General features: G+C 65.7%; 55 protein-coding genes, 1 tRNA gene and 1 pseudogene (1 of these 57 running past the window's edge). 37 read left to right on the forward strand and 20 right to left on the reverse strand.

Annotated features, from left to right (window positions below):
- Positions 1 to 50 precede the first annotated feature (50 nt).
- Genes GXP34_01240 through GXP34_01255 form a run of 4 tightly spaced genes read left to right on the forward strand, consistent with a single transcriptional unit; the run spans position 51 to position 3,323 of the window.
- Positions 51 to 587, forward strand: a complete 537-nt coding sequence (locus tag GXP34_01240; protein ID NOY54590.1) for a hypothetical protein — start codon at positions 51 to 53, stop codon at positions 585 to 587.
- Complete coding sequence (locus GXP34_01245) at positions 473 to 1,057, forward strand: aminodeoxychorismate/anthranilate synthase component II (GenBank protein ID NOY54591.1); 585 nt, start codon at positions 473 to 475, stop codon at positions 1,055 to 1,057. Before GXP34_01240 ends, GXP34_01245 begins: the two co-directional genes overlap by 115 nt.
- On the forward strand, positions 1,054 to 2,463 hold the full coding sequence (gene pabB, locus GXP34_01250; protein ID NOY54592.1) for an aminodeoxychorismate synthase component I: 1,410 nt from the start codon (positions 1,054 to 1,056) through the stop codon (positions 2,461 to 2,463). Before GXP34_01245 ends, pabB begins: the two co-directional genes overlap by 4 nt.
- Positions 2,460 to 3,323: a hypothetical protein gene (locus GXP34_01255; protein ID NOY54593.1), complete on the forward strand. Its 864-nt coding sequence runs from the start codon at positions 2,460 to 2,462 to the stop codon at positions 3,321 to 3,323. Before pabB ends, GXP34_01255 begins: the two co-directional genes overlap by 4 nt.
- 45 nt (positions 3,324 to 3,368) lie before the next feature.
- Here GXP34_01255 and carB read toward each other — a convergent pair whose 3' ends face one another.
- The 7 genes from carB to GXP34_01290 form a co-directional block, all read right to left on the reverse strand.
- Positions 3,369 to 6,635 carry a carbamoyl-phosphate synthase large subunit gene (gene carB / locus GXP34_01260; protein ID NOY54594.1) on the reverse strand — a complete coding sequence of 1,089 codons (3,267 nt, stop codon included), beginning with the start codon at positions 6,633 to 6,635 and terminating at the stop codon, positions 3,369 to 3,371.
- Positions 6,635 to 7,786, reverse strand: coding sequence for a glutamine-hydrolyzing carbamoyl-phosphate synthase small subunit (carA, locus tag GXP34_01265; protein ID NOY54595.1), 1,152 nt, complete (start codon positions 7,784 to 7,786; stop codon positions 6,635 to 6,637). Before carA ends, carB begins: the two co-directional genes overlap by 1 nt.
- A gap of 242 nt (positions 7,787 to 8,028) precedes the next feature.
- Positions 8,029 to 8,331 carry an OsmC family protein gene (locus GXP34_01270; protein ID NOY54596.1) on the reverse strand — a complete coding sequence of 101 codons (303 nt, stop codon included), beginning with the start codon at positions 8,329 to 8,331 and terminating at the stop codon, positions 8,029 to 8,031.
- Positions 8,332 to 8,535, reverse strand: coding sequence for a hypothetical protein (locus GXP34_01275; protein ID NOY54597.1), 204 nt, complete (start codon positions 8,533 to 8,535; stop codon positions 8,332 to 8,334). It abuts the gene before it with no gap.
- Positions 8,536 to 8,679: 144 nt separating this feature from the next.
- The gene (locus tag GXP34_01280) at positions 8,680 to 9,189 is read right to left on the reverse strand and encodes a peroxiredoxin family protein (GenBank protein NOY54598.1); all 510 of its coding nucleotides are present in this window, start codon (positions 9,187 to 9,189) and stop codon (positions 8,680 to 8,682) included.
- A complete protein-coding gene (locus tag GXP34_01285) occupies positions 9,186 to 9,431 on the reverse strand; it encodes a sulfurtransferase TusA family protein (GenBank protein NOY54599.1) in 246 nt (81 codons plus the stop codon). The genes GXP34_01280 and GXP34_01285 overlap by 4 nt, the downstream gene beginning before the upstream one ends.
- Positions 9,432 to 9,941: 510 nt before the next feature.
- Entirely contained in the window at positions 9,942 to 10,325 is a 384-nt protein-coding gene (locus GXP34_01290) for a nitroreductase family deazaflavin-dependent oxidoreductase (protein NOY54600.1), read from the reverse strand.
- A gap of 130 nt (positions 10,326 to 10,455) precedes the next feature.
- On the opposite strand from GXP34_01290, the gene GXP34_01295 reads away from it, so the two are divergent.
- Positions 10,456 to 10,944, forward strand: a complete 489-nt coding sequence (locus GXP34_01295) for a hypothetical protein (GenBank protein NOY54601.1) — start codon at positions 10,456 to 10,458, stop codon at positions 10,942 to 10,944.
- Positions 10,945 to 11,108: 164 nt separating this feature from the next.
- Entirely contained in the window at positions 11,109 to 11,891 is a 783-nt protein-coding gene (locus GXP34_01300) for an NERD domain-containing protein (protein ID NOY54602.1), read from the forward strand.
- Between the two features lie 126 nt (positions 11,892 to 12,017).
- On the opposite strand, the gene xylB is transcribed toward GXP34_01300, so the two are convergent.
- On the reverse strand, positions 12,018 to 13,457 hold the full coding sequence (gene xylB, locus GXP34_01305; protein NOY54603.1) for a xylulokinase: 1,440 nt from the start codon (positions 13,455 to 13,457) through the stop codon (positions 12,018 to 12,020).
- Between the two features lie 130 nt (positions 13,458 to 13,587).
- On the opposite strand from xylB, the gene GXP34_01310 reads away from it, so the two are divergent.
- The 5 genes from GXP34_01310 to GXP34_01330 all read left to right on the forward strand — a co-directional run bounded on the left by GXP34_01310 (position 13,588) and on the right by GXP34_01330 (position 19,052).
- Complete coding sequence (locus tag GXP34_01310) at positions 13,588 to 14,751, forward strand: xylose isomerase (protein ID NOY54604.1); 1,164 nt, start codon at positions 13,588 to 13,590, stop codon at positions 14,749 to 14,751.
- Positions 14,752 to 14,935: 184 nt separating this feature from the next.
- Entirely contained in the window at positions 14,936 to 16,102 is a 1,167-nt protein-coding gene (locus GXP34_01315) for a sugar ABC transporter substrate-binding protein (GenBank protein ID NOY54605.1), read from the forward strand.
- 91 nt (positions 16,103 to 16,193) lie between these two features.
- The gene (locus tag GXP34_01320) at positions 16,194 to 16,961 is read left to right on the forward strand and encodes a sugar ABC transporter ATP-binding protein (GenBank protein ID NOY54606.1); all 768 of its coding nucleotides are present in this window, start codon (positions 16,194 to 16,196) and stop codon (positions 16,959 to 16,961) included.
- On the forward strand, positions 16,958 to 18,211 hold the full coding sequence (locus tag GXP34_01325) for an ABC transporter permease (GenBank protein NOY54607.1): 1,254 nt from the start codon (positions 16,958 to 16,960) through the stop codon (positions 18,209 to 18,211). The genes GXP34_01320 and GXP34_01325 overlap by 4 nt, the downstream gene beginning before the upstream one ends.
- A gap of 118 nt (positions 18,212 to 18,329) precedes the next feature.
- Positions 18,330 to 19,052 carry an SDR family oxidoreductase gene (locus tag GXP34_01330; GenBank protein NOY54608.1) on the forward strand — a complete coding sequence of 241 codons (723 nt, stop codon included), beginning with the start codon at positions 18,330 to 18,332 and terminating at the stop codon, positions 19,050 to 19,052.
- A 94-nt stretch (positions 19,053 to 19,146) separates the two neighbouring features.
- On the opposite strand, the gene GXP34_01335 is transcribed toward GXP34_01330, so the two are convergent.
- The 3 genes and pseudogenes from GXP34_01335 to GXP34_01345 form a co-directional block, all read right to left on the reverse strand.
- Positions 19,147 to 19,830, reverse strand: coding sequence for a histidine phosphatase family protein (locus tag GXP34_01335; protein ID NOY54609.1), 684 nt, complete (start codon positions 19,828 to 19,830; stop codon positions 19,147 to 19,149).
- Positions 19,831 to 19,966: 136 nt separating this feature from the next.
- Positions 19,967 to 20,410, reverse strand: a complete 444-nt coding sequence (locus tag GXP34_01340; GenBank protein NOY54610.1) for a thioesterase family protein — start codon at positions 20,408 to 20,410, stop codon at positions 19,967 to 19,969.
- 253 nt (positions 20,411 to 20,663) lie between these two features.
- Positions 20,664 to 21,530 (reverse strand): annotated as a pseudogene (locus GXP34_01345) (HAD-IB family hydrolase).
- A gap of 84 nt (positions 21,531 to 21,614) precedes the next feature.
- Here GXP34_01345 and GXP34_01350 point away from each other — a divergent pair.
- Genes GXP34_01350 through GXP34_01380 form a run of 7 tightly spaced genes read left to right on the forward strand, consistent with a single transcriptional unit; the run spans position 21,615 to position 25,325 of the window.
- Positions 21,615 to 22,145: a hypothetical protein gene (locus GXP34_01350; GenBank protein ID NOY54611.1), complete on the forward strand. Its 531-nt coding sequence runs from the start codon at positions 21,615 to 21,617 to the stop codon at positions 22,143 to 22,145.
- A complete protein-coding gene (locus GXP34_01355) occupies positions 22,136 to 23,197 on the forward strand; it encodes a CpaF family protein (protein NOY54612.1) in 1,062 nt (353 codons plus the stop codon). The genes GXP34_01350 and GXP34_01355 overlap by 10 nt, the downstream gene beginning before the upstream one ends.
- Positions 23,191 to 23,856, forward strand: a complete 666-nt coding sequence (locus GXP34_01360) for a hypothetical protein (GenBank protein ID NOY54613.1) — start codon at positions 23,191 to 23,193, stop codon at positions 23,854 to 23,856. The genes GXP34_01355 and GXP34_01360 overlap by 7 nt, the downstream gene beginning before the upstream one ends.
- Entirely contained in the window at positions 23,853 to 24,380 is a 528-nt protein-coding gene (locus tag GXP34_01365; GenBank protein NOY54614.1) for a type II secretion system F family protein, read from the forward strand. Before GXP34_01360 ends, GXP34_01365 begins: the two co-directional genes overlap by 4 nt.
- 51 nt (positions 24,381 to 24,431) lie before the next feature.
- Positions 24,432 to 24,614 carry a hypothetical protein gene (locus tag GXP34_01370; GenBank protein NOY54615.1) on the forward strand — a complete coding sequence of 61 codons (183 nt, stop codon included), beginning with the start codon at positions 24,432 to 24,434 and terminating at the stop codon, positions 24,612 to 24,614.
- Positions 24,611 to 24,967, forward strand: coding sequence for a hypothetical protein (locus tag GXP34_01375; protein NOY54616.1), 357 nt, complete (start codon positions 24,611 to 24,613; stop codon positions 24,965 to 24,967). The genes GXP34_01370 and GXP34_01375 overlap by 4 nt, the downstream gene beginning before the upstream one ends.
- Positions 24,957 to 25,325: a hypothetical protein gene (locus GXP34_01380; protein NOY54617.1), complete on the forward strand. Its 369-nt coding sequence runs from the start codon at positions 24,957 to 24,959 to the stop codon at positions 25,323 to 25,325. Before GXP34_01375 ends, GXP34_01380 begins: the two co-directional genes overlap by 11 nt.
- A gap of 87 nt (positions 25,326 to 25,412) precedes the next feature.
- Here GXP34_01380 and GXP34_01385 read toward each other — a convergent pair whose 3' ends face one another.
- Positions 25,413 to 27,710, reverse strand: coding sequence for a DEAD/DEAH box helicase (locus GXP34_01385; GenBank protein ID NOY54618.1), 2,298 nt, complete (start codon positions 27,708 to 27,710; stop codon positions 25,413 to 25,415).
- Entirely contained in the window at positions 27,707 to 28,927 is a 1,221-nt protein-coding gene (locus GXP34_01390; protein NOY54619.1) for an LCP family protein, read from the reverse strand. The genes GXP34_01385 and GXP34_01390 overlap by 4 nt, the downstream gene beginning before the upstream one ends.
- Positions 28,928 to 29,014: 87 nt before the next feature.
- On the opposite strand from GXP34_01390, the gene GXP34_01395 reads away from it, so the two are divergent.
- Complete coding sequence (locus tag GXP34_01395) at positions 29,015 to 31,078, forward strand: sodium-translocating pyrophosphatase (protein ID NOY54620.1); 2,064 nt, start codon at positions 29,015 to 29,017, stop codon at positions 31,076 to 31,078.
- A gap of 94 nt (positions 31,079 to 31,172) precedes the next feature.
- On the forward strand, positions 31,173 to 32,408 hold the full coding sequence (locus GXP34_01400; protein NOY54621.1) for a histidine phosphatase family protein: 1,236 nt from the start codon (positions 31,173 to 31,175) through the stop codon (positions 32,406 to 32,408).
- Positions 32,409 to 32,539: 131 nt separating this feature from the next.
- On the opposite strand, the gene topA is transcribed toward GXP34_01400, so the two are convergent.
- On the reverse strand, positions 32,540 to 35,200 hold the full coding sequence (topA, locus tag GXP34_01405) for a type I DNA topoisomerase (protein NOY54622.1): 2,661 nt from the start codon (positions 35,198 to 35,200) through the stop codon (positions 32,540 to 32,542).
- A 37-nt stretch (positions 35,201 to 35,237) separates the two neighbouring features.
- On the opposite strand from topA, the gene GXP34_01410 reads away from it, so the two are divergent.
- Genes GXP34_01410 through GXP34_01420 form a run of 3 tightly spaced genes read left to right on the forward strand, consistent with a single transcriptional unit; the run spans position 35,238 to position 38,295 of the window.
- Entirely contained in the window at positions 35,238 to 36,623 is a 1,386-nt protein-coding gene (locus GXP34_01410; GenBank protein NOY54623.1) for an MFS transporter, read from the forward strand.
- Positions 36,620 to 37,231 carry a dTMP kinase gene (tmk, locus tag GXP34_01415; GenBank protein NOY54624.1) on the forward strand — a complete coding sequence of 204 codons (612 nt, stop codon included), beginning with the start codon at positions 36,620 to 36,622 and terminating at the stop codon, positions 37,229 to 37,231. Before GXP34_01410 ends, tmk begins: the two co-directional genes overlap by 4 nt.
- Entirely contained in the window at positions 37,219 to 38,295 is a 1,077-nt protein-coding gene (locus GXP34_01420; protein ID NOY54625.1) for a DNA polymerase III subunit delta', read from the forward strand. Before tmk ends, GXP34_01420 begins: the two co-directional genes overlap by 13 nt.
- Positions 38,296 to 38,302: 7 nt before the next feature.
- Here GXP34_01420 and GXP34_01425 read toward each other — a convergent pair.
- Positions 38,303 to 38,374 (reverse strand) — tRNA-Thr (locus tag GXP34_01425).
- Between the two features lie 199 nt (positions 38,375 to 38,573).
- Between GXP34_01425 and GXP34_01430 the strand changes: the two genes are divergently transcribed.
- The 11 genes from GXP34_01430 (at position 38,574) to folK (ending at position 47,847) form a co-directional block, all read left to right on the forward strand.
- The gene (locus GXP34_01430; protein ID NOY54626.1) at positions 38,574 to 39,107 is read left to right on the forward strand and encodes a sigma-70 family RNA polymerase sigma factor; all 534 of its coding nucleotides are present in this window, start codon (positions 38,574 to 38,576) and stop codon (positions 39,105 to 39,107) included.
- The gene (locus GXP34_01435) at positions 39,100 to 39,348 is read left to right on the forward strand and encodes a hypothetical protein (protein ID NOY54627.1); all 249 of its coding nucleotides are present in this window, start codon (positions 39,100 to 39,102) and stop codon (positions 39,346 to 39,348) included. Before GXP34_01430 ends, GXP34_01435 begins: the two co-directional genes overlap by 8 nt.
- Positions 39,349 to 39,612: 264 nt before the next feature.
- Entirely contained in the window at positions 39,613 to 40,665 is a 1,053-nt protein-coding gene (locus GXP34_01440; GenBank protein NOY54628.1) for a hypothetical protein, read from the forward strand.
- On the forward strand, positions 40,644 to 41,972 hold the full coding sequence (tilS, locus tag GXP34_01445) for a tRNA lysidine(34) synthetase TilS (GenBank protein ID NOY54629.1): 1,329 nt from the start codon (positions 40,644 to 40,646) through the stop codon (positions 41,970 to 41,972). The genes GXP34_01440 and tilS overlap by 22 nt, the downstream gene beginning before the upstream one ends.
- Before the next feature lie 53 nt (positions 41,973 to 42,025).
- Positions 42,026 to 42,496 (forward strand): hypoxanthine phosphoribosyltransferase, encoded by a 471-nt coding sequence (gene hpt / locus GXP34_01450; GenBank protein NOY54630.1) that lies wholly within the window; start codon positions 42,026 to 42,028, stop codon positions 42,494 to 42,496.
- 287 nt (positions 42,497 to 42,783) lie between these two features.
- Positions 42,784 to 44,643, forward strand: a complete 1,860-nt coding sequence (locus GXP34_01455) for an ATP-dependent metallopeptidase FtsH/Yme1/Tma family protein (protein ID NOY54631.1) — start codon at positions 42,784 to 42,786, stop codon at positions 44,641 to 44,643.
- Entirely contained in the window at positions 44,643 to 45,218 is a 576-nt protein-coding gene (gene folE / locus GXP34_01460; GenBank protein ID NOY54632.1) for a GTP cyclohydrolase I FolE, read from the forward strand. The genes GXP34_01455 and folE overlap by 1 nt, the downstream gene beginning before the upstream one ends.
- Positions 45,219 to 45,262: 44 nt before the next feature.
- Positions 45,263 to 46,054 carry a dihydropteroate synthase gene (gene folP / locus GXP34_01465; protein ID NOY54633.1) on the forward strand — a complete coding sequence of 264 codons (792 nt, stop codon included), beginning with the start codon at positions 45,263 to 45,265 and terminating at the stop codon, positions 46,052 to 46,054.
- Positions 46,051 to 46,527 carry a hypothetical protein gene (locus tag GXP34_01470; protein ID NOY54634.1) on the forward strand — a complete coding sequence of 159 codons (477 nt, stop codon included), beginning with the start codon at positions 46,051 to 46,053 and terminating at the stop codon, positions 46,525 to 46,527. The genes folP and GXP34_01470 overlap by 4 nt, the downstream gene beginning before the upstream one ends.
- Positions 46,528 to 46,534: 7 nt before the next feature.
- A complete protein-coding gene (folB, locus tag GXP34_01475) occupies positions 46,535 to 46,894 on the forward strand; it encodes a dihydroneopterin aldolase (protein ID NOY54635.1) in 360 nt (119 codons plus the stop codon).
- Positions 46,891 to 47,847: a 2-amino-4-hydroxy-6-hydroxymethyldihydropteridine diphosphokinase gene (gene folK / locus GXP34_01480; GenBank protein NOY54636.1), complete on the forward strand. Its 957-nt coding sequence runs from the start codon at positions 46,891 to 46,893 to the stop codon at positions 47,845 to 47,847. The genes folB and folK overlap by 4 nt, the downstream gene beginning before the upstream one ends.
- A 3-nt stretch (positions 47,848 to 47,850) precedes the next feature.
- Here folK and GXP34_01485 read toward each other — a convergent pair whose 3' ends face one another.
- A complete protein-coding gene (locus GXP34_01485; GenBank protein ID NOY54637.1) occupies positions 47,851 to 48,564 on the reverse strand; it encodes a methyltransferase domain-containing protein in 714 nt (237 codons plus the stop codon).
- A 138-nt stretch (positions 48,565 to 48,702) separates the two neighbouring features.
- Between GXP34_01485 and GXP34_01490 the strand changes: the two genes are divergently transcribed.
- Positions 48,703 to 50,043, forward strand: coding sequence for a hypothetical protein (locus GXP34_01490; protein ID NOY54638.1), 1,341 nt, complete (start codon positions 48,703 to 48,705; stop codon positions 50,041 to 50,043).
- 26 nt (positions 50,044 to 50,069) lie between these two features.
- On the opposite strand, the gene GXP34_01495 is transcribed toward GXP34_01490, so the two are convergent.
- The 4 genes from GXP34_01495 to GXP34_01510 are packed head-to-tail and all read right to left on the reverse strand — an operon-like array spanning position 50,070 to position 54,689.
- Entirely contained in the window at positions 50,070 to 51,290 is a 1,221-nt protein-coding gene (locus tag GXP34_01495; protein ID NOY54639.1) for an NAD(P)/FAD-dependent oxidoreductase, read from the reverse strand.
- On the reverse strand, positions 51,290 to 52,156 hold the full coding sequence (locus tag GXP34_01500) for an AAA family ATPase (GenBank protein NOY54640.1): 867 nt from the start codon (positions 52,154 to 52,156) through the stop codon (positions 51,290 to 51,292). Before GXP34_01500 ends, GXP34_01495 begins: the two co-directional genes overlap by 1 nt.
- On the reverse strand, positions 52,153 to 54,078 hold the full coding sequence (cooS, locus tag GXP34_01505) for an anaerobic carbon-monoxide dehydrogenase catalytic subunit (GenBank protein NOY54641.1): 1,926 nt from the start codon (positions 54,076 to 54,078) through the stop codon (positions 52,153 to 52,155). Before cooS ends, GXP34_01500 begins: the two co-directional genes overlap by 4 nt.
- The gene (locus GXP34_01510; GenBank protein NOY54642.1) at positions 54,078 to 54,689 is read right to left on the reverse strand and encodes a 4Fe-4S dicluster domain-containing protein; all 612 of its coding nucleotides are present in this window, start codon (positions 54,687 to 54,689) and stop codon (positions 54,078 to 54,080) included. The genes cooS and GXP34_01510 overlap by 1 nt, the downstream gene beginning before the upstream one ends.
- A gap of 430 nt (positions 54,690 to 55,119) precedes the next feature.
- On the opposite strand from GXP34_01510, the gene GXP34_01515 reads away from it, so the two are divergent.
- Together GXP34_01515 and GXP34_01520 are read left to right on the forward strand one after the other, a co-directional pair.
- The gene (locus GXP34_01515; GenBank protein ID NOY54643.1) at positions 55,120 to 55,935 is read left to right on the forward strand and encodes a DUF2520 domain-containing protein; all 816 of its coding nucleotides are present in this window, start codon (positions 55,120 to 55,122) and stop codon (positions 55,933 to 55,935) included.
- Positions 55,932 to 56,318, forward strand: the 5' portion of a protein-coding gene (locus GXP34_01520; GenBank protein ID NOY54644.1) for a pantoate--beta-alanine ligase. 507 nt of this gene lie beyond the right edge of the window; only the first 387 of its 894 coding nucleotides appear in the window; it begins with the start codon at positions 55,932 to 55,934; its stop codon lies off the right edge, out of view. The genes GXP34_01515 and GXP34_01520 overlap by 4 nt, the downstream gene beginning before the upstream one ends.

The raw sequence follows: 56,318 nt of genomic DNA on the forward strand, positions 1-56,318 counted from the left end.
CGCGCCTGGCACCTTGACCGGACGTCGGATCGAACAACAAAGGAGTGGCCATGCAACACGTCGTTCCCGTCGATCAGCTCGAGGACTACATCGGGCGTGATATCGGTGTCTCCGACTGGGTGACGATCGATCAGGCGCGCGTCGACGCGTTCGCCGACACGACCCTCGACCATCAGTTCATCCACGTGGACCCGGAACGGGCCAAGGCGACACCCTGGGGTACGACGATCGCCCAGGGGTTCCTGACGCTGTCGCCGGTTCCGAACCTTCTGTCCTCGACCGGCATCGTTCCCGAGGGGACCGTGATTGAACCCAGGGCTCAGGGGGGTCGCCACGACCCCCCTGAGCCCTGGGTTCAACGGAGAGGGCGTGTCGCGGGCCCCCGATCGGTACCATGTCGCAGACCCTCGCCAAACGGGACGGCGCCCAGTCTGGCGTCTGAACTCCCGGCAACGTCTACCCGGGTGGGCCAATGGGAACTTGTAGCGTCCTCGTCATCGACAACTACGACTCGTTCACCTTCAACCTGGTGCAGATCTTCGGATCGCTGGGATGCGCACCCATCGTGGTCAGAAACGACGCCGTGACACTGCGGGACGTGGAAGCGGCCAAACCGGATCGCATCGTCATCTCCCCGGGTCCGGGCACGCCCGACCAGGCGGGCATCAGCATCGCCACCATCGTCGAGTTCGGACCCAAGATCCCCACGCTTGGAGTCTGCCTCGGCCACCAGTGCATCGCGGAGGCCTACGGAGGCACCGTCACACGCGCCCGCCGGGTGGTACACGGCAAGACGTCGCACATCGTTCACGACGGTGCGGGCATCTTCGCCGGGCTTCCTTCGCCGTTCGAAGCGGCCCGCTACCACTCGCTCGTCATCGAAGAGGCCGACGTGCCGTCGTGCCTGGCCGTGTCGAGCCGCAGCGACGACGGCACGGTGATGGGTGTGCGACACCGCGAGTTTCCGATCGAGGGCATCCAGTTCCATCCCGAGTCGTTCATGACCGACCAGGGCCGTCGGCTCCTGGCCAACTTCGTGAGAACGTCCGGCCGATGAGACCCACCGAGCTGTCTGTCACCGTCGTCCCTCTTCCCGGCAGTCGCCCACTGGTGGAGTACTTCGAGACCGAAGCCGGACGCGGGCCCACATGCCTGCTGGATTCCAGTCGCCAGGACGCGGGACAAGGCCGCTACTCGTTCCTGGGCCTCGACCCGTACCTCGTGCTGACCGCCAAGGGCACGGCCGGACGCATCGCTCATCGCGGCGGTAGCGTCGAGGAGATCGACGGAGATCCCTTCGCCGTCCTCGGGGCGCTGCTCGCCGACAGGACGATCCGGCCGACCGAGCTGCCAACCGGCGCACCCCCGTTCCTCGGTGGAGCGATCGGTTTCCTCGGCTACGAGCTCAACCGGCGCCTCGAAGAACTGCCTTCGACCGTCCTCGACGACCTCGGCCTCCCTGATCTGGCCTTCTGCTTCTTCGACACGGTCGTGGCGCAGGACCACGCGACCGGCGTGACGAACCTGATCGTCACGCTTCCTCGGAGCGTCGACCCCGCACCGGTGATCGAGACGGCGCTGAGCCGTCTTGGCTCCGTGCGATCTTCCCGTGTCGGCGAGCGCGCCACGGACCGTGACTTCACCGCAAGTTTCACCCGGGCCGGCTACATCGACGCGGTGCGCCGGGTCAAGGAGTACATCTACGCGGGCGACATCTACCAGGCGAACCTGTCGCAACGGTTTCGCGCGCCCGTCGATGCGCCCTGGCAGCTGTACCGGCGCCTCCGATCTCTCAACCCGGCCCCGTTCGGCGCGTTCCTCGACTTCGCCGACTTCCAGGTGGCTTCCTCTTCCCCTGAACGATTCCTGCGGGTCGACGGACGCCACGTCGAGACGCGGCCGATCAAGGGAACCCGGCGCCGGTCGCAGGATCCGGCGGTGGACGAGCGGTTGCGAGAAGAGCTGGGAGCCAGCCCCAAGGATCATGCGGAGCTGTCGATGATCGTCGACGTGGAACGCAACGACCTGGGACGAGTCTGCGAGTACGGCAGTGTGCAGGTGGTCGAACATGCCGTCCTGGAATCGTATGCGACGGTGCACCACCTCGTCTCGACGGTGCGGGGCCGTCTCCGCCCGGGACTCGACGTCATCGATCTGCTGCGGGCATCGTTCCCGAGCGGATCGGTGACCGGAGCACCCAAGATCCGGGCGATGGAGATCATCGACGAGCTCGAACCGACGGCGCGCAGTGTCTACACGGGCGCCGTCGGCTATCTCGGTTTCAACGGAACCCATGAGCTGAACGTCGCGATCCGAACCATGATCATCCGTGACGGCTGGGGGTACGCGCAGGTCGGCGGAGGCATCGTCGCCGACAGTGACCCGCAAGCCGAGTACCAGGAGACGCTCGACAAGGGCGAGGCGATGTTCGAGGCGCTGCTGACGAGCGGGCGGCGATCATGACCGGCGAGCTGGTGTTCTTCGACGGGCAACTGGTGCCCCGCGACGAGGCCCGGGTACCGATCGATGACCGGACCGTGCTGTACGGCGACGGGGTGTTCGAGACGATCCGGGCGTATCGGGGCGTACCGTTCCGCCTCCACCGCCATCTGAAACGCCTCGAGACCGGGTGCCGGACGCTGCGTCTCGACTGCCCTGTACAGACCGGAGACATCGTCGCAGCCGTCGACGAGCTGCTTCGCGTCAACCGGCTCGAAGCGGTCGATGCCGTCGTGCGGATCACGGTCACCGGCGGTCGATCGTGCGGCCCCACCGGGCTCGAGCGCGCCGGCCCCTCGTCGCTCCTGATCACCGCGACGGACTATCACCGTCGCTCGCAACGTTCCGGAGGCGGGGTCTCCCTGGACATCTCGCCGATCCGGCGAGATCCTTCGTCACCACTGACGGGAATCAAGTCGACGAGTTTCATGAGCTCTCTGCTCGCCAAGCAGGCGGCTCGGGACGCCGGGGCGGACGACGCCGTGATGCTCACACCGACAGGGCATGTCTCGGAGGCGACTGCGGCCAACATATTCTGGGTGGCCGCCGGGGTGCTGTTCACCCCCGACGTCGGCTGCGGGCTGCTGCCGGGTATCACCCGCGAGGCCGTCATCGAGATCGCCACCGGTAAGGGTGTCGAATGCCGGTTCGTGACGAGCGGCATCGAGGAGCTACTCGGCGCGGACGAGGTGTTCCTGACCAACAGTCTCGTGGAGGTCGCGCCGGTGTCGGCGATCGCCGGGCGAACTTTCGCCGTTCCCGGACCGGTCACGACTTTGCTTGGGAAACGCTACGGAGACCTCGTACGCACCGCATCTCATTGAACCCAGGGCTCGTAGGGGTCGCCACGACCCCCCTGAGCCCTGGGTTCAACGTTCAGGGGGTGTCCGTTGGTGGTAGTGCTGCAGCGACTCGACGTCGGTCACGGCGTCATACCCCGATTGGAGACTCTGCGCGACTGCCAGGCCACCCTTGATGGTGGTGATGCACGGCACCTTGTTGCGGGTGGCGGCCCGCCGGATCAGGCCACCGTCCCCGCGGGCTCGCCGACCCCGTGGCGTGTTGATCACGAGGGAGATCAGGCCTTCCTCGACGAGGCGAACCGGATCCCACGGCCCGTCGCCGACCTTGTCGACGTGGGAGGCGGCGACCCCGTTGTGGATCAGGTACTCGCTGGTCCCGTGGGTCGCCAGGATGCGGAACCCGAGGTCGGCGAAGATACGGCCGACCTGCAAACCGGCCGGCTTGTCGCGGTCGGCGAGCGAAATGAACAGGGTGCCGTCGGTCGGTATCGCGTGACCGCTTCCCAGGAGCGCCTTCGCGTAGGCGGCACCAACGGAGCCGGCCAGCCCCATCACCTCTCCGGTCGCCCGCATCTCCGGTCCGAGAATCGTGTCTTCTGCGGGGAAACGAGGCCACGGCAGCACCGCCTCCTTCACCGCCACGAACGTGGGCGCCACGCCGTCTCGATCAGGGAGGAGACCGATGCCGCGAAGGTCGGCGAGGGTCTCGCCGAGCATGACCCTCGATGCCACCTTCGCCAGCGGTACGCCGGTCGCCTTGGACACGAACGGGATGGTTCTCGAAGCCCGCGGGTTGGCTTCGAGGACAAACACGTCCTCACCCTTGACCGCGAACTGGATGTTGAGCAGACCGCACACGTCGAGGCCTCTGGCCAGTTTCTCCGTGTAGTCGAGGATGCGTTCGCGAGCCTCGGGCGGCAGCGTCATCGGAGGCAAGACACATGCCGAGTCGCCCGAATGCACGCCGGCCTCCTCGACGTGCTCCATCACGCCGCCAACGTAGAGCTCATGACCGTCGAACACCGCGTCGAGATCCACTTCGGTGGCACCTTCGAGGAACCGGTCGATCAGCAGTGGCGCCTCGTTGAAGCCCGTCTCGTCGCCCAGCGAGTTACCGGCGAACTCGTCGAGGTACGTCGACAACTCGTCGCCCGTGTAGACGATGCGCATGGCCCGTCCCCCAAGGACATACGATGGCCGGACCAGAACCGGGAAACCGACGGTGTCTGCGATGTCCTGCGCCTGGGCGCGTGACATCGCCGTGCCGTGTGGTGGCTGGGGGATCTCGAGCCTGCCGCACAGGGCGGAGAATCGTTCCCTGTCCTCGGCGACGTCGATGGCGTCGGGCGATGTGCCGGCGATCGGGACGCCTGCCGCCTGAAGTGGACGGGCGAGGCGCAGCGGTGTCTGACCACCGAGCTGGACGACCACCGCGTGGGGCTTCTCCTTGTCGATCACGGCAAGGACGTCCTCGACGGTGAGCGGCTCGAAGTAGAGACGGTCGGAGGTGTCATAGTCGGTCGAGACGGTCTCCGGGTTGCAGTTGATCATGACGGTCTCGTAACCGGCGTCCTTGAGAGCGAGTGAAGCGTGGACGCAGCAGTAGTCGAACTCGATCCCCTGACCGATCCGGTTGGGACCCGACCCCAGCACGATGACGGTCCGGTCGCCGGGGGGAGGTGTCTCATCCTCCTCTTCGTACGTGCCGTAGAAGTACGGTGTCTGGGCCGCGAACTCGGCCGCACACGTGTCGACCGTCTTGAACGTGGGGGCGATGCCCCAATCTCTGAGCCTGGCCCGAACCGTCTGCTCGTCGTCGCCCCACAGGTAGGCGAGCTGCGCGTCGCTGAACCCCGCACGCTTGGCCGCCCGGGCGATCGCCGGCGCAGCCTCGGAGGCCTCGAGCTCGAGACGAAGCTCGACGATGCCGGCGATCTCGTCGATGAACCAGGGGTCGATCGACGTGAGGTCCGCCAGCCGGTCGACTTCGACGCCGCGCCGTAACAGCTCTGCGACCACGAAGAGCCGCCCGGGGGAGGGCACCGTCAGGCGGTCGAGAAGCACTTGGGTCTCGGCAGCCAACAGTTGCGTCTCGGCCGGATCGGCGTTCAATCCGACGTGGCCCGTCTCGAGGCTTCGTAACGCCTTCTGGAGCGCTTCGGGAAACGTGCGGCCGATGGCCATCGCCTCACCGACGCTCTGCATCGACGTGCCCAGCGCCGGTGGCACCGACGGGAACTTGGCGAAATCGAAGCGGGGAGCCTTGACGACCACGTAGTCGAGCACCGGCTCGAACGAGGCGGGCGTGACCCCGGTGATGTCGTTACGAATCTCGTCGAGGGTGTAGCCGACAGCGAGCAAGGTGGCGATCTTGGCGATGGGGAACCCGGTCGCCTTCGACGCCAACGCCGACGAGCGAGACACCCGCGGGTTCATCTCCACGATGATGCGGCGGCCCGTGGCCGGATCGACGGCGAACTGCACGTTGGAGCCGCCCGTCTCGACACCGATCGCTCGCAGGCAGGCGATCGCGTCGTCGCGCATCTCCTGGTACTCGCGGTCGGACAGGGTCATCGCCGGAGCCACGGTGACCGAGTCGCCGGTGTGCACACCCATCGGGTCGAGATTCTCGATCGAGCACACGACGACGGCGTTGTCGTTGGCGTCGCGCATCACCTCGAGTTCGTACTCCTTCCAACCGATGATCGCCTCTTCGACGATCGCCTCACGGACCGGTGAGGCGTCGAGGCCGGCCGTGACGATGGCGCGAAACTCGGCCTCGTCGTGGGCGATGCCGGTACCGCCACCCCCGAGGATGAAACTCGGACGGATCATGGCCGGATACCCGAGTTCGGCGACGGCCTCCAGCGCCTCGTCCAGCGTCTTCACATATGCGGATTTGGCGGTGCTCATCCCGATCGAGTTCATGATCGTCTTGAACCGTCCACGGTCCTCTGCCGCTTCGATCGCGTCGAGCCCGGCGCCGATCAGCTGAACGGAGTACTTTGTCAGCACGCCGAGACGGGCGAGTTCCATCGTGATGTTGAGAGCCGTCTGGCCGCCGAGGGTCGGCAGGAGGGCGTCCGGCCGTTCCCGGGCGATGATCATTTCGAGGACGTCGGCGGTGATCGGCTCGACATAGGTGGCATCGGCGAACTCGGGATCGGTCATGATCGTTGCCGGATTCGAGTTGACGAGCACGGTCCGATAGCCCTGCTCGCGCAGCACCTTCACGGCCTGGGTGCCCGAGTAGTCGAACTCGCATCCCTGTCCGATCACGATCGGGCCGGATCCGATGACCAGGACCGACCGCAGATCGTCGCGCCGGGGCATTACCTCACTCCCAGCATCGAGACGAAATCGTCGAAGAGGTGCTGTGCGTCGTTGGGGCCCGGGGCGGCCTCGGGGTGGTATTGGACCGAGAACGCGGCGATGTCCCGGCATGCCAGACCTTCGAGCGTTCCATCGTTCAGGTTCTGATGGGTCGCCACGACCGACCCGAAGGCGGATTCGACATCTCGCGGAAGGAGGTGAGGGCCGGGAAGACCTTCGCGGGTCGGCGGGTCCTGGTCGGTGAGCGACCAGAGGTCGACGGCGAACCCATGGTTCTGGGCGGTGATCTCAACCCGTCCACGGTCGAGAAGCCGCACCGGATGGTTGCCTCCGTGGTGGCCGAACGGCAGCTTGTACGTCGTCGCGCCGAGCGCAAGCCCGAGCACCTGGTGGCCGAGGCAGATGCCGAACACCGGGGTCTTGCCGAGGAGGCCGCGTACCGTTTCCGTCGTTGCGACAAGCGGCTCCGGGTCGCCGGGACCATTGGAGAGGAATACCCCTGAAGGATCCAACGCGAGCACATCCGCGGCCGGCGTCGTGGCGGGCACAACGTGAACTTCAAGCCCGTGGCCTGCCAGCGACGTGAGGATGTCCTTCTTGATGCCGAGGTCGATCGCGACCACCCGGCCGATCGGATCGCCGGTGGGGTCGATCCGGTACGGCTCGGCGGTCGTGACATCGTCACAGAGGTTACGGTTCGCCATCGACGGCGCCTCTCGCGCCGCCTGTGCGAGGTCGCCGATCGAAACGTCGGTACCTATCGCCGCCGGCATGGCGCCGCGATCCCGGACGTGTCGGGCGAGCCGCCTCGTGTCGACGTCGGTGAGGGAGACGACCCCCCGGCTCCGGAGCCACTCACGAAACGAGCCGGTCGACCTCCAATTCGAGTCTCTGCGGGCCATCGACCGGGTCACCAGCCCCGTGCAGTAGGGGCGGGGTGCCTGGTCGTCCTCCGGGCTGACGCCGTAGTTGCCGATGTGAGGCGCCGTCATCGCGACGATTTGGCCCGCGTATGACGGATCGGTCATGATTTCCTGATACCCGGTCATCGCGGTGTTGAACACGATCTCACCGGTGGCGACCCCGTCGGCGCCCACGGCGATGCCGGAAAAAACGGTGCCGTCGGCGAGCACGAGTGCGCCGGCGGTCATCGGAGAGTCTCGAACATGCTGCCCATCCTTTCCGGCCTCACGGGACCGGACTTAAAGACTGGTTGCACCGAGTATAGGGATCGCCATCATCGATCCCGCGCCACGGTGCGCTCGGGTGCCATCGGAGGCCGTGCACCTGCGGGCACTTTGTCTTCGGTTCTCGCCCCGGCGCGGACCTTGCCCACGATGTCGAACCTGCTGCTCGTGTTCACGCCTGTCGGCCGCGGCGTACGCTCCCGGGTCTACGAATCTCGATCGGCGCATGTCCCCTGGGTGTCCGGGTTGATGAACAGGCTGGTCGTGATCGAGATCGAGTCGCGGATCGAACGCGCGACCGGGCACTTGTCGGCGTGGAAGCCAAGCACCCGCTCCACCGTCTCGCGCTGTGCCTCTCGCACACCGGTGAGGGTGTAGGTGACGTGGATGCGTCGTACGACGAGTACGCCACCGTCGTCCTCGATCTCACCGACCACGTCGGCGGTGAGCACTCCGCCACTTGTGTTGATGCCACGCGCCTCCAGCGCGCCCCCGAAGGTCCCGGTCAGTCACCCGCCTGCGGCGGCGACCAGGTAGTCGATCGTGGTGGTCGCCTGCGGGTAGTCGTGCGGTCCCACTCCATAGTGGTGCGCGACCTCGGAGTGCAGACCGAACGTGGTCGGTTCTTCGCTGCCTGGCAGCCAGGCCCGCCGAATCGGGCCATGGAGCTTCTCGATACGGCTCTTCGAGCGATAGACGACGTTGTCACTCATGTGCTCACCTCTGGCGGCGAGCGTAGCGTGATGCGGATCGTTGGTCACGTGCCAGGGTGCAGAACCGTCGCGCCGCGTCGAGACGGCTTCAAGATCCGACCAGGCCTGTGCGAGCGTTACCAGATGAACGCGGCGGGCGGGTGATTACACGAAGAGTTGGATGTCTGCATCCGCTGCGAAGTCGAGGAAGGCGGCCGCTCCGGCGACATTGCACCCGTCGATGAGGTCCGACTCCTGCACGCCCATGATGCCCATCGATGTGGAGCAGGCGAAGAAGGTCACGTTCAGTGCCTGGTTCATCTCGATGAACTCGGCGATGGTCGGCATGTTGGCGTTCTTCATCCACTTTTTCAGCATGGTCGTGGCAGCCGTCGTCGCACCCGGAATCACACCGACCAGACTGGGTACCTGAAACGGACCGGACGGATTGGCGAGCGGTGCCACCTTGAGCTTGTCGAAGCGGTCCTTGTGCAGGATGTCGAGTCCGTAGAAGGTGAAGTAGATTCCGACTTCCCATCCGAGACTCGCTGCGGTCGCCGCCAGAATGAGTGGCGGGTACGCCTGGTCGAGGGTTCCTTTGGACGCGATCAGGGCCAGCCGTTTGCGGCGAGCCGTCTCCTCGGCGGTCTCGTGCTCGTGGGGGAGATCGGTCATGATGCAAGGCCCTTCTTGATGAGGAACACTTGGGTGTCGCCCAGATCGCTGGCCGAGATGAGCTCGTCGCCGCGTTGGCGGGCGAACGCAGGAATGTCGGCGAGGGAGCCGGGATCGGTGCAGACCAGTTTCAGCACCTGGCCCGGCTTGAGATACTTCAAGGCGACGGCCGCCTTGTAGACGGGAAGTGGGCAGAGCAACCCGTGCGTGTTGAGCGTCTCTGCAACTGGCAGTTGTGTCATGTCCTTAGTCCTTTGAAATCCGTGGCAGACCCTCGTCGCCGAGGGTGTCCGCGAAGTGATTTGTGTATGTGAAACCGGAGTCGAGAGATCCAGACGGTCGGGCCGAGGTCGTCGCGATGGCGGGCGCCGGCGCCGGCCGGTGCGATCCGGTTGAACCGTGCGAGCGGTGTCGGTCGCCCGGTCGGGGGAGTGGTGCTCGGACGCCTTCGTGGCGGTGCACGGTCCGACCGTTCGCGACATATATCAGTTGTACGGTCATGGATACCCCCTGGAGATGTGGTGCAACGAAAAGAACCCGCCCGACGTTCCGGCGCGAGATCTCCTGAACTACGTGAAGTGGATCGTTATGTCAGGTTCTGTCCGCATGCGCAGCGAAAGCTGCAACAACACTCGCATCTGGATTCATGACGACTCATCGACAATAAGTGTAAGACATCTCGTGGGTAATCGGGAGACATCGGAAGCGCCCCCGTTCTCGTGACGCTTGAGCCGGATAGTTCCAACGAAGCGTCACGAGAACTCAGAGAGGTGGAGGAAGTCCTTGACCTCGAGCCTCGGTAAGACCAGGTGGAAGAAGGTCGGCATGGATCGCAGCCCCTCGTCGGTTGGGATGAACCGCGGGTCGGTCATCTCCATGATCCGACCACGAGTCTCCAACCGGCAACCGCCTGCGGCGATGACGTTTTTCACCCAGTCGGTATCGCGTCCGTAGGTGAGGGCGATGATGAAGCCGTCGCCGTGGGGGATCACACCGACCGGCGTCGTGTATTGGCGTGCCGATTTCCGGCCGACGTGGTGCACGACACCGAGGAGAGGCGCCACCTTGGCGACTGGTCCGACCACTTTGTTCGTGAAACGGCGGTTGAACTTCGCAAGGGATTTCGAGAGCGGCACGGCGCGAGTTTACCGCTGAGGCTCGGAAGACGAGGGCGGCGGCTCAAGGTCCATCGCCCTGAGGCCGAAGCATCATGATCGACAAAGGGGCAAGGTGACACCATCCTGGCAGGAGCTCGTTCGAGCCCGCATGCAGAAGGAAATCGCCGAATGGCGAGAGGAAGGTCGGCGTGCCGACCAGCCCAGCCTCCCACTGGTTCTGCTGGGCGTCGACGGAGTGATCACCGATCTCTCGGCGCGTAGATCTGAGCAAGATCCTGACGTGGAGCTGCCGGATCCGCCGATTCCGGAGTACATGTCCGGTCTGGTCGGGCATATTGCCGATGTCGCCGAGGTCTGGTGGTGCAGCACCGACGATCAAGACTCGCTCGACGATCTCTGCAACTTCCTCGGACTCCGAACGCTGCCCGCCGTGGCCCTGGGTAGCGAGGAGATGTCGGATGCGAGCGTGCGCCGTCTGCTCTGGAGCGCCGATGCCGGTGGGCGTGCCACGTATTTCATCGATGACTTCGCCGGCGTGGTGCCGGCGCGTCTGCCCGACGGCACGGTCGTGATCGATACGGCCGCCGACATGGTGTTGCGGCCCGAACGGGTCCCTTCGGAGCTGCGCGCCGGATAGGGCTTCGGGCCAGAGTTCGCGCGAGGCGACCTGAATATCACTGAACCCAGGGCTCAGGGGGGTCGTGACGACGCATACGAGCCCTGGGTTCAACGAGACTCCGCCGTCGAGGACTCACAGCGGCCTCTGTTCAAGGATCTTGGGGAACTGCCGATGGCTGAGTGATGGCATCTCGAACCATGAAACTCCGCTACTCGGGCACATGCAGCAACTGTGGACGGTCACTCGACAAAGGCAGTGAGGCGCGGTGGGACGCGACGACCCGGATGGTCACATGTCTGGACTGCGTGGGCGGGATGTTGCCTCCAGATCCGTTCGCGCTGCCGGTGACGGAGCACGCTCCGGGCACCTCGGCGCAGGCCGAGCACGACCGGAGACAGGAGAAACGGGAAGCAAAGGTCCGCGCTGCGCATCCAAAACTGGGCGGCCTGCTCTTGGCAGTCGCCGGTGAACCTCAATCCGAGGCGGCATGGGCCAAGGGGGCTACGGGCGAGCGTCGAATCGGTGCGTTTCTCGACTCGGTCGAAGGTGTGTGGACGCTGCATGATCGAAGGGTGAGAGGTTCGAAAGCGAACATCGATCATCTGGTCGTCGCGGCGTCGGGCGTGTGGATCGTCGACGCCAAGAACTACAAGGGGAGACTGCAGCGCCGCAACGCCCACAAGTTCACCGTCAACGGTCGAGACCGGACGAAGCTCGTCCCTCCGGTCCTCAAGTACATGCGACAAGTGCGAGAGATCGTCGGGGAGGATGTTCCGGTGCGGGGAGCACTGTGCTTCATTGGTGTCGACGTGGGGATCGTCAGCCGGCCGTTCGAGATCGATACCGTCCACGTGCTGTGGCCACGCGCTCTCAAGCGGGCTCTCGGGCAGGAAGGCCCGATCGATCGTCGTCGCCGGTCGGAGCTGGCAGGACTGCTCGACCGGTCCCTCGTGTTGGCGACCTGAATATCACTGAACCCAGGGCTCAGGGGGGTCGTGACGACGCATACGAGCCCTGGGTTCAACGAGATCGCGGTCGGTGGCGGTTTCTGGGACGCCGGTGCAGCGGGAAGAGGTCCGTCCCCCGCGACGTCACAGCCCTCGGGTGTTGAGTTCGAGAGCGAGCGAACGGACGGTGCGGATCCGGTCGATGACCTCCTCATCGCGTGTCGTCGCAGGCAGGACGACTCCCTTTCGTGTCTCCCATCGTCTCGCGACGGCATCGGGTGGTTCCGCGGTGAGTAGCGACGTCGCTTGGGCCGCGGCGCCCAGTGCCACCAACTCCTGTGCGTCCGGCACCTGGACGGATCGGCCGCCGAGAGATCGTATGACGTTGCGCCATGTGGCTCCCCTGGCGCCACCACCGACGACGACGAGCGGCGCATCGGCACCGACCCCGGAAGATCGATCGTCGATCTCGTCGAGCGCGTCGAGCAACGAGAACACGGCGCCCTGATAGGCGGCCAGGAGAATCTCCGACGGGTCGGTCGTATGTCGGAGACCGAATACCGACCCGGCGGCGTCTGGCAGATTCGGGGTTCGTTCTCCATCGAAGAACGGGAGGACGACGACGTCCGTGCGGGGTGCGACGGCTTCACGATCGAGCCCGAACCAGCCGGCGATCCGGTCGATCACGAGGGTGCAGTTCAGCGTGGCGGCGAGTGGCAGAAAACGTCCCGTCGCGTCCGCGAAGCCGGCAACGGTGCCCGAAGGGTCCACCGTTCGAGACTCGGATGTGAGAAAGGCCGTTCCCGAAGTGCCGAGACTGATGACCGGCACACCCGACTCCAGACCCAGGCCCACTGCGGCCCCGGCGTTGTCGCCTGCACCGGGACCGACGGGTATGCCGGGGCGCAGACCGAGGTGTTCTGCGGCGACACGCGTGACGTCACCGGCCCGCTCCTGCGGTCCGAGCACTGTCGGCAGCATGCCCGTGGTGAGTTGCAGGGCCGCCATGTCCAGGACTTCCTGCGAGTACGTTTCGGTCTTCGTCGACCACCAGGCGGTTCCCGAAGCGTCACTCCGATCGGTCACGCCGTTCCCGGTCAGTCGTTCCGTCAGGAAGTCGTGGGGGAGTCGGATGGCGTGCGCGGCCGCTGCAACGTCCGGCTCCACCCGTCGAAGCCACGCCCATTTCGTCGCAGTGAAGGAGGCAACCGGCACGATCCCGACATGTTCGGCCCACCAACGGGCGCCGCCGGCACATTCGATGAGACCGGAGGCGTCAGGAGCGGATTGCGTGTCGTTCCAGAGCTTCGCAGCTCGCAGTGGGTTTCCGCTGCCGTCGAGGACGACCAACCCATGTTGTTGGCCTGCCACCGAGATCGCCGCCACCTCGGAAGCCAGACCCGTCTGAGCGAGCGCATCCTGGAGGGCGGTCCACCAGATCTCCGGATCGGTCTCTCGTGCCCCATCGGTTCCTGTGACCGTGTGCTCCGAGCGCCCGACCGCCGCAACGCGTCCTGTGTCGCTGTCGAGGAGCAGCGCCTTCGTGGATTGGGTCGAGCAGTCGATTCCGGCGACCAACGGCATGAAGGTGCTCCTTTCGGATGAATCGTAGACGTGTGACGTTCGGCCGGTCATGCCCATGCCGGGTCGTCACACAAGGAGAGCGGACAAGAGCGTAGGCTGACACTTACCCGCATCGAGAAGGAAGAAGTGGATGAGTAACTACACCCCCCGCCCCGAGCACAAGTTCACTTTCGGCCTGTGGACCGTGGGTAATACCGGCCGGGATCCGTTCGGCGAGGCAACCAGGCCCCCACTCGATCCGGTCGACTCCGTTCACCGCCTGGCAGACCTGGGCGCGTACGGGGTGAGCCTCCACGACAACGACCTCGTTCCTTTCGGTGCTACGCCTGCGGAGCGAGAGTCCGCCGTCAAACGATTCCGGAAGGCGCTCGACGAGACCGGCATGAAAGTGACGATGTCGACGACGAACCTCTTCGGCCATCCGGCCTTCAAGGACGGCGCCTTCACCTCCAACGATCGGGGGGTTCGACGGTTCGCGATCGCCAAGACCATGCGGGCCATCGACCTTGGCGCGGAGCTCGGTGCCGGGATCCACGTGTTCTGGGGTGGCCGCGAAGGCTCGGAGTCGATGGCGGCCAAGCCTGCCGACACGGCACTCGACCGCTACCGGGAGGCCATGAACTTCCTCGCCGACTATGTGATCGACAACGGCTACCCGACTCGCTTTGCGCTCGAACCGAAGCCCAACGAGCCGCGCGGTGACATGTTCCTGCCGACTGTCGGGCACGCGCTCGCCTTCATCGAGACGCTCGACCATCCCGAGATGGTCGGCGTCAACCCGGAAGTGGCCCACGAGACGATGTCCGGTCTGAGCTTCTACCACGCGGTCGCGCAGGCGATCTGGTCGGGCAAGCTGTTCCACATCGACCTCAACGCGCAGAAGATCGGTCGATTCGATCAGGACCTCCGCTTTGGTTCCGAAGGCATCAAGGACACGTTCTTCGTCGTCAAGCTTCTCGAAGAATCGGGCTACGGCGGTCCGAAGCACTTCGACGCACACGCGTATCGTGTGGAGGACGGCGACGGAGTCTGGGAGTTCGCCGCCGGCTGTATGAGGACGTACCTGATGCTCGCCGAGAAGGCCGGTCGCTTCGCCGAAGACCCGGAGATTCAGGCTGCGCTCGCAGCCGCGAGCGTGCCCGAGCTTGCCGAGGAGACGGCCGGCGGATACTCTCGGACATCTGCCGACGCACTGCTCGCCGAGACGTTCGACCCTGATGCACTGGCTCGGCGCGGGTACCACAACGAGCGGCTCGACCAACTCGTCATGGAACTCATCATGGGCATCCGCTGAGGGCTGTCTTCCCTGGAGGACTAGGATCACCGAGTCGAATTCTGGCCGCATCTACGCATGAGCCAGGCGCAAGGGAACCAGGGTTCCAAACGGGCGGGTTCTACGACCCGCCGTAAACGGACGGGTCTCGTAACACGTCGAAACAGGCGGGTTCGTGATACGTCAAAACAGGAAGGAAACAAGTATGGGACCATTTAGAGGAAAACGATGGATTCTCATCGTCGCGGTTCTCGCAATGGTTGCCGCTGCGTGCAGCAGCGGTTCAAGCGGAACGACGGCGACCACCACGGCGGCCACCACGGCGGCCACGACGGCCACGACGACGGCCACGACGGCGGCCACGGTCGAAGAAGGCAGCATTTGGGTGCTGCTCCCTGATAGCGCGTCCTCCTCCCGTTGGGAGACGGACGATCGCCGCTACTTCAAGGCAGCGTTCGAAGACGCAGGTGTCAAGTACAAGATCGTCAACGCACAGGGCGACCCGTCCCAGCAGCAGCAGCAGGCCGAGCAGGCCATCGCTGCCGGAGCGAAGGTGATCCTGCTGGTGAATCTCGACTCGGGATCCGGTGCGGCGATTATCGCCGAAGCTCGTGCAGCCGGCGTGTCGATGATCGACTACGACCGGCTGACCATCGAAGGTCCGGGCGCCGATGTGTACGTCAGCTTCGACAATGTCAAGGTCGGCGCGACGATGGCGGAGATTCTCGAACCTGCCATCGATGCTCTCGGTCTGGCGAAGCCGCGCATTGTCATGCTCAACGGTGCACCGACCGACAACAACGCGACGCTGTTCCGTCAGGGCTACTACGAGACGGCCGTGAAACCGCGTGTCGCCGCCGGCGACTGGGTGCTCGTTGCCGATCAGGCAGTGCCGAACTGGGACAACCAGGAAGCGTTGACGATCTTCGAGCAGATCCTCGTGGCGGCCAATAACGGGGTCGACGCGGTCTTTGCCGCCAACGACGGTCTGGCCAACTCGGTGATCACGGCCCTCAAGTCCGCTGGGATCGGCCCGATGCCGGTCAGTGGGCAGGATGCCACGGCCGCCGGGCTGCAGAACATCCTCTCCGGATGGCAGACGATGACGGTGTACAAGCCGATCAAAGCCGAGGCCAATGCCGCCGCAGGCGCGGCCATTGCGCTGCTGAAAGGCGAGCCGCTGGACGGCGTCAAGGGCGATTTCACTCTGACGACGATCAACAACGGGACGAACGATCTTCCGTTCATGGCGCTGACGCCGGTTGGCGTCACCAAGGACAACATCAAGGAGACGGTCATCGCAGACGGCTTCCGTACCTGGGACGAGATCTGCGTCGGTGAGTTCGAGCAGTACTGCCCGGCAGACCGCTAGACGAATCGACGAGACACGATGATGAGGCCTCGGCGGTGCGCGTACTACGCTCCCCGCCGAGGCCTTGTCGCGATAGGAGTTACCCGAGATCATGACTGATTCGCCCATCTTGGAGTGCAGGGGAGTCTCCAAGCATTACGGTGCCGTCCAGGCCCTGTACAAAGTCGATTTCGAGGTCCGAGCCGGTGAGGTCATGGCGCTCGTGGGCGACAACGGCGCCGGAAAGTCGACCCTGATCAAGGGCATCGCCGGGATCTTCCCCTTCGACGAGGGCGAGGTTCGCTTCGAAGGTGAGAAGGTCGACATCACAGGTCCGCGGGACGCGGCAGCTCTCGGAATCGAAGTGGTGTATCAGGATCTCGCTCTGGCCGACAACCTCGACGTCGTCGCCAACATGTTCCTGGGTAGAGAGCGGGTGCAGAAAGGGCTCATACTCGACGAGGCGAGCATGGAGCGTTCCGCAGAGGAGACGCTCGCCAGTCTCTCGGTCACGTCTCTCCGCCGGGTCCGTCAGGTGGTTGCCGGGTTGTCCGGTGGTCAGCGACAGTCGGTGGCGGTCGCGAAGGCGGTGATGTGGAACAGCAAGGCCGTGATCCTCGACGAGCCAACGGCAGCGCTCGGGGTCGCGCAGACCCGACAGGTCCTCGACCTGGTGCGCAGGCTCGCCGATCGTGGCCTGGGTGTTGTGCTGATTTCGCACAACCTTCTCGATGTGTTCGAGGCTGCCGATCGGATCACCGTGCTTCGTCTCGGCCAGCAGGTCGGCGTATACGAACGATCCGAAACGACGCAGGAAGAGATCGTCTTTGCCATCACTGCCGGATCCGTGAATCAGGTGGCCGAGGAGCAGGTCTCATGAGCGCCGGCGAGCCCGCAGACCGGGTCACCTCCAATACGGGCACGGGGATGGTGCAAACAACCTTCACCGAATATGCGGCGTCGTGGTGGTCGAACGTGCGCAGTGGCGAGTTGGGATCCCTGCCGATCATCGTGGGGCTCGGCGTCATCGTCGGCATCTTCGGGAGTCTCGACAGTACGTTCTTCGCCGCGCGGAACTTCACCAACCTTCTCCTTCAGATGGCCGGGCTCGCGGTGATCGCCATCGGCGCGGTCTTCATCCTGCTCCTCGCCGAGATCGACCTCGCGGTCGCCTACGTGAGCGCCGTCGGCGGTGTCGTGATGACGATGCTGCTCCGACCCGGCGATCCGGGCTGGCCCTGGTGGCTCGCCATCGGTGTGGCGCTCGCCGCCACGACGCTCATCGGCATGATTCATGCGCTGATCGTGACGAAGGCCGGCGTGCCGTCGTTCGTCGTGACGCTGGCCGGGTATCTGACCTGGTCCGGTGTCGTCCTCATACTGACCACCACGTACTCCACGGCGGGTACGATTCTCATCCAGGAGCCGGTTGCCGTCGGCATTGCCGGCAACTTCCTCAGCCATCTTTGGGGATGGATCCTGGCGGGAGTCGCGATTGTCGGGTATCTGTACCTCGAACTGTCCAAGGCGAGGACGCGCAGTCGTCGTGGTCTTCTTCGGAAACCGATGGCGATGATCGCCCTGCAAGTCGCCGTGGTCGCGGTCGGCAGTCTTGGTGCCGTGTACTACGCAAACCAGGACCGCGGCGTGCCGATGGCGACGCTCATCCTGTTGATTGCTCTGGTGTTCTGGACGTTCGTCACGAACCGCACCCGTTTCGGACGTCACATCTACGCCGTTGGAGGCAACCCGGAGGCGGCTCGACGGGCCGGCATCAACGTCGACAGAGTTCGGATTGCGGTCTTCATGATCGGTGGACTCATGGCCGGTGTAGGTGGCATCATCCTCGCATCCCGACTTCGCTCCGTGGCCACGAATACGGGCGGTGGGAGCCTGCTGCTCAACGTGATTGCCGCAGCCGTCATCGGCGGCACGAGCCTGTTCGGTGGGAAAGGCCGGGTCGTGGACGCCCTTCTGGGCGCGGCGGTGATCGTGTCGGTGAACAACGGCATGAACATGCTCGGGTTTGCTGCCGGAACGAAGTTCGTGATCACCGGCCTCGTTCTGCTCGCGGCCGTGCTCGTGGACGCACTGTCCAAGAAGGGTCGTGCTTCTCGCGGTATGGCGTGATGGCCCGGCCGGCGGGTCGGCGCCGAGTGCCTCCCGGAACGGGATGCCGTTCATGGATCGGGCGCGCACTTTGGCCACAACGGAAAGAGACGGCCGTTTCCGACAACATGGAGGCATCATGAACGACATCACCGGTACGGTCGCTGCGATCACAGGAGCGACGTCGGGTGTCGGCGCTGCAACGGCGAGAGCTCTGGTCGCGCAAGGTGCACGTGTTGCGATCGGCGCCAGACGCCGTGAGCGACTCGATGCCCTCGTCACCGAACTCGGAGTGGGGAACGCAGTCGCCGTCGAGATGGATGTGCGCGACCCTGAGGGTTCCCACCGGCTCGTCGAAGCTGCCGTCGAGGAATACGGGCGTCTCGACGCCCTGGTCGCGAGCGCCGGAATCGGGGCGTACGGCGGGATCATGGATCTCACCGACGAGCAGCTCCAGGAGATGATGGACACAAACGTTGCGGGGACCGTGTGGGCGATTCGGGCAGCGGTCCCGGCGCTCCTCGAGGCCGGGGGCGGCGATATCGTCACCGTCTCTTCCGTCGCAGGGCTGCGCGGCGCCGGGGACGAAGCGGTGTATGCGGCAACGAAGTTTGCCCAGGTGGGTCTCGCCGGAGGCCTCGACAGAGAGCTGCGCGCAAAGGGCATCAGGGTGAGCACCATCTGCCCGGGAGGTATCGCAACCGAGTTCGCGATGGGTGCCGGACGTACGCCGGACATGCCCGGCCTGGCCGACATGCTGCGTGCCGAGGATGTCGCGGAAGCCATCGTGACGGTGCTGCGCCAGCCAAAGACCATGCGGACGCTGGTGTGGTCGATGCGCAGCATCCATGAGGACGACTGATTCGGGGTCTGCAGATAGGCCAAGAGGGCCCATACCTGCGAACCCTGGGTTCGTAGGGGTCGTGGCGACCCCCCTGAGCCCAGGGTTCAACGTTTTAGCGGGTTCGGAGGTCTTTTGGCAGGTGTTCTCTGTCGTTGAAGGTGCGGAGCGAGAAGACGTGCCCACCGGCGAGATTGATTGCCCGGAGGCGTGCGATCGAGGCGTGATACAGGATGAATCGTTCCCACTCCCACGGGGTCGGGTCTGCGCCGAGGAGGAATCCGAGCGCCACCGCATTCGTGCCGCCATGTGCCACGATCACGACCCTTCCGGGCTCACCGGAGAAACGCCAGAGGTGTCGGTGCGCCGGCTCGGGTCGAATCCCGCGCTCGTCGAGAATGCGGAGCAGCGCGTTCGTGACCCGCTCGTGAAAGTCCCGGAAGCTCTCGCCACCTTCGATGCCGTTCCACCACTCTTCGGGGGAACGGTCACGACCCTCGGTGAAGATACGCTGCACGGTCGCCTCGAGCATGCCGGACCAATCCGGCATGTGGATCTCGACCAGGTCGGGGATCGTCACCGGTTCGATACCGGTCAACGCGGCGAGGGGCTCGGCAGTCTCCTGGGATCGGATGGCCGGTGAGACGAGGATTTCGCGAACCGGCCGTTCCTCGGCGGCGAGGCGCTCTGCAGTGAGCAACGCCTGGCGCCTTCCGAGTTCGGTCAAGTGGGGGTCGATCTGGGACACGCCATCGACCGCCCACCTCGGTTGGCCGTGTCGTATGAAGACCAGTTCCATCGGCGGGAGGTTAGGCCCAAGTTCGTGTTTCGACGTACCGTATCCCGGCTCGAGACCGCTGCTGCGGTTGAACCCAGGGCTCAGGGGGGTCGCCACGACCCCTACGAACCCTGGGTTCAACGGTTTGGGGGGTGCTTCAGCCGATCAGGTAGGTGCCCGTCCCGACGGCGATCAGGTCGCCGGAGTCGTTGCGCAACTCCATCCGGGTGACGGCCACCTTGTTCCCCGCCCTGAGCGTGTACGCGGTCGCCTCGAACCTCGCGCCCACTCCTGGCCGAAGATAGTCGACACGCATATCGATCGTGCCGAGATGGGCGAAGCGCTCGGCCATGGTGGACGTATGGTTGCCGACCGCCGCGCTGATCGCAGACATCCCTCCGGCCACATCGAGGGTGGCCGAGATGACTCCGCCGTGGAGGCTGCCACGTGCGAAATTCCCGATGAGATCATCCCGCATCTCGAAGGTGAGGGTCGTACGATTCGGTCCCAGATCACCGAGCTGCAGGCCGAGCACCCGGTTGAACGGGATTTGGGCCTCGACGGCCCTCGTCAGATTGGCGAGATCGTTGGAGTCGTTCATGTAGGCGATTGTATGCACGGTTCGGGCCGGCCCGGCGCCGGGCCAGATTCAGCCCGGACCGGGGCCAGATTCAGCCCGGACCGGGGACGGACCCAGCCCAGATCCACGCCGGATTCGGCCCAGATCCGGGCCAGGCCCACGAGAAGGAACCGACTCCGCCACGGTCGGGGCCGGCCGGCGTTCGCTTGCAGGAACGTCGCCTGGCGCAGGGCACCCGGCGGGGCGGTATCAGCTCGTTCGGTCCCGGGAGGGCTCAGCCGACGCGTCGGCGCAGACGAAGCATCCAGAACAGCGCGGCGCCGCCCACCGCCCCGGCGAGTGCGGCACCCGACACGACGGGCGTGGGACGGGGCAGGGACGCCAGACGTGTGCGGATCGTCACCGGCCGCTCGAAGCGCAGGATCTCCCACCCCCGCTCCTCTGCAACCTTGGCGAGTTCCTTGTCCGGGTTGACCGCCACGGGGTGCCCCACCGCTTCCAACATCGGAATGTCGGTGTGGGAGTCCGAATAGGCGAAGGACTCCTCGAGTGAGATGCCTTCGCGTTCGGCAAACTTCTCGATCGCCTCCGCCTTGCCCTGACCGTAGGCGTAGAACTCGATCTCGCCCGTGTACCGGCCGTGGTTGTCGACCGCGGCTCTCGTCGCGATGATCCGATCGACACGGAGATGGGAGGCAAGTGGCTCCACGATCTCCTCTGCGCTCGATGAGACGATCACGACCAGTCTTCCGGCCTGAAGGTGCTCGTCGATGATTACGAGCGCTTCGGCGAACACGAGTGGTGCCACGACCTCGTCGACCGTCTCTCTGGCGATATTGCGTAGCTGTTGTTGATCCCACCCCTTGATGATCGCCATCATCTCTCCCCGGGCCCGCTCCATCTGGTCGTGGTCTGCTCCGAACATGCGGTACGAGATCTGCGCGAGCCCGGCCTTGAGGAGGGCGCGACGATTCAGCAGGCCCGCCTTGTAGAGGGGGCGGCCGAAGGCGAGCGTCGACGACTTGGCGATGATCGTCTTGTCGAGGTCGAAGAAGGCGGCTGCGGTCACGGGTTGATTCTACGTGTCGATGGGGGATCGTCTGTGTTCGGCACGGGCGGTTCCCGGTCCGGAATCCACCATTCATGCCACATTCGCGGCCCCGTGACAAGGGGTTGTCCTCGCTCTTGCCGGCGCATACGTTGCTCAACGAGAGCAAGGAGTGATGTGCCGGTTCTGTGCGTCCGAACAGAACAAGATGGCCTGCTGTCGGCGATTGCGCCGATCGGTCTCGCCGCGGCGGTCGAAACTGCGCTCGTCGTCGACCTCGATCCGGAAGGTCCCGACTATCGGGGTGAGACATCGCTTGCCCGTCTCGTCGCAGACGGTCCGACACGCCGGGATCTGCATCCGTCGAGAAGAGGTGTTGCCGTTCTGCGCAACGGCGGGATCGCCTACCAGGAGGCGGAGCAGGTGCTGGACGCACTGAGTGAGGGCTGGCCGCACCTGGTGCTGCGGCTTCCGGCGCGTGGCCTGTCGGTTCGATACGCGCCGGTCGTCCCGGGGGCACTCGCCATCGCGCAGAAGGGCCCCGCCGTATTCCAGCGAGCCGGATTTCGACTGAAGCCGCCCGCGCCGGGACCTGTGCTTCCAGCGCCGTCACGACGCACGGTCGGCGGGTTGCTGCGCGGCCAGGTCGATTCGCACAGCCGTTGGATCCGCGCCTGGCGCGGCATCTGGGAGCTGCCATGGATGTGAGACGGCGGATCATGGGCCGTCTGCTCGCATCCGACATTCCATTGGAACGCGCTGCCGTGACCAGGGCAGCCACGGCGATACTCCGAGATGAGGCACCGCTCGCCCCGCCGGGGACCGCCCTGCAGGTCGCCGACGCGCTCGTCGGGCTGGGCCCGCTCGAGGCGCTTCTGCGGGACCCTGCGGTCTCCGACGTTCTCGTGAACGGTCCCGAGGACATCTGGGTCGAACGCTCCGGCGGACTGTCGCGCTCCGACGTCGTGTTCGCCGACGATGCCGAGATCGTCGCCGCGGTCGAACGGGTCGTAGGTCCGCTCGGGTTGCGGATCGATCGGGCATCGCCGATGGTGGATGCGCGGCTCCCTGACGGCAGCCGCCTCCACGCGGTCGTTCCTCCTGCCGCGGTCGATGGCCCGATCCTCGCCGTTCGACGGTTCACCGCGGCCGTTCCCGATCTCGATGCGCTCATCGCCGCCGGGTCCATTCGCAGGGAAGCCTCCGAACTGCTTCGGGCTGCGGTCGGGAATCGGGAGTCGATCGTCATCTCCGGGGGCACCGGCACCGGCAAGACCACGCTGTTGAACATCCTGTCGACCGAGATCGCGGGATCCGAACGGATCGTGACGGTGGAAGACGCCGCCGAGCTGAGGCTGAGCGGCCATGTCGTTCGTCTCGAGGCGAGACCCGCGAATGCAGAGGGAGCAGGGGAGGTGTCGCTGCGAGAACTCGTTCGGTCCGCACTGCGTCTCAGACCCGATCGGATCATCCTCGGTGAGGTCAGGGGGCCCGAGGCGCTCGACATGATCACCGCCATGAACACGGGGCATCGCGGCTCGATGTCGACGGTGCATGCCAACAGTCCCGAAGAGGCGATGTGGCGTCTGGAGACCCTTGCGCTCTCCGGTTCCCGGCGGGTCTCCGAGGTCACCGTGCGGCGGCAACTCTTCGCGGCGATCGACTATGTCGTCCAGGTCGAGCGCCAGGCCGGTGGACGTCGAGTGGCCACGATCGTGAAGGTCGCGGGAGAAGCGCTCGATCAGGTGTACGCATGCTGACGGCCGCCGGTCTCGCCTGGGGGTTCGTGTCGGGTGTCCCCGTTGTCGTACTCGCTCTCGCCGGCCTGGCGGTGTACGAGCCGGGTCTGGCGCTGGGAGTGATCGCCGGCCTGACGGTGTTCGGTCGATACCAGGCAAGGTCCGAGGAGTACGAGGGGGCGTTCCTGCAGGCCGTCGCCGCAGAGTTGCGAGCAGGCGCGGGTTTGCGGCTCGCCCTTGCCGATGCGTCCGAGCGCGTCCCGGCGACGTCACTCGCTCCGGTTGCCAGGCTGGCCAGGGCCGGCCGCCCCCTCGACGAACTCGCCGGCGCGCTCTCCACCGGCCTCGAACGACACGGTGCGCTCACGGCGGCAGCGGTGCGCATTGCCGGCATCACCGGGGGCCGGGTTGCGGATACGTTCGACGAACTTGCGCTCCTGGCAGCCGAAGATGCGCAGATGGAGGGGGAACGTCGCGCCGCGACGGCTCAGGCCCGAATCTCCGCGTGGATCGTGGGAGGCCTGCCGGCTGCGTATCTCGCCTACTCCGCAGGCAGTGGCCGTCTCGCCACGCTGTGGAACGCAGGGACGGTCGGTGTGGTGGTCCTCGGTGTCGGCGGCCTGTTCTTGTTGAGTGGCGTGGCGGGGATCGTGCTCATGGTGCGGAGGGCAGACCGATGATGCTGGCGGCGCTCGTGGTCGCCGGTGCCGTCACCCTCGCCGAGACGGTCTCGTTGCCTCCTCTCAGGATGCCCGGCCGGCGCCGTCGCAGTGCCGTCGATGTCGGATCGACGGCCAGGATGCTGTTGATCGGGCTCAGTGCCGGTCTGTCGCTCGCTTCGGCGATGGAGGCCGCCGCCGACGAGCTGGGCCCGGAGTCGGCCGCCGAGTTGCGCCTGGTGTTGCGGCGGGCTCGCGTCGTGGGGCTCGCGACGGCGTTGGCGACCACCGACGGGAGCTCGATGCGCCTGTTCCACCGTCTCGCTCGTGCACACATGACCGGGGCGCCCACCATCGGAACGATCGCCGCGTTCATCGAAGAGCATCGCACGGCCCAACGCGCCGCGATCCTCGAGAGGCTCCGGCGTCTTCCAGTCACGTTGACGGTTCCGCTGGCGCTGCTCATCCTTCCCGGATTCGTTCTGCTCACGCTCGGCCCCACGGTTGCCAACATCGTCCAACAGCTCGTTGGAGGGTTGCTGTGATTTCGTTTCCCCCCGCGTCGGCCGGCAGCCGGCATCGAGAAAGGAGCATGGATGCTCTGGTTGTGGAAATGGTTCGCTCTGCGAGAAGAAGGGCAGGGGACCGTCGAGTATGTGCTCGTGATCCTCGCCGCTGCGGCGATCGCGCTGTCGTTGATTCAGTGGGCAAGTCATACGAGCTTGCTCCCCGGTCTGTTCGGGACCGTGTTGAAGAAGGTCATCGGCCTGGCGAAATGAGCGAGAACGGATCGGCGGCGGTCGAGTTCGCGCTCGTGCTGCCGGTCGTTCTGCTGGTTCTGCTGGCGGTGACGCAGGTCGCAGTCGTTGCCCGCACCCAGCTCGAGTTGGCGAACGCCGCCCGAGAAGGAGCCAGGCGTGCAGCGACCGCTCCTGATCCTGCCGAAGCCGTCGACGCGGTCCGGCGTGCGCTCGATCCCAAGATCGCAGCTCGCGTCCGTGTCCAGGTGCGACGTCCCCACGTCGTGGGACGGCCCGCAGAGGTCACGGTCATCCTCCCTGTGCGCCTCACCGGGCTCGCCGGTATGACGGTGCGTCTGCGATCGAGCGCGGTGATGCGCGTTGAACGATGAGGCGGGGGCAGTCACGATCGTGCTGGCGGGTGTCGTCTTTGCCGTCTTGGTCCTGGGACTCGTGATCGCCGGAACCGGGCAGGTGCTCGCTGCCCGGTTCCAGGCGGCGACGGCGGCGGACGCCGCTGCGCTTGCCGCGGCCCCGGCGACGTTCCGGGCGGATCCGTACGAGGAGGCGGTTCGATTCGCTGAAGCGAACGGCGCTCACCTCGTGTCCTGTGAGTGTCGGCCGGATCGCTCATGGGCGCCGAGGACGGTCGAGACCGTGACGGAGATCACGGTGGAGGTTCTTGGGCTCGGGTCTCGACGAATCAGGGCAAGGGGGCGAGCCGAATACGTGCCGTTGACGGTGCCCTGACCGCGCCGCCGGCGCGAAGGGATCGCAACGGGCCGCCTGGCCGTCTCCCATGGTTGCCGTGTCCCGGTGGCAGGCGAGGCGAGCCGATCAGCGACGACCGGAGAGTACCGCCCGCAGAAGGCGGACCGCCCCCTGCTTGGACAGCGGCTCGTTGTAGTTGCCGCACTTCGGCGACTGGATACAGGATGGGCAGCCGGACTCGCACGGGCACGAGTCGATCGCCTCGAGAGTCGAGCGCAGATGCCGCTCCCCGGTGGCGAAGGCGACGGGCGAGATCCCCGCCCCGCCCTGGTACGCCTCGTGGATGAAGATCGTCGCCTCCGCCGTGGCGGGATGCATCGGCGTGGAGAGGCCGCCCAGATCCCAACGATCACATATCGCGAACAGGGGGAGCATCCCGATCGCGGCATGCTCCACCGCGTGCAGACTGCCGGGGAGCTCGTTCGCGGCGACACCGGCGGCTTCGATCACTTCGTCGGGGACGGTGAACCACACGGCGTCCGTTTCGAGTCGAACCGGTGGAAGATCCAGCGGTTCGGTCGAGAGGATCTCTCCCGATCCGATCTTCTTTCGCCGGTACGCGACGACCGTGCTCTCCACGAGGACCCGGCCGAGTGAATGGCGGACGGCATGGATGCTCCTGTGCTCCGCGACATCGAGCACTTCGAGCATCTTCTCTTCGTGAGGCTGCGTATACCAGTCGACGTCTGCAGGGGTTACGTGCACTTCGTGGAGATCGATGTCGAGCGTGTCGACCAGGTAACTGTCTCCCTGGTGGAGGTAGACGGCGCCCGGATGGGCCTGTGAGAACACTCGTGTCTCTTCGAGCGTGCCGAGCAGCTCACCGGACGAGATGTCGAGAATCTGATACTGGTGACCGCCGGAGCCGCGGATGCTCACCCTGGGAGCGGGACGGCGGCGGCGAGCCCAGAACAGGCGGCCGTTTCGCACCTTGAGGTCGCCGGCCTCGACGAGGCGGGTCGCCGCCTCCTCCACATCGCTGCCGAGGAAGTCGCGGTCGGAGAGGTCGAGGGGAAGCTCATACGCTGCGCACGCCGTGTGCGCGTCGAGGATCGTCGGGTTGTCCGGGTTGACCACGGCCGCTTCCGACGGCCGGGTGAACAGCTCTGCGGGGTGGGTCATGAAGTACTGATCGAGGGCGTCCTCGCCGCCGACGAGTACTGCCAGCGAGCAGTCCTTGGATCGACCGGCTCTTCCCGCCTGCTGCCAGAAGGAGGCGATCGTGCCGGGGAACGTCGTGATGATCGCGGCGTCGAGCCCACCGACGTCGATGCCGAGCTCCAGTGCATTCGTTGCCGTCACCCCGACGAGATCTCCGGAGAACAGTGCCGCCTCGATACGGCGCCGGTCCGATGCCAGGTAGCCGCCCCGGTACGGTGCAATGTGCTCCGCCAGTTCCGGATCGAGCCGATCGGCCGCCCAGCGGTAGATCAGCTCCGTCGCCTTCCGACTGCGGGTGAACACGATCGTGTGCTCACCTCGGCGGACCAGATCGACGAACAGATCGGTCGACTCCGACAGGGCGGAGCGGCGGCGATCGTTGTCGCCCATCGGCGGATTCCACAGCGCAACGGTCTTCTCGCCGGATGGTGAATCATCCCGGGAGACGACTTCGACGGGCAGCCCCGACAGCCGCTGTGCGAGTTCGCCGGGGTTCCCGATCGTGGCCGACGCGAAGACGAAGGTGGGATGCGACCCGTAGTGGGCTGCGATGCGCCGGAGCCTTCGCAGGATGTGGGCGACGTGGCTTCCGAAGATACCCCGCAGGACGTGCAGCTCATCGACGACCACGTAACGGAGGCGCAGGAAGTAGTCGGCCCACGCCCCGTGGTTCGGCAGGATCCCGACGTGCAGCATGTCCGGGTTGGTCAGCACGACGTTCGCATGGCGGCGAACCCATGCCCGGTCATCCGGTGCCGTGTCGCCGTCGTAGGTGGCGGCGACAAGGCCGGGGATACGCAGATCCTGAAAACTCCGCAGCTGATCCTGGGCCAGAGCCTTCGTCGGAACCAGCAGCATCGCCGAGGTGCGGGGGTTGTCGAGGATCGCCTCGACGATCGGTACCTGGTAGCCGAGCGACTTGCCCGAGGCGGTCCCCGACACCATCACCGTGTTGATGCCGGCCCGCACGTTGGCGATCGCCCGTGTCTGGTGGAGGTAGAGGCGCTCGACGCCGCGTTCTGCAAGACGCTCTTTGAGGACGCCCGCAAGGGGAGGGTCGGGATCCTCGAAGAGAGCCTGGCGTGCCGGGATCGTCTCCAGATGGGCCGGTGTGCCTTCGAAGTCCGGATGCTCCGCCCACGACCGAACGAGCTCCTCGAAGGAGGTGTTGCCCTTGGGGTCCTCGCCGTTGTCGGCGCTCACGGGCTCTCCAGGGTCCCGTCGGCGAGATCCTGGAAGGTCGCCAGCGCATCGTCGGTCAGGCGCACGATGGAAGAACCGTTCACCCTGTCGGGGACTCCGTCGGCGACGACGTTCGACACCGGGCCCGACTCGTAGATGGTCGCGCCCATCGTCAGCAGTGCCGCCGCGTCGAGATCCGTCGTCGTGTGATCCGTCAGGAGTTCGAGCGAGGCCGGCAGGCGGCGGATGCCCAGCAGGCGCACGGCCCGGAGGCCGGCCAGCATGACGAGTCCCTGATCGTGGCTTCTCGTGAAGTCGCCACCACGGAGGTGGCGGTTGCGGGAGAATGCGAGTGCGGCTGCTCCGTCGAGCATCTGCTCTCCGGGCTGAAAGAACGCTTGTGAGGCTCTGTCCGCCATCGCGAACGGTACGTCGAGGACGATTCCACCGAGGTCGTCCACGAGGCCGGTGAATCCTTCGAACCCGGTCAGGACATAACCATCGATCGGCAGGGAGGTCAGCTCGCGTGCGGTCGCGAGCAGTGTGTCGACGCCGCGCCGTGACAGGACGGAGGTGAACTTGTCGGTGAGCCCGTCGGGTGTCGTGACGTAGGAATCGCGCGGGATTCCAACGATCGTTTCGGCTCCGGACGAAGGAACCATCGCAACGATGTGCAGGCTGTCGGCTCTCGAGCGGAGCGGGTTCTCGCCCGGCCTGGCGTCGGAACCGACGACGAGAAGGAACTTCGGTTCACTGCCATAGGAGGCGGGCAGGCCGAAGCGGGCCAGCTTCGCGCCGACGATCCTCCACGTCGGGTCGGCGACGGCGAGGATCACGTCGTCCCCGGCGGTGATCACCGCGATCGGTGTCTCGAGGATCTCGCCGAGTCCGGCTGCGGCGCGAATCGTGAGCCGGCCCTCTCCAGGGTCGAGGTTCTCGACGAGAGTGTCCAGTCCGGGAGGCAGATCGAGAGGAGGCGACGACGAGGTGTGGGCCTCGATGTAGAGATCCCCGACCAGCTCGGCGAGGGGTTCCGGTACCCCGCTCAGATAGAGCCTGACGGTGGGAGGTGGCGTGGTCGTCGTCGTGGTCGGGGCTGTCGTTGTCGAAGCTGCGGCCGTCGTTTCCACCGGTCGCGTCGTCGTTTCCACCGGTCGTGTCGTCGTCGCGGCAGGAATCGAAGAGCACGCGCCGACGACGAATGCAGACGTGATTACGAGTGCGATCGCGCGAACCATGGATCAGGGATCGTACCTGCCGTATTGGAGGGCGGGCCGCGGGGTTCGTATACTCGCCTGCATTCGGTTACACGGGGAGAGACGCCGATGGCAGGAACACCCTTCGTTTACGCGGCATTGGTGAGTGCGGCACTTGCGCTCTTACTTGCAGCGTTCTACTCGAGACAGGTGATGGCCGCTCCGCGCGGCAACGCGCGGATGATCGAGATCTCGGACGCGATCCGTGAAGGAGCGATGGCGTTCCTGCGTCGCGAGTACACGTGGGTTGCGGTGTTCGTCGTGCTGATGGCCGGCCTGATCGGCGCGCTTCTGCCGTGGGGCCGACCGTGGGGCGCCGTCGCGTACATCTTTGGGGCGTTCCTCTCCGCACTGGCGGGATTCGTTGGCATGCGTGTTGCGACGGCGGCGAACAGTCGTACGACCGAAGCCGCCCGCACCGGGGGCGTTACTGCCGCACTGCCTCTCGCGTTTCGGGGCGGAGCGGTGATGGGCTTCACCGTTGCGGGTCTCGGCCTGACCGGTGTCGGGCTCGGATATCTCGTCTTCAGGGTGTGGCTCAAGGTCGATGGGTGGGCCGACATCGTGACGGCGATCGGCCTCGGGGCATCATCGATCGCCTTGTTCGCAAGGGTCGGGGGTGGCATCTTCACGAAGGCGGCGGATGTGGGTGCCGACCTCGTGGGGAAGCTGGAGGCCGGAATCCCCGAGGACGATCCTCGCAACCCTGCGGTGATTGCGGACAACGTCGGAGACAATGTCGGGGATACCGCCGGCATGGGCGCCGACCTCTATGAGAGTTATGTCGGCTCCCTCGTCGCTCCGATCGCCTACTCGGCGATCGTTTTCGCGTCTGCGGGATTCAAAGACCGGGCGATCATTTTTCCTCTCGCCATCGCCGCGGTCGGCATGCTCGCATCGATCATCGGCTCGTTCGCCGTTCGGGCTCGCGACGAAGGGCACCTTGCGGCCGGCCTGCACCGAGGCACGTATCTGGCAGCCATCATCACGGCAATCGGCTCGCTCGGCCTCTCCTACTGGGTGTTCGGTGGAGCCGACGGGGTGAAGAACCCGCTTGGCGTTTTCCTCGCCGTGTTTGTCGGGCTCCTGGTCGGGCTGGCGATCGGTCAGATTTCGGAGTGGTTCACTTCCGATCGCTACAAGGTCGTGAAGGAGATCGCGCGTCAGGCCCAGACGGGACCGGCGACCGTGATCCTCTCGGGTATCTCGGAGGGGATGCGGTCCTCTGCGTTCAGTGTGATCGTCGTGGCGGCCGGAATCGGCGGCGCCTACTGGGCCGGTGATTGGGGGCTCGGAGCAGGTGGCGGCGTCTACGGCATCGCGATTGCGGCAATCGGCGTCCTCGCCACGCTTGGCATCACCGTTTCTGTCGACGCCTACGGGCCCATTGCCGACAACGCCGGTGGGATTGCCGAAATGGCCGGGCTGCCTCACGAGGTTCGCGAGAGCACGGATGCCCTCGATTCGCTGGGGAACACGACCGCGGCGATCGCCAAGGGATTCGCGATCGGATCGGCCGCCGTGACGGCACTCGCGCTGTTCTCGGCGTTCGTTCAGGCGGTGAAACTCACCGAGATCAACATCATGGACGTCGGGACCATGATCGGCCTGTTCCTCGGCGGGATGTTCCCGTTCCTGTTCGCCGCGTTGACGCTCAACGCGGTCAGTCGGTCGGCCTTTCGCATGATCGAGGAGGTTCGCCGTCAGTTCAGGGAGATCCCCGGGTTGCGTGAAGGCAAAGAGGGGGTCAAGGCCGAGTACGCGAAGTGTGTCGACATTGCCACCGTCGGAGCGTTGCGGGAGATGATCCTGCCGGGTGCTCTGGCGATCGTGCTTCCGCTCGCCATCGGGTTCGTCAACACGGAAGCTCTCGGAGGTTTCCTCGCGGGAGCTCTCGTCGTCGGATTCCTGCTCGCCATCTACATGACGAACGCCGGTGGCGCCTGGGACAACGCCAAGAAGTTCATCGAGGCCGGAGCGTTCGGCGGAAAAGGTTCCGAGGCGCACTATGCGGCGGTCATCGGTGACACGGTGGGCGATCCGTTCAAAGACACGACCGGCCCCGCGATGAACATCATGATCAAGGTGATGACGATCGTCAGCCTGATCTTCGCTTCGGCCTTCATTCGTTGATGACCCCCGGCCGGTGGCGGGCCTCTGAGTGAGGCCTGCCGTTCGCGCCGGGACGGGCGATGTGGTGTTACGGCCCGCCTATCCTTGCTCCTCAATGGAAATCGTCTTCCTTCGCCACGGTGAGTCGACCGGCAACGCTTCGGGCCTGATCCAGGGGCGCGGCTCCAGTCCCCTGTCCGAAAGGGGCATGGCGCAGGCCGAAGTGGTGGCCCGACGCCTCACTCGAGGCAGGCCGTTCGATCTGATCGTCAGTTCGGACATGGAGCGAGCGGTGCAAACGGTCGGTGCGCTCGGTCTCCCGTTCGAACGCGACGCAGCATGGCGGGAGATGGATCTGGGTGCGTGGGATGGTGTGCCGATCACGGAGGTGGCCAAGCGCTTTCCCGAAGAGCTGGCCGCACTGCGGCGCGGAGATCCGGTGCCGATCGGGGGTACCGGGGAGACGTTCCCCGAGTTCACGGCCAGAGTCCGCGGCGCAATCGAGCGTCTCGTCGAGAAGATGGAAGGGAATGGACGTGTCCTCGTCTCGGCGCACGGTGGGGTCATCGAGCGAGTCATGGCCATCGTGATCGGCCGACCGCGTGCGGTTGCGTTCGCGGGTCGGGTGGCCAACACTTCGCTGACGACGGTTTCCGTGCGACCCTCTGGGATGCGTGTCGACCACTACAACGACACCACACACCTCGGGCCGGTCTCCGGATGGGCGGCCGAGCGTCTCGCCGCGGGGGATACGGTCGTCGCTCTCGTCCGCCACGGGCAGACCGCCGCCAACGATTCGGGCATCTGGCAAGGCCACTCGGACGGCGGCATCGATGAGGAGGGCAGGCGTCAGGCGACCCGATTGGCCGGCTGGCATGGGACCTTCGAAACGCTGTACTCGTCACCGCTCGGGCGGGCGCTCGAGACGGCTGCCCTGTTGCGCGCGGATGGCGTCCCCGTGGTCGTGCCCGGTTTGATGGAGCTGGGGATGGGGAAGTGGGAGGGGCACACCGTCGAGGAGATCAAGGCCGGGTGGCCCGGCGCCTGGCGGGCGATCTACGACGAAGGGGAGGACATTCCCAGGGGCGGTGACGGAGAGACGTGGAGTGGGATGGTTGCCAGGGTGTCCGAGGCGATCGGCGATATCGCTCGAGCGCATCAGGGCCGGCTCATCGGGGTGGTTTCGCACGGCGCCGCGATCCGAGGGTTCTGCTCGAGCCTCATCGGGTTGGACCATGAGCGCCGTCAGAGCCTGATCGCTCCGGGCAACACGTCGGTCAGCCACATCGTGTTCGGCGCGGACGGGCCGGTCCTCGCCGACTACAACGTCGGCCCCCTCCAGGTCACTTGAACCCAGGGCTCGTATGCGTCGTCACGACCCCCCTGAGCCCTGGGTTCAACGGATGTGGGGTGTGCACTTGAACCCTGGGCTCGTATGCGTCGTGACGACCCCCCTGAGCCCTGGGTTCAACGGATAGGGCGTCAGGTTTTGGCGGCGATCCGTTCCCGGCGGAGCTCGAGCAGTTCGGCTGCACGCTCGATGGTGATCGTTTCGGGATTGTCGCCCTTACGCAGCGAGGCGTTGACCACACCGTCGGTGACGTACGGTCCGAAGCGACCATCCTTGACCACGACCGGGTTGCCGGAAACCGGGTCGGTCCCGACCTCTCGCAGTGGCGCCGTGGCCGTCCGCTGTCCCCGCCTCCGCTTCGGTTGAGCCAGCAGTGCGATGGCCTCCTCCAACGTGAGGGTCAGCAGCTGTTCCTCCGATTCCAGGCTGCGAGTCTCCGAGCCCTTCTTGATGAACGGTCCGTACTTGCCGTTGCGGGCCACGATCTCCGCACCATCGGACGGGTCGACGCCGACGACGCGAGGCAGGCTCAACAGCTGGAGTGCCTGCTCGAGCGTGACGTCCTCGGGGTTCATCGTCTTGAAGAGCGAGGCCCGTTTCGGTTTCGTCGTGCCATCTTGCTCTCCAAGCTGGACGTACGGCCCGAATCTGCCGACCCGCAGGCTGACCTCCAGGCCGGTTTCGGGGTCCGTTCCGAGCGTGCGCTCGTCGTTGGGTGCGGCGAGCAACTCCAGAGCCTTCTCGACGGTGAGCTCGTCGGGAGGGGTCTCGTCCGGAATCGAGGCCTTGTCGCCGTCACGTTCCACGTACGGGCCGTACCGGCCGACGCGGGCGACGATCGGAATGCCGTCGGGATCGTCGCCGATCGGGATCGATCCGATCTCCCTCGGGTCGATCTCGTCGAGAGGGCCGCTCACCATCGTCTTGAGACCGACGGAACCGTTCCCGAAGTAGAACTTCGTCAGCCACGGGCGCGCCTCCTCTTCTCCACGGGCGATGCGGTCGAGGTCGCTCTCCATCCGGGCGGTGAACGCGTAATCGATCAGGCTGGAGAAGTGCCGCTCCAGCAGCGTGACCACGGCGAACGCCGTAAACGTCGGGATCAGGGCGGAGCCACGTTTCCACACGTAGCCACGGTCCTGGATGGTCGAGATGATCGACGCGTAGGTCGAAGGGCGGCCGACACCGAGTTCCTCGAGCCGGCGAATCAGGGAGGCCTCCGTGAATCGAGCCGGCGCCTTGGTCTCGTGCCCCTTCGGTTCCATCGCGACGATCGCGAGTCGCTGTTCTTCCTCGAGCCGTGGCAGGCGCCGCTCCTCGTCGTCCCGTTGGGCGTCGGGGCTGTCGCTGCCGGCCACATAGACCTTCAAGAAACCCGGGAACGTGATCACCCTGCCGGTCTGGACGAAGCCGGCGGTGCGCCCATCGGACGTGTCGGCCTCGAGGCGGATCTGGACCGATTCGCCGGCAGCGTCGGTCATCTGCGAAGCGACGGTTCGCTTCCAGATCAGGTCGTAGAGCCGGGCCTCGTCCGAACCGACGTGCCGTTCGACCTCCGACGGGGAGCGGAAGGAATCTCCCGCGGGGCGGATCGCTTCGTGTGCCTCTTGGGCGTTCTTGACTTTGTTGACATAGATCCGGGGCTTCTTCGGAAGGTAGGCCGACCCGAACTCGTCGGCGATGAGCCGCCGTGCGGCACTCAGCGCGGCTTCCGAGAGCGCCGTGCTGTCGGTACGCATATAGGTGATGAACCCGTTCTCGTAGAGACGTTGCGCGGCCCGCATCGTTCGCGAAGCCGAGAAACGCAGCTTTCTGCCGGCCTCCTGCTGCAACGTCGACGTGCGAAACGGCGGATACGGGGACCGGTGATACGGCTTGCTCTCGACCGAGCGGACGATCGCCTCGGCGCCTTCGAGGGCGTCGGCGAGGATCTGCGCCGCAGCCTCGTCGAGAACGAGCGCTTGCGGGTTGGTGAGGTTCGCCTCCGCATCGAAGTCCTTGCCGGATGCGACCGGTTTGCCGTCCAGCTTCGTCAGCGGTGCAGTGAATGGAGCGCCTTCGGGCGGCTGGAACGTGCCGAGCAGATCCCAGTACGACGCGGATCGGAAGGCGATCCGCTGACGTTCGCGCTCGACGACGATGCGTACCGCGACGCTCTGCACCCGGCCTGCCGACAGCTTCGGCTGCACCTTACGCCACAGCACCGGGCTCACTTCATAGCCGAAGAGACGGTCGAGGATGCGTCGAGCTTCTTGCGCGTCGACGAGTCGCGTGTCCAGTTCTCTGGGGTGCTCGAGCGCTTCCGTGATGGCGCGCTTGGTGATCTCATGGAAGACCATGCGTTTGACGGGCACCTTGGGCTTGAGCACCTGGAGGAGATGCCAGGCGATCGACTCGCCTTCACGGTCCTCGTCGGTTGCGAGGTACACCTCGTCCGCACCGGCGAGAGCGGCCTTGAGTTTGCGCACCTGTTCACGCTTCGCCGCGGGGACGATGTAGAGCGGCGCAAAGTCCTTCTCCACGTTGACGCCCAGTCGAGCCCACGACTCCTCGCGGTACTTCTTGGGGATCTCCGAAGCCTTCGAAGGAAGGTCGCGGATATGGCCTATCGAGGACTCGACGGAGTATCCCGAGCCGAGGTACCCGGAGATGGTTCGAGCCTTCGCGGGTGACTCGACGATGATGAGTGGTTTGGACACGAGGGCCATGATTATCAGGAATTGGGAGGAGAAGTCAAGGTGGTTGTGCTTTCTCGGTCGTCGCCGGCGTCGTCGATGACGTGTTTCGATCATGGTCGCCAGGTCGAACGGGCCGAGTATCGTGCTGGGCATGGAAAGGAAGGGTGACCCCACCCCGGGCGCTCTCGGCCTGGTGCGTCGCGGTCCGTTCGCGCGTCTCTGGTGGGCCGGTCTGGCGTCCAGCTTCGGCGACTGGGTCGCCCTGTTCGCGACGATCGCTCTCGCCGATGCGATCGGCGGGGTAACGGGCATCCTGGTCCCGTTGACCGCCCGGATGCTGCCGGGACTCTTCGGTGCCGCCGCCGGAGTGCTCGCCGACCGGTTCAACCGCAAGGTCACCATGGTCGTGTGTGACGTCGGCCGGGCGCTGCTCGCCCTGTCGCTGGTGTTCGTCCGGACACTTCCGGAGCTGTTTCTCGTCTCCTTCGCCATGGAGGTGCTGGCGTTGTTCTGGGGGCCTTCGCGTGAGGCGAGTATCCCGAACCTCGTACCGAAGAAGGTGCTGGTGCGAGCGAACAGCTTGAGTCTGGTCGCGGTGTACGGGACGCTCCCTGTCGGGTCGGCAGCTTTCTCCATCTTCGCCAGGATCTCCGAGGTGACCCATGTTCTGGGCGCGTTCGGATCGGACACCGGGCTTGCCTTTGCAGTGGATGCGGTCACGTTCATCTTCTCGGCATCGCTGATCGCAACGATTCCGATTCCGCGTCCCAAAGTCAGCGAAGAGAGGAAGGCCCAAGGCAAGCTGGACTGGAAACTGCCGTTCAGGGACGTCATGGACGGGATCCGATTCATTCTTCGAGAACGTTCCGTGAGGAGTGTGATCGGCGGTATCGCAACCGCCCTGTTCGGCGCCGGCGTCTTCTTCGCCCTGGGTCAGCCGTTCTCGAGCTCCGTGCTCAATGCCGGAAGTTCCGGATTCGGGATTCTCATCACGGCGCTCGGAAGCGGCGTCGGCCTCGGCATGATTGGACTGTCGGCGATGGGGATGCACGACTTTCGTCGGGATGTGGTCTTCGCCCTGAGCCTCGTCGCAACAGGCCTGACCATCACCGCTGCGGCGCTCTCTCGGACGATCGCCGGCGCGGCGTTCTGGGCGCTGCTGGCGGGTGCCGGGGCCGGTTCCTCCTACGTCATGGGTTTCACCCATCTGCACGAGCAGGTCACCGACGAGTTGAGAGGGCGAACGTTCGCTGCCCTCTACACACTCACGCGGACGGCCCTGCTGATCTCGATCACGGCCGCCGCGTTCGTCGCCGCGATCCTGGACGGAAGACTCCCCGGGATATTCTCCAGCGGAATCCGCAGTGCTCTCGTGCTTGGCGGAGTGGTGGTGGCGTTCGCCGGTGCGATTACCTTGTGGAATATGCGTAAGACGTTCTCACGACCCCATATCCCCGAAGATGCTCTGCGTTCTCTCGAAGACGCCTCCGATACGTTCACCTCGATCCGAGGCCGCCGGCGAAAGGAACGTGAATGAACATCGGCCGTTACGTCGCGCTCGAAGGCATCGAAGGCGCCGGCAAGAGCACCGTTGCGGCGCTGTTGGCCGAGCGGCTGAGGGAGATCGGTCACGATGCCGTGATCGTGCGCGAGCCCGGCGGCACGCCGATCGGTGAGGGTATTCGCAGTGTTCTGCTGCATGGCGACGACATGGCCGATTGGACCGAGGCGCTTCTGTTCGCAGCCCAGCGCGCCCAACTCGCGGAGGAGGTCATCGCCCCGGCGCTCGCCGGCGGGTCCTGGGTGATCGGCGACCGCTCCGTCTACTCGTCGCTCGCCTACCAGGGCGGGGCGAGAAGGCTCGGGTTCGATGAAGTGCGGGCAGTGAACGAGGCGGGGCTGCAGGGCATCTGGCCCGACACCGTCGTCTTGCTCAGACTTCCGCCACGAGCCGGTCTCGCACGCCAGGATGGCGACGACCGCATCGGAGGTCAGGGACTCGAGTTTCAGGGACGTGTCGCCGATGCCTACGAACGGTTGGCCGGCGCCGAACCGCTTCGCTTCTTGACCATCGATGCGAGCCGTCCGGTCGAACGCGTCGTCGACGATGTCATGAGCGCCTTGAGGGACCGATGGCTCTCCTAGACGGCATCGTCGGTCACGGCCCGATCGGCATCCTGCTCGAACGTGAGGCGGAGCGCCCTGCACAGGCGTACCTGTTCGTCGGCCCTTCGAATGTGGGCAAAGGCACGGTCGCCCGCCGGTTCGCCGCCACGCTCCTGTGCCCTGAACACGGAATCCACGACGGGATATGTGCCACCTGCCGGCGTGTCCTGAACGGCAACCATCCGGATGTGACCATGGTGCAACCGGAGGGCCAGGCGGCACTGTCCGTCGTTCAGGCGCGAGCGGCAATCACCAAGGCGATGCTGGCTCCCGTGGAAGGTGAGCGGAAAGTGATCGTGCTCGACGAGGCGGGATCGATGACCGATCAGGCCGCCAATGCGATGCTGAAGACACTCGAAGAGCCGACGCCTTCGACGGTGTTCATCCTCGTTGCAGAATCCGAACAAGACATGCCGGCCACGGTCGCGAGCCGTTGCAGGACGATCCAGTTCGGACGTCTGCGCGAAGAGGACCTGGTCGACGCGCTCGTCGCCCAGGGGATCGATGTCGATCAGGCGCGTGAGGTCGCTCGGATCGCCGGCGGCAGGCCGGGACTGGCGCTGGATCTGGCAAAACGTCCGGAGGTGGCCAAGTTCCGCCGTGTCTGGCTGGGCGTCCCGCTGCAGGTGTCCTCGCATCCGGGCGTGGCCTTCCGTCTCGCCGAAGAGGTCATGAGCGCCGCCGATCCGCTTCTCGAGGCGATCCGTGAGCGGCAGGCCGCCGGTGCAGAGACAGATCTCACCGCCGCCGCCCGCAAGGTGCTGAAGGACCGCAATGAACGGGCACTGCGGCAGGCTTCCCGGTCTCTGCTCGTGGCGGGTTTGGAGATCCTGGCCTCATGGTATGCGGATGCCGCATCCGCTCAATACGCCGGTCCGGTGAGAAACCGGGACGTGTCCATGGCCACCCTGGCGTTGGTTCGACCGAGGGACGCGGTCGCCAATGCCGAACGTGTCTTGGCGGCGGTGCCGGATCTGAGGGCGAACCTTCGTCCTCAGCTCGTCCTGGCCACCTTGTTCACCGAATTGGTTCCGGTTACGTGAATCGGGGAGCCGGAGCGGGGAATCGAACCCCGGACCTGCTCATTACGAGTGAGCTGCTCTACCGCTGAGCTACTCCGGCGCGGCGTGCATCCTAGTGTCTCGCCAGGCGACCTTTGCGGTGTTCTGTCGGCCGGGAGGGGGTCGGTTGCACGGACGCCGCTCTCGGCCGCCTGCAGCCCCGAGAATGGTTCGTTCTCACCGAGGGATGCAGGTACTGTCACGTTGCCGACGGTGTGGGGAGGGATGTGGCCGATCAGAAGAGCTTCGAGGAGGACGCGATGCGGTTCGCTCCGCAGCTCTACTCGGCTGCGCTGCGCATGACGCGTAACCCTGCCGACGCCGAGGATCTCGTTCAGGAGACGTTTCTGAAGGCCTACCGCGCCTATCAGACCTTCACGTCGGGAACGAACCTGAAGGCGTGGCTGTACCGGATCCTCACGAACACCTACATCAATCGGTATCGCAAGCAGATGCGCCGTCCGACCGAGACAGACCTGGGTGACGTCGAGAACCTGTATCTGTACCGGAGGATCGGAGATTCGGGCCAGGTCACTCGCAGTGCCGAAGAGGAGGTCCTCGAAGGCTTCGTCGACGCCGACGTCAAAGCGGCGATCGAGTCGCTCCCCGAGCATTTCCGGCTTCCGGTTCTTCTCGCCGACGTCGAGGGTTTCTCCTACAAGGAGATCGCCGAGATCATGGATGTGCCGATCGGGACGGTGATGTCCAGGCTCCATCGTGGAAGAAAAGCCCTGGAGCGAGCGTTGTGGAGTTTTGCACGGGAACACGGACTCTCCGGGACAGACCATGAGTAAGCGCAGCTGTGAGGAAGCGATCGTCAATGTCTACCTGTATCTCGACAATGAGCTCGGAAGGGTGCATACGGCCAAGATCAGACATCACCTCCGACACTGCAATGGATGCCTGGGAGCGTTCCGGTTCGAAGAACACCTGAGGATCGTCATTCGCGATCGAGTGCAGGAAGAGCCGAGACAGGAGGTCCTGGACCGCTTGTGGGCCTTCCTGAAGGACCAGGAGCCGGGTTTCGGAGACTGAGTCACCGGTTGCCCGTTGCCGGTTCTCGGCTGCGGGCCGCCGCCCGCACTCGCCACGTGTCTCATATCTGATGCCGTCGCCCGTGCAAGAGGTGGGCGCGGGTCTTGCGGCCCATGTGGTCGTATCGGGAGTGTCGTGAGTCGACGGCAGATCATCTGGGTCGAATCCGAGGGGACCATCGGGTTGATCTGTGCCGATGGGGAATGCACGGTCGTCCAGATGCGTGCCAGGTATTGCTCGGGGGTCTCCTAGGCTGCACCCGTCGTGACTGCGACTCAGATTCCGTGGGCTGTCTCCACCCGGCTCGCCTCGACCGTTGCCGGGCACCACCCCCTCGAGGGGTCCTATCATCAGCGCCTTCTCGAGCTGCAGGCACCCGAATTCGTCGCACGCGCCGAGCCTCTCGTCGCGGAGGCGACCGGGCTCGCCTCGACAGGTGTCCCTGAGGTCCGGGTCGTCACCAGGACCGAGTGGGCCGAGCGCAACGTCGCCTTCTTCGCCCATCTCATGGACTCCGTCGAGGATCGCCTCTCCGAACGGCTGTCCCGGTTCGGGCCCCTCGGACAGGGTGCAGGCTATCTGGCCCGGAGAGCCGTGGCCGCAGAGACCGGAGCGCTGCTTGGTGTGATGGCCCGACGCGTCCTCGGCCAGTACGAACTCGCCCTGCCCACCAAGTTGGACGGGGACACGGTCTATCTCGTCGGCGCCAACATCCTCTCGCTCGAGAGAAGCCATCAGTTCCGTCCTCTCGAATTCAGACTGTGGCTGGCGCTCCACGAATGCACGCATCGGCTCCAGTTCGTGGGGATTCCCTGGATGCGCGCCTACTTCCTCGATCTCGTGAAGGCGTTGATCTCCTCGGCGGAACCGGAGCCCGGCCGATTGGTCCGCGTTGCCGCCGAGCTTCGAGACGCAGCGATGCAGGGTCGGCCGCTGGTCGGTGAGACCGGCCTGTTCGGGCTTTTTGCGAACGATGGGCAGCGGGCGCTCATCGACAAGGTTCAGGCGTTGATGTCGCTGCTCGAAGGCCACGGTCACGTGATCATGGACCGGATCGGCGAAGGAATGCTCGTGACCCAGGCCCGCATGTCGAGCATCCTCAAACAGCGAAGAAACGATCCGCGTACGGCCGCGTTCTTCCGGTTGACCGGCATGGAGATGAAGTTCAAGCAATACGAGATGGGGGAGCGCTTCGTCAAGATCGTCGAGCGTGAAGCCGGATGGGACGCCATCGGCATTGCCTGGCGAGGTCCCGAGTTCCTCCCGACCCGCGACGAGATCGACGAGCCGATCCGATGGCTGACTCGCGTCGCTTGAGTGCGCTCGCCCGCACGGTGCCGGCTCGATTCGGTGCCCTCACGAGCCCGTGCGTCGTTGCCCTCTCCGGCGGTCCGGACAGTGCCGTCTGCGCGTGGGCCGCACTCGAGGCCGGCCTCACCGTGCGCGCCGTACACGTCGATCATGGTCTCGCGGGTTCCCCGTTCGTACGTGGGGCCGCCGTTGCGGTTGCGGCGTTCCTCGACATCCCGCTGCACATCGCGGAGGTGACCGTTGGCGGAGGATCGTCACCGGAGGGCCGCGCCAGGACTGCTCGCTACGAGGCGCTCGAGGCAGCCCTCGAGCCGGGAGAGTTGCTCCTCACCGGCCACACGCTCTCAGACCAGGCCGAGACCGTGTTGGGCAACCTGCTGAGGGGCGCAGGACCGGACGGGCTCGCAGGCATTCCGCGCCGGCGGGGACGAATCGTCCGCCCCCTTTTGGACGTGACACGATCCCAGACGCGTGAGCTCGCCACACTGTTGGGGCTTCCCTGGGTCGAAGATCCGGTGAATCTGGAAGCGGGGCCACGCAGGAATCTCATTCGCCGGGAGGCCATCCCCTATCTCGAAGGGCGGTTCAATCCTTCGCTCGAACGGGCACTCGTACGCACGGCCGACGCGCTCTGCGCGCACAACGAATACCTGGACCGGCAGGCCGATCGGGTGCCCGTGACGGTCACCGGCGCTTCCGTCCGGTTGTCGGCGGCAATCCTGGCGACGATCGATCCGGTCATTGCAGTCAGAGCCGTTCGCCGGGCGATACGCATGATCGGCGGCCCGCACGCAGGCGACGCTCGCGACGTGCACCTCGTCCTGAGTGTCGCGCGCGGGACGCAGATGCGCGCCTCGTTGACCGGCGGCCTGGAGGCGGAGCGCCGCCGGGCGCTGGTCGTGCTTTCGCGACCGGCGGCGGTGGTGGTGCCCGAATCGGCCCTCTGGACGCTTCCCGGAAGCGCGGTGTTCGGAACCTGGTCCTTCGACGCATGGGTCGCGGAGGCGCCCCCGGCCGCGTTCCCCGTGAGCCGTTTCGTCGAGGTCATGGATGCGTCTGCGGTCCCTTCCGCGGTCACGGTGCGGGGCGTGCGCACCGGAGACAGGATCGTGATCGCAGGTGGCCACAAGGACGTGGCGGAGACGTTGACGGAAGCCGGCGTTCCCGTGTCCGAACGTCCGGTCTGGCCGGTGATCGTCGGCCCGCAGGAGCAGGTCCTGTGGGTTCCGGGTGTGCGTCGCGCGGATCTCGGCTGGGTGGATTCGGCCACGAGGCGCTACCTTTGGGTCCGCGCGACTCGGGAGGATGCGTGAAGGTCGGGAAGACGCTCATCAGCGCCGAAGAAATCGAAGCGGCACTCGCCACGATGGGCCGGGCCATATCCGAAGATTACGCCGGAAAGGACCTGCTGATGATCGCCGTCCTCAAGGGCGCCTTCATCACGTTGGCCGACTTGGCACGCCACATCGAGATACCCGTGGAATTCGACTTCATGGCGGTCTCCTCGTACGGCGCGGCCACCAAGACCTCCGGTGTCGTGAGGATCCTCAAGGACCTCGACCAGGAGATCGCAGGGCGTGACGTTCTCGTCGTCGAGGACATCATCGATTCCGGGCTCACGCTCAACTACCTGCTCAAGAGCTTGCGGGTCCGGCACCCGGAGTCGCTCGAGATCGCGGCGCTGCTCGTCAAGAAGGACATCCAGCGGATACCGATCGACGTCAAGTACACGGGTTTCGAGATCGGTCCCGAATTCGTGATCGGCTATGGGCTCGATTACGCCGGCAAGTATCGGAACCTGCCGCACATCGCGGTGATGGTCGAAGACGACGAATAGGGGTCTCGCATCTCGTACTTCGTATCTCGTGCCCCGCACTTCGTACGCGACATGGCACTGCTCCAAGACCGCGAGGCGGGTGAAACGGCGCTCGCCGACCGGCCGCGCGCGGAGAGGGCCGTCCCGTCGGGGTGGACTCGACAGATCCCTAACTTTGTAGCCGATCAACGGCGATACTATGAGAAACCCAATCGTGCGCCGAGAGGTGTGAAACCGTCCCGCGAAGGGGCCTGAGGAGATTCGTGAACCGTACCATCCGTTCGATCCTGGTCTACGGGCTGATCGCCATGATCCTGCTGGTTCTCCTCCAGCAGTATCTCGGCACGACGGCAGAGCCGGACAAGGTCTCGTACAGCGAGTTCTGGAACGACATCACCGCGGGCAAGGTCGCGACCGCGACCATCATGCAGAAATCCAACGTGGTGACGGGTGAGTTCGTCGGTTCCGTCGATGGCACCCCGGACTACAAGGTCGATTATCTGCAGGAGGACGAGAACGAGCTTTCCGCGGCGTTGAGGAAGGCCGGCGTCGACGTGAAGGTCGATCCGGAACCGGCCGGATTCTGGGAGATCTTGATCACGTTCCTGCCGTGGCTGTTCCTCATCGGCTTCATGGTGTTCATCTTCATGCAGATGCAGGGGTCGGGGAACCGGGTGATGCAGTTCGGCAAGTCGCGGGCGAAACAGGTCTCGCGCGACATGCCGAAGATCACCTTTGCCGACGTCGCCGGGGTCGACGAGGCCGTCGAGGAGCTGACCGAGCTCAAGGAGTTTCTCCAATCGCCGGACAAGTTCAGGGCGTTGGGCGCCAAGATGCCCAAAGGGGTGCTGCTGTTCGGCCCTCCCGGCACCGGTAAGACGTTGCTTGCCCGCGCCGTCGCCGGCGAGGCGGGCGTGCCGTTCTTCACGATTGCCGGTTCCGACTTCGTCGAGATGTTCGTCGGTGTCGGGGCGTCTCGGGTTCGCGATCTGTTCGAACAGGCCAAGGCGCAGGCACCGGCCATCGTATTCATCGACGAGATCGACGCCGTCGGCAGGCATCGCGGTGCCGGTCTCGGCGGCGGACACGACGAACGAGAGCAGACACTCAACCAGTTGCTGGTGGAACTCGACGGATTCGATGTCAACACCGGCGTGATCGTGATCGCAGGCACCAACCGGCCCGACATCCTCGACCCTGCACTGCTGCGCCCGGGACGGTTCGACCGTCAGATCGTCGTCGACCGTCCGGACCTGCCGGGCCGCAAGGCGATCCTCGCGGTGCATGCGCGCGGAAAGCCGCTCGCCGACGACATCGACCTGGAGGTGCTGGCTCGCCAGACGCCCGGTTTCACCGGGGCGGACCTGGCCAACCTGCTGAACGAAGGAGCGTTGCTGGCGGCACGCCGCGACAAGGACCTGATAGCGATGGAGGAACTCGAGGAGTCCATCGAGCGGGTCATCGCCGGGCCCGAGCGCAAGAGCAGGCTGATCTCCGACGGGGAGAAGAAGGTCATCGCCTATCACGAGACCGGGCATGCGCTGGTCGGGTGGGCGCTTCCGATGGCCGACCCGATCCACAAGGTCACGATCATCCCCCGTGGCCGCTCGCTCGGGCACACGCAATCTCTGCCGGAGGAAGACAAGTACATCATGCGGCGTTCCGAGCTCGTCGATCAGTTGGCGATGTTCCTGGGCGGCCGGACGGCAGAGGAGTTGGTGTTCGACGATCCGAGCACCGGTGCCGGCGACGACATCGAGAAGGCGACCGATATCGCACGCCAGATGGTCATGGAGTACGGGATGAGCGACCGGCTGGGACCGATGAAGTACGGGCACGCCGACGGCGAAGTCTTCCTCGGTCGAGACTACGGCCGTCAGCAGGACTACTCGGATGAGGTGGCCGCCTTCATCGACGCCGAGGTTCGCAAGCTGATCTCTCAGGCGCACAGGGAAGCTCGCCAGATTCTCGAGACTCATCGAGCCGCCCTCGACCGGATGGCGGCCGTGCTCATCGAGAAGGAAACGATCGACGCCGGCGAAGTCGCCGAGATCTTCAAAGACGTGCCGAAATGGCAGCACGCGCACAGCGACGGCATCCGTATCCGGGTTCCCGGCAGCGCTCCGGCTGCCGGCGGGGTCGCGGCCGACCACACGGAGACCGTTTGATGGGGGACGTTCCGGACCTCGAGGCGATCGCCGGAGCCGTCTACACGATCCTCGAAGCAGTCGGTGAAGACCCCGAACGTGAGGGCCTCGCGAGCACACCCGAGCGCGTCGCCCGCATGTACGCGGAAGTGTTCGGTGGGCTTCGTCAGGACCCTAAAGAGATCCTCGAGACGGTGTTCGTGCGAGAGGAGCACCGTGAGATCGTCATGGTCAGGGATATTCCGTTCTACTCGATGTGCGAGCACCACCTCATGCCGTTCCACGGGAGCGCGCATGTCGCCTACCTCCCCAAGGGAACGCTCACGGGACTCTCGAAGCTCGCCCGCCTCGTCGAGGTGTTCGCCCGCAGGCCTCAGCTCCAGGAACGGCTCACGACGCAGATCGCCGACACGTTGATGGATACCGTCGACCCGTACGGCGTACTGGTGGTCGTCGAGGCCGAGCATCTGTGCATGAGCATGCGCGGGGTAAAGAAACCCGGAGCGATCACGACGACCTCTGCGGTCCGGGGCGCCTTCGCGAAGAGCGCGGCGACCCGCTCGGAGGCATTCGCGCTGTTGTTCGGGAACCGATGACCTGGCGGGTGCGCGGCGTGTCCCTCCCCGACAGGGCACTGATCATGGGCATCGTGAACGTCACTCCCGACTCGTTCTCCGATGGTGGCCGCTTCTTCGATCCGGACGAGGCCATCGCTCTGAGCGTCCGCCTCGTCGCAGAAGGCGCAGACGTCATCGATGTCGGAGGGGAGTCGACCAGACCGGGGGCCGAGCCGGTACCGGCCGCCGAAGAGATCAGACGGGTCGAGCCCGTGGTGGAAGCACTCGCAGGTGAAGGCGTCGTCGTCTCCATCGACACGACGAAGCCCGAGGTTGCCCACGCTGCACTGGAGGCGGGAGCATCGATCGTCAACGATGTGTCCGCACTCGGCGCAGCCGGGATGGCCGAGGCGGTCGCCGAGTCCGGTGCGGGGCTCGTGCTCATGCACATGCAGGGGACCCCCCGCACGATGCAGGCCAATCCCACCTATGGCGACGTCATCGCAGAAGTCAGGGACTTCCTCGTCGAACGGGCGTTGTTCGCGCAGGACCGGGGCATCTCGCCGGGCCGCATAGTGATCGATCCGGGTATCGGATTCGGCAAGACGGTCGGGCACAACCTCGCGTTGCTGGCGCACATCGGTGTCCTCGTGGAGACCGGCTACCCGGTGTTGATCGGAACGTCCCGCAAGTCGTTCCTCGGGGTGCTGACGGGAGAGGAGCGGCCGGAACATCGCGATGTGGCCACGGCTGCGGCGTCGGCGTTGGCGGTGGCCGCGGGGGCATCCGTCGTTCGTGTACACAATGTTGCCGTTTCTCGGCCTGCTGTGCAGGTTGCCGACGCTATGGTTCGATGTGGAGGCAGAGTGTCATGACGGGACTGGAACCGAGAGCGTTCACATGGGTGATCAAAGGGCGCCTGGCAGTGTGTGAGCGGATTGGCGGGCACGGCATTCAGCATCGCCGGGTTCGCCGTGAAGAGGAGATCGTCTGGCTGCAGAGTGGAGCGGGTATCAACACGGTTGTGACCCTGCTCGCCGGAGGACAGAACGTGGCGAACTATCAGGACGCCGGTTTCACGGTGTTCCACGAGCCGCTCGTCGGAGAGTACGAACAGGGAGACGTCGATAGGGTGTTCGACGCCCTCGACCTCGCGTTGTCGGAGCCGGACAGCGTCGTCCTGGTGCACCGTGACCTGGTCGACGACACGATCGCCGGCCTGCTCGCCGGCTATCTCGTGTACTCGAAGCTGGTCACCGATCCGATCCTCGCCATAGCCGTCATTCAGGAGATCCTTGGCCGACCGCTCGGCCCGGAGGGCCGGGCGCTCGTGCCAGTCAGAGCCTGAGGCTGCGATGAGCGGACGAATCGAGCTGGGCGGTATCCGGGTCTTCGCGCACCACGGCGTGTATCCGGAAGAACGGCAGGCCGGGCAGACGTTCGTGATCGATGTGACCATGTACCTGGATCTCGAGCCGGCCGCGGCGACGGACGATCTGGCGGCGACGATCGACTACGGGGCCCTTGCCCAGGCCATCCATGATCGTGTCGCCGACGAGCGCTGGGGTCTCATCGAACGAGTCGCCGGCCGTGTGGCCGATCTGGTGATGGAGGATGTCCGGATCGATGCGGTCGAGGTGACCGTACACAAGCCGGAGGCGCCGATTCCCGTCCCGTTCGACGACGTGTCGGTCTCGATCCGGCGGAGTCGATGACACGGGCGGCGATCGCTCTCGGCTCGAACCTGGGTGACCGGATCGACCATCTCCAGGTCGCCGTCGTGGCGCTCGCCGCCTGTGGTGAGGTCGAGGCCGTGTCATCGGTGTATGAGACGGCGCCGGTGGGCGGGCCGGAGCAGGGACCGTACCTGAACGCCGTCGCCGTCGTCGAGACGGACCTGGAACCCCACGAGCTGCTCGACGGCCTGCTCCGGATCGAGCAGGAGGCCGGCAGGGAACGAACGACCCGGTGGGGACCGCGAACGCTCGACCTGGACCTGATCCTGTACGGCGACCGGATGATCGACGATGAGCGCCTGACGGTGCCGCATCCCCGATTCGCGCTCCGCCGGTTCGTCCTGGAGCCGCTCGCGGAGGTGTGGCCGGATGCTGCGACGCCCGATGGGGGGTCGGTCGCCGCTCTGCTCCCCTTCGTGCAAGATCAGAACGTGTCGCGGATCAATCGACGGTTGAGCACTCGCCCGGAGACATTCACGTCTCGGGGAGGCTGGTGGGTGACGGCGCAGGGCGTGGTGCTCGTTGCGGCGGCGGTGGCACTGCTCACCGATGCGGGCTCGTTGGCCTGGCCGCCTTGGGTCGTCTGGTTGGGAGCGATTCTGGCAGTTGCGGGTGCCGTCGAGTCGTTGCTCGGGTCACGGCACCTCGGTGCGAATCTGACGCCGTATCCGCAGCCGCTGTCCTCGGGGAGGCTCGTGGCGTCGGGCGCCTACCGGTGGGTGCGGCATCCGATCTACGGGGGGATCGTGCTGCTGCTCGTGGGCGCGGCGCTGCTCCGGTCGAGTCTCGTCGCGTTGATCGTCGGGATCGTCGGCGCAGCGTTCTTCTGGATGAAGGCCCGCTTCGAGGAGGAGCGCCTCGTCGAGCGCTACGCGGGGTACGCGGCGTACCGGGCGCACGTGAGGAAGCGGCTCATCCCCTGGGTCGTGTAACGATCAGGAGTCCAGCGACAGCTCCCAGACGCGGGCCTTCCACAGCAGGCGGGAGCCCCGCCGGGTGACGGTGACGATCCCGCGGTCGATCAGATCCTTGAGGGCTGCGCTTGCGGCCAACTGACTCGGCAGTGGGATCGGTCGGTCGGTGAGCGCCTTGACTCTCCCATAGAGGGCACGGGCCCGCTGGATGATCGCGGCCTCGTCCTGAAGGGTGCCTGTCGGCAGGAACAGTCTCCCCATCGGCCGGAGCCTGCGTTTCGCCTCTTCCAGCATGCGGATCGGCAGCTCGCTGCCGCGCGGACCGCCCCCGCCCTTGGTCGGGAACCAACCGCTGTCATCGGCGAGCCGGTCCGGGATTCCGGAGACGTCACCGATGATCACGTCGGCTTCGACGTCGTCGGGAATCGGTGAGAACAGGTCGCCCTGGTAGAAGGTGATCCTGTCGGCGACACCCTGCTCGACGGCATTCGCCAGGCCGACCTCCACGACGTCGGGGCTCTTGTCGACGGCGTGGACACTGGACGCCCCGAGCTTCGCGGCGATGATCGCAAGGATCCCCGAACCGCAACCGATGTCGATGACGACATCGCCCGGTTCGACGTGCAGCGCCTCGGCGAGGAGCCCGGAGATCGTCGACGGCCGGAACGTCGTATCGGAGATTCGTAGATGTATCGGCCCCAGTCGGCCTTTCCAGTTGAAGATGTTGCTGCCCATGGCGTTTTCCTCGTTCGGTGCTTACACCCTATTCGGATTCCGGATGTGTGCACGGCGGGTCTGCGACTTCGACTCGCCGTGCAGGCGTTTGGTTGCAGATCGGCCGCTACGCTGCACCGTCATGACCTTTGGCGGAACATGATCGACCGATTGCTCACCACGTTGGGGGTGTGGTCGCCGCTGCTCGTGTTCGCGCTCGCCATGGGGGAGAGCGCCGCGTTCCTCGGACTGTTTCTCCCCGGAGAGGTGACGGTGATCCTTGGTGGGGTACTCGCCGGAACCGGGGTCGTACCCCTCTGGGCGATGCTGATCGCAGCGGTTCTCGGAGCGGTGATCGGTGACTCGGTCGGGTTCTGGATGGGTGGCCACTTCGGGCCGGCGGTGCTTCGCAGGCCACGGCTCGCCAGGTTCGCAGGGCGGCTCGACGCGGCCGAGACGAGTCTGGCCCGACGTGGGTGGTCGGCACTCGTCGTCGCACGGTTCACATCGTTCCTGCGGGCAGTCGTCCCGTTTGCCGCCGGAATGGCGAAGATGCCGTACGGGCGATTCGTCGTCGGCAACGTGGTCGGCGGGGTGCTCTGGGGGAGTTCCCTCACGCTCATGGGGTATCTGGCGGGTGACAGCTGGCAGGAGGTGGAACACTGGCTGTTGCGTGGTGGTTTGACGCTCGCGGGCGCGCTCGTCGTGCTCGGTGTCATCGTGTGGGCGAGCCGTTGGGTCGCGGGGCATCGCGAGAAGGTACTGGGATGGCTCGACCCGTTGCTGCGGACGCGTGTCGTTCGAGCCCTCGCGGACCGGTTGGAAGGCCCGTCGAGACGCGTGGCTCCCCTCCTGTATCTGTGGCCGGTCGCGTTGGTCATCGTCGGTGGTCTGTGGCTGTTCGGCGGTCTTCTCCAGGATGTGCTCGGGCAGGAGGAGTTCTTCTTCTTCGACAAGCGGGCGCTGGAGTACGTGGCCACTCACCAGATACCGGCAGTCGTGCAGGCGGCGCGGTGGCTTGCCACGACCACACCGCAGTGGATGACGATGGTGGTCGGCGCGGGAATCGCCGCGGTCATGCTGTCGCGACGCTACGTCGGCCGCGCCATCGGGCTGGTCGTCGCCATCGCCGGCCAGTGGCTGATCGTCGAGGCGACACGACTTGTGGTCGACCGCTCGGCACCGTCGCTCACCGCGCTCGGCTCACGCGGCGACTACGGGTTCCCGTCCGAGTACATCGCCGCGCTCGTCACGCTTCTCGTGATCCTCGCCTGGCCGTGGCGGCCGCAAGGGTGGCGTGCGACCACGTTTCGCTTCGGTGCCGCGATGCTGATCGCGGCCGTCGTGGGCTTCTGCCGCCTCGTACTGCTCCTCGAGTATCCGTCCGACGTGCTCGCCGGTGCAGCCGTCGGGGCAGGATGGACGGTGATGGCGCTCAGCCTCGCCGACCCGCGCATCCGGACGATACTCGCCAGGGCCGTGAAACACCCTCGGGAGTAGTGCCTGTCGAGGTACCCGGTGCCCGGTCAGGCCGGCGCCAGGAACACGACGTCGGCAACACCGAAATCAGGAGCGACGAGCCGGTCCCGGAGCGGTAGGACATCCGTCTGCTTCAGCATGAGGGATCGCAGCACCCCGGCGCCTGCCGTGGCACCGGCGAGCTGAAAGCCGACGATGCGACCGTCGTCCAGGAATACCTTGCGCATCAGGTCGCCCCTGCGCCAGTGCAGCTCCTCGGACCCGCTGCTCGCTCCGGCCACCATCACCGGCACACCGAGATGCTTCAGGCTGTTCATCGTCTCGGAGCCCTCATAGGCTCCGTCGTAGCCGGCGAGGCCATCGGCCACAACCTTCGCCTGAGCGACCGCGTTCGGGAAGATGGCATGAACATATCGTTCACCGGTGAGGCGATCGTATGTCTCGGCGACATCGCCTGCTGCGCTGATGCCCGGGATGTTGGTTCGAAGGTGATCGTCGACGCGTACACCCCAGCCGATGTCGAGACCCGAACCGGCAAGGTAGTCGACGTTCGGTTTCACCCCGGTGGCGGCGACATAGGCATCGGCCGTCAGCGACTCACCGGAGTCGAGCATGAGACCCGTCACGCTCGTGGCACCTTCGAAACCGGAAGCCTTGGCCTCCAGGCGGACCACGATGCCCCGGCTCTGCAACTCGGCCAGCACGATCGTTGCGGTCTCCGGGTCCAGCATTCTCGGCATGACCCGATCCATCATCTCGACCATGGTGACGTCCACGCCGAGATCGGTCAGCAGGAGGGCTACCTCCACGCCGATGAAGCCGGCGCCGACGATGAGCGCCCGTTCCACCTTGCCTCGACGGACCCCGTCGACGAGTTTGGAGGCTGCGGCCATCGACTTGAAGTTGGACACGCCCGGGAGGTCCCGTCCTTCGATCGGCGCGTACAGGCTGCTCCCCGAGGCGATGACCAGATGGTCGTACGGCACACGGCCGGCCCCGTCGAGTGTCACCTGTCCGGATGTCGGGTCGATCCCCAGAACCCGGGTTCCGGAGCGGTAGTCGATGCCGAGACGGTCACAGACGTCACGACCTTTCCAGTAGATCGACTGTTCCCTTCCGGTCAGGAAGAAGTCCGCCATCGCGGGAGGTGCGTACGGCGGGTACGGTTCCGCAGAGATCATCACGATGTCGGTGTCGACGCCGTGTATGCGGAGCGTCTCTGCCACGGTGAGGCCGGCGGGACCGGCTCCAATGATCACGAGTTTCATCAGTTCAGCTCCTGCTCGGTCTCGATGAGGGCGTCACAGAGTCGTGTGACGCCGTCGGCAAATGGGGTCGGGGAGCCGTCGAGCAGGGGGCTCAGGTCCGGCTCGGTGTCCAGCACGTGCTCGTCGAAGGGGAGGGCATGGCGCGAGGTGAACGGGAACCCGCCTTCGGCCTCGATGCGAGCGAGGGCGCGTTCGACGTCTTCGGGCTTTCGGACCCGGTTGATCACGAGATGCACGGCGGGGATTCCGAGCTCACGTGCCAGCCTCGCGGTGTTGACCGCCACCTGGATGCCGTTGAACGTCGGATCCGACACCACAACGGCCTGGTGGAATCCCTTGGCGATCGCCCGACCGAAGTGCTCGACTCCGGCCTGGGTGTCCATCAGGATGACTTCGTCGTCGCGTAGTGACAGGTCTCCGACGATGGCGTCGAGGAGCGCGTTCTCCGGGCACAGACAGCCTGCTGCCGGCACGGTCACGGTTCCCATGGCGAGGACGCGGATCCGGTCGTTCGCCGGCACGGCGAATCGATCGATCACGTCGCGCACGTCAGGGTTCAGACGGAACAGCAGCCCCCAGCCTTCCCCGGGTCTGGCTCCCGTCTTCTCCTCGACATAGTCTGCATTCCGGCTGAGGGGAACGATTCCCCGAGCTTGCTCGAAGGGAAGCCCGAGGGCGTAGGGAAGGTTCATCTGCGGGTCGGAATCCACCGTCAGGACGGCGTAGTCGCGCCGGCCGAGGAGCCCGGCGAGGAGGGCGGTGAGGCTGGTCTTGCCTACGCCCCCCTTGCCGGTGACGACCACGCGGAAACCATCGAGGGGGCCGGCCGTGTGCCGGCTCCCATGTTCATGGCCGTGATCGCTCATACCCCTGCTCCGACCTCCTCCGGCATCGCGATGCTGTCCGGTTCGACGAACGGCAGGCCCAACGCCTTGCGTTTGGCTTCGATGTGGCGTCGGATCAACACTGCTGCCCGTTCCGGGTCCGGTTCGACTCCGAACGTGGCTCCGACGACGCCCTCGAGCCCGTCGGTCAGGAGGTTGACCACGTTCTCGCTTCCGAAGATCGGTGGTTGCACCCCCAGCACGGTGTAGATGCCGCTGGCCACGACGTACGCACCGATGGCGACGGCCTTCTCCGAATACCACTCGGGTGCCGCACCTGCCATCGGCAGATCGGAGATGTCGACACCGAGGTGGTTCGCGAGGGCCGCAGCCAGCACGAGGACGCGGCTGTTGTCCACACACGATCCCATGTGCAGCACCGGCGGGATGCCGAGTGCCTTGGCGATGGCTCCGAGTCCCGTCCCTGCCAGATCCGCGGCTTCGGGAACCAGGTGGCCCGCCTTCCCGTTGGCGATGGCGGCACAGCCGGTGACGACGACCAGGACGTCGTTCTCGATGAGTCGCTGTGTCAGCGTCACGTGGCCCTTGTCCTGTGGGATCTTCGGGTTGTTGCAGCCGACGATCGCGACCGCGCCGCGAATCTGTCCGCTCTTGATGGCGTCCACCAGCGGTTCGGGGGTGCCTCCCAGCGCGCCGAGGATCGCCTCGACGGAGAAGCCGGCCATCATCGGCACCGGTTCTCCCGGGATCAGGACCCGATCGGGGACACGGTTGGCGTATGCCTCGACCGCCGCGCGCACGATCTGCTTGCCGATCTCGAGGCCCCGGTGAGGGTCGAACGAGATGTGCGTGGCGCCCGGGAACTTCGCCTTGTCGGCCGTCGAGATGATCTGTGTGTGGAAGCACTTGGCTATGTCCGTCACCGACGGCATGATGCACTGGTAGTCCACGACCATCGCCTCGAGCGCTCCCGTCATGATCACCAGTTCCTGTATCAGGTGGTTGCCGGCCATCGGCACCCCTTTGCGCATCAGGAGCTCGTTGCCGGTACAGCACAGTCCGACGAGGTTGATGCCTTCGGCACCCAGCTCCTTGGCACGTGCCACGAGTTCCGGGTCACCTGCCGCCTGCACGATCACCTCCGACAGCAGCGGGTTGTGGCCGTGCAGCGCGATGTTCACGTATTCCCTCTTGAGCGTGCCGAGGTTGACCTGGGACATGACCGGTTCGGGCGTGCCGAACAGCACATCCGACAGGTCGGTGGCGACCATCGACCCTCCCCAGCCGTCGGAGAGGCTCGTACGCAGGCCGTGCAGCAGGATGTTGACGTAGTCGTTGTCGACGCCCATGTGGGTACGGTGCAGCATCTCGACATTCTCACGATCGATGCCCCGAGGGGTGATCCCCAGCTCTGCCCACTTGGCCCTGCGCACCTCGGGGACGCGGCCCAAGAAACCGATGCGCTCCTTGCGGCTTCCGTAGTCTTCGAAGATGGCCTCGGCCAGTTCGACGGCTACGTCCGACGCCGATCGCCCGTCGGAGGCGATGCCGTACTCCGCAGCCAGGCTCCTCAGTTTCGCTTCGTCCCTGATCTCGTATCCGCTGGTCTCGCCTTGGGCGGTCTCGAGGAAGACTTCGAGGATGTCACGGCCGTGATCTGAATGTGCGGCCGCGCCGGCGGCGATCGATCGGCCCAGGTTTCGGGCGACGATGGTGTCGGCATCGGCGCCACACACGCCCTTCTGGGGGCCTTCGCCAAACGGGTCGACGCGACACGGGCCCATCGCACAGTTGCGACAGCTCACGCCCAGCAGACAGTATCCGCACTGTGGCTGCTGGGCGGCGAGGCGCTCCCACACGGTGTCGATACCTTCGAGGTGGGCTCGGCGCAGCATCACCTGGGCGTCTGCCGCAATGCTCTGTTTCTCGATTCGACTCGTCATCAGACTCCTCCCGCCACGTGAGCGACTTCCTTGCCCCAGGCTCGCCAGCCGGCCAACATGTCCGGCTCCGTCGGGGCCACGCCTGTGGTGGCATCGATCGCGAGCACCGCCTTCTGGATCCGTTCCTCCCTCAGGAGGTCGTTCAGCTCCCCGTAGACGAGGGCATCCACCTTGCAGACTTCGACACACGCCGGTTCCTCGTCACGGCGGATGCGATCGAAGCATCCGTCGCACTTGGTGGAGACGACCCGAGGCGCCGCCGCTTCGGCCTGCACATGGAACGTGATCGCAGCGAACGGGCAGACCATGGCGCACATCGCGCAGGCGATGCACTTGTCGATGTCGACGAGAACGACGCCGAATTCGTCGTTGCGACCGATGGCCGCGGTCGGGCACACCTGCTGGCATGGCGCTGGGTCACAGTGGTGGCAACGGTTGGGGAACGAACTCCCCATCCATGGGCCGGATTCGACGTGGATCCTGGGCTTCGGCACAGGACTCTCGAAGATTGCCAGGTACGGATCCTTGCTTCTGGAATGTTCGACCGCGCAGGCAAACTCACATTGCCGGCAGCCGATACATCGTTGTGGATTCACGAAGACTGTTTTCACATGATCACCTCCTGATGCGTCGTCGGGCGGGTTGTGCGCGTGACGGCGGCGCCCGTCGCCCAGGAGCCTGTTGGGCAATGCAAGGCACGTATCTCGACGACCGTGCAGCGCCCTTCGATGCAGTGAGCGACCGTGCTTTGTCACGCCAGAGCCGTCGCGCTCGCCCCGCGATCCCGAATCGACCCGAGGGTGCGATACGGAATGCGAAGCACCGGGTACGAGATGAGTGATGCGTACAGTCGGCGATCCACGCACCGGCGTTACTCAGGAGACTTCTGGGTGGACAACTGGAAACTACCCCATGATGCTTTCCACGCTAGCTCCGTACGTGCGTCGGCGTCGGCCTCGACGCGTTCTTGTGACAGATGGTGAGAACGGCGGGTAGCCTGTTGTCCGGTCGGGTACCGCGGACTCGAACCGGGAGGTTCCGTTGAACATCATCCTCGTCGGACCGGGGCGTGCAGGCACGGCGTTGTGTCTGGCTGCAGCATCGGCGGGTCACCGTGTCGTCGCCGTGCTCGGGCGCAGACGGGAGGCCGTCGAGGAGGCCGCTGCACGATTCGACGCTTCTGCCCTCTGCTTCGACGACGGTCTCCCCGCGGCGGATCTGCTCGTGGTGGCGGTGCGGGACGATGCCATCGAAGAGGTCGCCGGGCGGCTGGCACCGGGTGTGTCCAACGTCGGCGCCGCCGTTCACCTCAGCGGTCTGAAGCCGGCGTCGGCACTCGGTCCGCTGGCCGATGCGGGAGTGTCGATCGGCGTGCTGCACCCCCTGCAGACGTTGCCGACGCCCGAGGCGGGAGCCGCGGCCATTCCCGGTTCATGGTTTGCCGTCACCGCACACGATCCGGGACTCCGGTCGGATCTCGAAGACCTCGTCGCGTCGATCGGCGGGCACCCCTTTGCGCTCGGCGACGAGGATCGTGCCCTCTATCACGCCGCTGCCGCGACCGCAGCGACCGGTACGGTCGCCGTGCTGGCACTCGCGGCAAAGCTGTTTGCGGCGGCAGGTGTTCCGTTCGAGGCGGCCCGCCCGCTCGTCGAGGCCGTCGTCGCCAACGCATTCCGGCTCGGTCCGGGGGAGTCGCTGACCGGTCCGATCCAGCGGGGCGACGTCGGGACGGTTGCCGCCCAGCTCCAGGCCGTCGCCGATCGTCTACCCGAAGAGGTCGACCGGTTCCGGATGCTCGGTAGAGTCGTGGCCGAACTGGCGGGGACCCGAGACATCTTCGAGGAGATTCTGTGAACATCGTCACAACGTTCGAGGAGGCTCGGGCAGCGAGAAGGGGTGTCGTTGCCCTCGTGCCGACGATGGGCTACTTCCACGAGGGACACTTGTCGCTGATCCGCGCCGCACGCACCGGTGCCGACACGGTGCTCGTCAGCCTGTTCGTCAATCCTCTCCAGTTCGGCGAAGGTGAAGACCTGGACCGGTATCCGCGCGATCTGGACAGGGATGCCGCACTGGCCGACGACGCGGGCGCCGACGTGCTGTTCGCCCCCGCCGTCGAGACGATGTACCCGCTGGAGCCGGCGACACGGGTCACCGTCGGTTCACTCACCGACCACCTCTGCGGCGCCTACCGGCCGGGGCACTTCGAGGGTGTGGCGACGGTGGTCACCAAGCTC

It is taken from the genome of Actinomycetota bacterium (genome assembly GCA_013152275.1).
Lineage (GTDB): Bacteria > Actinomycetota > Acidimicrobiia > Spongiisociales > UBA4744 > BMS3Bbin01.

Coding starts and splice junctions, on each gene's coding strand:
- GXP34_01240 (NOY54590.1), top strand. CDS start 51: ATGCAACACGTCGTTCCCGTCGATCAGCTCGAGGACTACATCGGGCGT.
- GXP34_01245 (NOY54591.1), top strand. CDS start 473: ATGGGAACTTGTAGCGTCCTCGTCATCGACAACTACGACTCGTTCACC.
- pabB (NOY54592.1), top strand. CDS start 1,054: ATGAGACCCACCGAGCTGTCTGTCACCGTCGTCCCTCTTCCCGGCAGT.
- GXP34_01255 (NOY54593.1), top strand. CDS start 2,460: ATGACCGGCGAGCTGGTGTTCTTCGACGGGCAACTGGTGCCCCGCGAC.
- carB (NOY54594.1), bottom strand. CDS start 6,635: ATGCCCCGGCGCGACGATCTGCGGTCGGTCCTGGTCATCGGATCCGGC.
- carA (NOY54595.1), bottom strand. CDS start 7,786: ATGACCGCCGGCGCACTCGTGCTCGCCGACGGCACCGTTTTTTCCGGC.
- GXP34_01275 (NOY54597.1), bottom strand. CDS start 8,535: ATGAGTGACAACGTCGTCTATCGCTCGAAGAGCCGTATCGAGAAGCTC.
- GXP34_01280 (NOY54598.1), bottom strand. CDS start 9,189: ATGACCGATCTCCCCCACGAGCACGAGACCGCCGAGGAGACGGCTCGC.
- GXP34_01285 (NOY54599.1), bottom strand. CDS start 9,431: ATGACACAACTGCCAGTTGCAGAGACGCTCAACACGCACGGGTTGCTC.
- GXP34_01295 (NOY54601.1), top strand. CDS start 10,456: ATGCAGAAGGAAATCGCCGAATGGCGAGAGGAAGGTCGGCGTGCCGAC.
- GXP34_01300 (NOY54602.1), top strand. CDS start 11,109: ATGGCATCTCGAACCATGAAACTCCGCTACTCGGGCACATGCAGCAAC.
- xylB (NOY54603.1), bottom strand. CDS start 13,457: ATGCCGTTGGTCGCCGGAATCGACTGCTCGACCCAATCCACGAAGGCG.
- GXP34_01310 (NOY54604.1), top strand. CDS start 13,588: ATGAGTAACTACACCCCCCGCCCCGAGCACAAGTTCACTTTCGGCCTG.
- GXP34_01315 (NOY54605.1), top strand. CDS start 14,936: ATGGGACCATTTAGAGGAAAACGATGGATTCTCATCGTCGCGGTTCTC.
- GXP34_01320 (NOY54606.1), top strand. CDS start 16,194: ATGACTGATTCGCCCATCTTGGAGTGCAGGGGAGTCTCCAAGCATTAC.
- GXP34_01325 (NOY54607.1), top strand. CDS start 16,958: ATGAGCGCCGGCGAGCCCGCAGACCGGGTCACCTCCAATACGGGCACG.
- GXP34_01330 (NOY54608.1), top strand. CDS start 18,330: ATGAACGACATCACCGGTACGGTCGCTGCGATCACAGGAGCGACGTCG.
- GXP34_01335 (NOY54609.1), bottom strand. CDS start 19,830: ATGGAACTGGTCTTCATACGACACGGCCAACCGAGGTGGGCGGTCGAT.
- GXP34_01340 (NOY54610.1), bottom strand. CDS start 20,410: ATGAACGACTCCAACGATCTCGCCAATCTGACGAGGGCCGTCGAGGCC.
- GXP34_01355 (NOY54612.1), top strand. CDS start 22,136: ATGGATGTGAGACGGCGGATCATGGGCCGTCTGCTCGCATCCGACATT.
- GXP34_01360 (NOY54613.1), top strand. CDS start 23,191: ATGCTGACGGCCGCCGGTCTCGCCTGGGGGTTCGTGTCGGGTGTCCCC.
- GXP34_01365 (NOY54614.1), top strand. CDS start 23,853: ATGATGCTGGCGGCGCTCGTGGTCGCCGGTGCCGTCACCCTCGCCGAG.
- GXP34_01370 (NOY54615.1), top strand. CDS start 24,432: ATGCTCTGGTTGTGGAAATGGTTCGCTCTGCGAGAAGAAGGGCAGGGG.
- GXP34_01375 (NOY54616.1), top strand. CDS start 24,611: ATGAGCGAGAACGGATCGGCGGCGGTCGAGTTCGCGCTCGTGCTGCCG.
- GXP34_01390 (NOY54619.1), bottom strand. CDS start 28,927: ATGGTTCGCGCGATCGCACTCGTAATCACGTCTGCATTCGTCGTCGGC.
- GXP34_01395 (NOY54620.1), top strand. CDS start 29,015: ATGGCAGGAACACCCTTCGTTTACGCGGCATTGGTGAGTGCGGCACTT.
- GXP34_01400 (NOY54621.1), top strand. CDS start 31,173: ATGGAAATCGTCTTCCTTCGCCACGGTGAGTCGACCGGCAACGCTTCG.
- topA (NOY54622.1), bottom strand. CDS start 35,200: ATGATCGAAACACGTCATCGACGACGCCGGCGACGACCGAGAAAGCAC.
- GXP34_01410 (NOY54623.1), top strand. CDS start 35,238: ATGGAAAGGAAGGGTGACCCCACCCCGGGCGCTCTCGGCCTGGTGCGT.
- tmk (NOY54624.1), top strand. CDS start 36,620: ATGAACATCGGCCGTTACGTCGCGCTCGAAGGCATCGAAGGCGCCGGC.
- GXP34_01420 (NOY54625.1), top strand. CDS start 37,219: ATGGCTCTCCTAGACGGCATCGTCGGTCACGGCCCGATCGGCATCCTG.
- GXP34_01430 (NOY54626.1), top strand. CDS start 38,574: ATGCGGTTCGCTCCGCAGCTCTACTCGGCTGCGCTGCGCATGACGCGT.
- GXP34_01435 (NOY54627.1), top strand. CDS start 39,100: ATGAGTAAGCGCAGCTGTGAGGAAGCGATCGTCAATGTCTACCTGTAT.
- tilS (NOY54629.1), top strand. CDS start 40,644: ATGGCTGACTCGCGTCGCTTGAGTGCGCTCGCCCGCACGGTGCCGGCT.
- hpt (NOY54630.1), top strand. CDS start 42,026: ATGGGCCGGGCCATATCCGAAGATTACGCCGGAAAGGACCTGCTGATG.
- GXP34_01455 (NOY54631.1), top strand. CDS start 42,784: ATGATCCTGCTGGTTCTCCTCCAGCAGTATCTCGGCACGACGGCAGAG.
- folE (NOY54632.1), top strand. CDS start 44,643: ATGGGGGACGTTCCGGACCTCGAGGCGATCGCCGGAGCCGTCTACACG.
- folP (NOY54633.1), top strand. CDS start 45,263: ATGGGCATCGTGAACGTCACTCCCGACTCGTTCTCCGATGGTGGCCGC.
- GXP34_01470 (NOY54634.1), top strand. CDS start 46,051: ATGACGGGACTGGAACCGAGAGCGTTCACATGGGTGATCAAAGGGCGC.
- folB (NOY54635.1), top strand. CDS start 46,535: ATGAGCGGACGAATCGAGCTGGGCGGTATCCGGGTCTTCGCGCACCAC.
- folK (NOY54636.1), top strand. CDS start 46,891: ATGACACGGGCGGCGATCGCTCTCGGCTCGAACCTGGGTGACCGGATC.
- GXP34_01485 (NOY54637.1), bottom strand. CDS start 48,564: ATGGGCAGCAACATCTTCAACTGGAAAGGCCGACTGGGGCCGATACAT.
- GXP34_01490 (NOY54638.1), top strand. CDS start 48,703: ATGATCGACCGATTGCTCACCACGTTGGGGGTGTGGTCGCCGCTGCTC.
- GXP34_01495 (NOY54639.1), bottom strand. CDS start 51,290: ATGAAACTCGTGATCATTGGAGCCGGTCCCGCCGGCCTCACCGTGGCA.
- GXP34_01500 (NOY54640.1), bottom strand. CDS start 52,156: ATGAGCGATCACGGCCATGAACATGGGAGCCGGCACACGGCCGGCCCC.
- cooS (NOY54641.1), bottom strand. CDS start 54,078: ATGACGAGTCGAATCGAGAAACAGAGCATTGCGGCAGACGCCCAGGTG.